At 35.1% G+C, this 57671-nt stretch carries 47 protein-coding genes, 1 tRNA gene and 1 other annotated feature (1 of these 49 only partly in view); of the genes, 40 read left to right on the forward strand and 8 right to left on the reverse strand.

The features are described 5' to 3' along the window. Window positions 1–34 precede the first annotated feature (34 nt). Window positions 35–259, forward strand: a complete 225-nt coding sequence (gerE, locus tag ACTXGU_RS06450) for a spore germination transcription factor GerE (protein WP_016201768.1) — start codon at window positions 35–37, stop codon at window positions 257–259. 182 nt (window positions 260–441) lie between these two features. Next, window positions 442–906 carry a DUF2691 family protein gene (locus ACTXGU_RS06455; protein WP_443480675.1) on the forward strand — a complete coding sequence of 155 codons (465 nt, stop codon included), beginning with the start codon at window positions 442–444 and terminating at the stop codon, window positions 904–906. Window positions 907–1039: 133 nt separating this feature from the next. Here the strand turns inward: ACTXGU_RS06455 and ACTXGU_RS06460 are convergent, their stop codons facing one another. After that, on the reverse strand, window positions 1040–1297 hold the full coding sequence (locus ACTXGU_RS06460) for a YciI family protein (RefSeq protein ID WP_443480676.1): 258 nt from the start codon (window positions 1295–1297) through the stop codon (window positions 1040–1042). Between the two features lie 331 nt (window positions 1298–1628). Here ACTXGU_RS06460 and ACTXGU_RS06465 point away from each other — a divergent pair, with 331 nt between their 5' ends. The 4 genes from ACTXGU_RS06465 (at window position 1629) to racE (ending at window position 4960) form a co-directional block, all read left to right on the forward strand. Beyond that, window positions 1629–2261, forward strand: coding sequence for a TetR/AcrR family transcriptional regulator (locus ACTXGU_RS06465; protein WP_443480677.1), 633 nt, complete (start codon window positions 1629–1631; stop codon window positions 2259–2261). After that, window positions 2261–3526: an MFS transporter gene (locus tag ACTXGU_RS06470; RefSeq protein WP_443480678.1), complete on the forward strand. Its 1266-nt coding sequence runs from the start codon at window positions 2261–2263 to the stop codon at window positions 3524–3526. The genes ACTXGU_RS06465 and ACTXGU_RS06470 overlap by 1 nt, the downstream gene beginning before the upstream one ends. Before the next feature lie 167 nt (window positions 3527–3693). After that, the gene (locus ACTXGU_RS06475; RefSeq protein WP_443480679.1) at window positions 3694–4152 is read left to right on the forward strand and encodes a MarR family winged helix-turn-helix transcriptional regulator; all 459 of its coding nucleotides are present in this window, start codon (window positions 3694–3696) and stop codon (window positions 4150–4152) included. A gap of 10 nt (window positions 4153–4162) precedes the next feature. Then, window positions 4163–4960 (forward strand): glutamate racemase, encoded by a 798-nt coding sequence (racE, locus tag ACTXGU_RS06480; RefSeq protein ID WP_443480680.1) that lies wholly within the window; start codon window positions 4163–4165, stop codon window positions 4958–4960. An 83-nt stretch (window positions 4961–5043) separates the two neighbouring features. Here the strand turns inward: racE and ACTXGU_RS06485 are convergent, their stop codons facing one another. Continuing rightward, window positions 5044–5250, reverse strand: coding sequence for a DUF5316 family protein (locus ACTXGU_RS06485; RefSeq protein ID WP_443480681.1), 207 nt, complete (start codon window positions 5248–5250; stop codon window positions 5044–5046). A gap of 283 nt (window positions 5251–5533) precedes the next feature. Here ACTXGU_RS06485 and ACTXGU_RS06490 point away from each other — a divergent pair, with 283 nt between their 5' ends. The 4 genes from ACTXGU_RS06490 (at window position 5534) to ACTXGU_RS06505 (ending at window position 8147) form a co-directional block, all read left to right on the forward strand. Further along, complete coding sequence (locus ACTXGU_RS06490; protein WP_443480682.1) at window positions 5534–6604, forward strand: GerMN domain-containing protein; 1071 nt, start codon at window positions 5534–5536, stop codon at window positions 6602–6604. 214 nt (window positions 6605–6818) lie between these two features. Then, window positions 6819–7412, forward strand: a complete 594-nt coding sequence (locus tag ACTXGU_RS06495; RefSeq protein ID WP_443480683.1) for an XTP/dITP diphosphatase — start codon at window positions 6819–6821, stop codon at window positions 7410–7412. A 10-nt stretch (window positions 7413–7422) separates the two neighbouring features. Beyond that, window positions 7423–7935, forward strand: a complete 513-nt coding sequence (locus tag ACTXGU_RS06500; protein WP_443480684.1) for a metallophosphoesterase family protein — start codon at window positions 7423–7425, stop codon at window positions 7933–7935. 138 nt (window positions 7936–8073) lie between these two features. Continuing rightward, window positions 8074–8147 (forward strand) — tRNA-Arg (locus tag ACTXGU_RS06505). A gap of 482 nt (window positions 8148–8629) precedes the next feature. Here ACTXGU_RS06505 and ACTXGU_RS06510 read toward each other — a convergent pair. Beyond that, window positions 8630–9463 (reverse strand): hypothetical protein, encoded by an 834-nt coding sequence (locus ACTXGU_RS06510; RefSeq protein WP_443480685.1) that lies wholly within the window; start codon window positions 9461–9463, stop codon window positions 8630–8632. Between the two features lie 548 nt (window positions 9464–10011). Here ACTXGU_RS06510 and ACTXGU_RS06515 point away from each other — a divergent pair. The 22 genes from ACTXGU_RS06515 (at window position 10012) to yihA (ending at window position 41869) form a co-directional block, all read left to right on the forward strand. Further along, window positions 10012–11040, forward strand: a complete 1029-nt coding sequence (locus ACTXGU_RS06515; RefSeq protein WP_443480686.1) for an agmatine deiminase family protein — start codon at window positions 10012–10014, stop codon at window positions 11038–11040. Between the two features lie 22 nt (window positions 11041–11062). Further along, window positions 11063–11941: an N-carbamoylputrescine amidase gene (gene aguB / locus ACTXGU_RS06520; RefSeq protein ID WP_443480805.1), complete on the forward strand. Its 879-nt coding sequence runs from the start codon at window positions 11063–11065 to the stop codon at window positions 11939–11941. Between the two features lie 499 nt (window positions 11942–12440). Beyond that, a complete protein-coding gene (locus ACTXGU_RS06525; RefSeq protein ID WP_443480687.1) occupies window positions 12441–13469 on the forward strand; it encodes a FecCD family ABC transporter permease in 1029 nt (342 codons plus the stop codon). Then, on the forward strand, window positions 13466–14248 hold the full coding sequence (locus ACTXGU_RS06530) for an ABC transporter ATP-binding protein (RefSeq protein ID WP_443480688.1): 783 nt from the start codon (window positions 13466–13468) through the stop codon (window positions 14246–14248). Before ACTXGU_RS06525 ends, ACTXGU_RS06530 begins: the two co-directional genes overlap by 4 nt. A gap of 243 nt (window positions 14249–14491) precedes the next feature. Then, window positions 14492–15577: an ABC transporter substrate-binding protein gene (locus tag ACTXGU_RS06535; protein WP_443480689.1), complete on the forward strand. Its 1086-nt coding sequence runs from the start codon at window positions 14492–14494 to the stop codon at window positions 15575–15577. A 177-nt stretch (window positions 15578–15754) separates the two neighbouring features. Next, entirely contained in the window at window positions 15755–18838 is a 3084-nt protein-coding gene (locus ACTXGU_RS06540; RefSeq protein WP_443480690.1) for a hybrid sensor histidine kinase/response regulator, read from the forward strand. A gap of 19 nt (window positions 18839–18857) precedes the next feature. Beyond that, window positions 18858–19931: a response regulator gene (locus ACTXGU_RS06545; protein ID WP_443480691.1), complete on the forward strand. Its 1074-nt coding sequence runs from the start codon at window positions 18858–18860 to the stop codon at window positions 19929–19931. Window positions 19932–20913: 982 nt separating this feature from the next. Beyond that, window positions 20914–21516, forward strand: coding sequence for a LysM peptidoglycan-binding domain-containing protein (locus ACTXGU_RS06550; RefSeq protein WP_443480692.1), 603 nt, complete (start codon window positions 20914–20916; stop codon window positions 21514–21516). After that, a complete protein-coding gene (locus tag ACTXGU_RS06555; protein ID WP_443480693.1) occupies window positions 21459–21830 on the forward strand; it encodes a LysM peptidoglycan-binding domain-containing protein in 372 nt (123 codons plus the stop codon). Before ACTXGU_RS06550 ends, ACTXGU_RS06555 begins: the two co-directional genes overlap by 58 nt. A 1155-nt stretch (window positions 21831–22985) precedes the next feature. Further along, window positions 22986–23237: a binding site (T-box leader), on the forward strand. Window positions 23238–23362: 125 nt separating this feature from the next. Then, the gene (ilvB, locus tag ACTXGU_RS06560) at window positions 23363–25078 is read left to right on the forward strand and encodes an acetolactate synthase large subunit (protein WP_443480694.1); all 1716 of its coding nucleotides are present in this window, start codon (window positions 23363–23365) and stop codon (window positions 25076–25078) included. Further along, window positions 25075–25593 (forward strand): acetolactate synthase small subunit, encoded by a 519-nt coding sequence (gene ilvN / locus ACTXGU_RS06565; protein WP_443480695.1) that lies wholly within the window; start codon window positions 25075–25077, stop codon window positions 25591–25593. Before ilvB ends, ilvN begins: the two co-directional genes overlap by 4 nt. A 52-nt stretch (window positions 25594–25645) precedes the next feature. Then, the gene (gene ilvC / locus ACTXGU_RS06570; RefSeq protein ID WP_443480696.1) at window positions 25646–26668 is read left to right on the forward strand and encodes a ketol-acid reductoisomerase; all 1023 of its coding nucleotides are present in this window, start codon (window positions 25646–25648) and stop codon (window positions 26666–26668) included. Continuing rightward, window positions 26655–28196 carry a 2-isopropylmalate synthase gene (locus ACTXGU_RS06575; protein WP_443480697.1) on the forward strand — a complete coding sequence of 514 codons (1542 nt, stop codon included), beginning with the start codon at window positions 26655–26657 and terminating at the stop codon, window positions 28194–28196. Before ilvC ends, ACTXGU_RS06575 begins: the two co-directional genes overlap by 14 nt. 235 nt (window positions 28197–28431) lie before the next feature. Continuing rightward, window positions 28432–29532 (forward strand): 3-isopropylmalate dehydrogenase, encoded by a 1101-nt coding sequence (gene leuB / locus ACTXGU_RS06580; RefSeq protein ID WP_443480698.1) that lies wholly within the window; start codon window positions 28432–28434, stop codon window positions 29530–29532. A gap of 108 nt (window positions 29533–29640) precedes the next feature. Beyond that, complete coding sequence (leuC, locus tag ACTXGU_RS06585) at window positions 29641–31050, forward strand: 3-isopropylmalate dehydratase large subunit (protein ID WP_443480806.1); 1410 nt, start codon at window positions 29641–29643, stop codon at window positions 31048–31050. Between the two features lie 33 nt (window positions 31051–31083). Further along, a complete protein-coding gene (gene leuD / locus ACTXGU_RS06590; RefSeq protein ID WP_443480699.1) occupies window positions 31084–31680 on the forward strand; it encodes a 3-isopropylmalate dehydratase small subunit in 597 nt (198 codons plus the stop codon). A 546-nt stretch (window positions 31681–32226) separates the two neighbouring features. Continuing rightward, the gene (locus tag ACTXGU_RS06595; RefSeq protein ID WP_443480700.1) at window positions 32227–33255 is read left to right on the forward strand and encodes a tetratricopeptide repeat protein; all 1029 of its coding nucleotides are present in this window, start codon (window positions 32227–32229) and stop codon (window positions 33253–33255) included. A 227-nt stretch (window positions 33256–33482) separates the two neighbouring features. After that, the gene (tig, locus tag ACTXGU_RS06600; protein ID WP_443480701.1) at window positions 33483–34769 is read left to right on the forward strand and encodes a trigger factor; all 1287 of its coding nucleotides are present in this window, start codon (window positions 33483–33485) and stop codon (window positions 34767–34769) included. Between the two features lie 361 nt (window positions 34770–35130). Further along, on the forward strand, window positions 35131–36396 hold the full coding sequence (gene clpX / locus ACTXGU_RS06605; protein WP_443480702.1) for an ATP-dependent protease ATP-binding subunit ClpX: 1266 nt from the start codon (window positions 35131–35133) through the stop codon (window positions 36394–36396). 408 nt (window positions 36397–36804) lie between these two features. Next, on the forward strand, window positions 36805–38472 hold the full coding sequence (lonB, locus tag ACTXGU_RS06610; protein ID WP_443480703.1) for an ATP-dependent protease LonB: 1668 nt from the start codon (window positions 36805–36807) through the stop codon (window positions 38470–38472). Window positions 38473–38960: 488 nt separating this feature from the next. Further along, on the forward strand, window positions 38961–41288 hold the full coding sequence (gene lon, locus ACTXGU_RS06615; protein ID WP_443480704.1) for an endopeptidase La: 2328 nt from the start codon (window positions 38961–38963) through the stop codon (window positions 41286–41288). Then, window positions 41285–41869, forward strand: coding sequence for a ribosome biogenesis GTP-binding protein YihA/YsxC (gene yihA, locus ACTXGU_RS06620; RefSeq protein WP_443480705.1), 585 nt, complete (start codon window positions 41285–41287; stop codon window positions 41867–41869). Before lon ends, yihA begins: the two co-directional genes overlap by 4 nt. Before the next feature lie 181 nt (window positions 41870–42050). Here yihA and ACTXGU_RS06625 read toward each other — a convergent pair whose 3' ends face one another. Beyond that, entirely contained in the window at window positions 42051–42536 is a 486-nt protein-coding gene (locus ACTXGU_RS06625) for a LiaI-LiaF-like domain-containing protein (RefSeq protein ID WP_443480706.1), read from the reverse strand. Between the two features lie 258 nt (window positions 42537–42794). Here ACTXGU_RS06625 and ACTXGU_RS06630 point away from each other — a divergent pair, with 258 nt between their 5' ends. Continuing rightward, entirely contained in the window at window positions 42795–43127 is a 333-nt protein-coding gene (locus ACTXGU_RS06630) for an ATP-binding protein (RefSeq protein WP_443480807.1), read from the forward strand. Between the two features lie 3 nt (window positions 43128–43130). On the opposite strand, the gene ACTXGU_RS06635 is transcribed toward ACTXGU_RS06630, so the two are convergent. The 3 genes from ACTXGU_RS06635 to ACTXGU_RS06645 all read right to left on the reverse strand — a co-directional run bounded on the left by ACTXGU_RS06635 (window position 43131) and on the right by ACTXGU_RS06645 (window position 47621). Next, window positions 43131–45425, reverse strand: a complete 2295-nt coding sequence (locus tag ACTXGU_RS06635; RefSeq protein ID WP_443480707.1) for an MMPL family transporter — start codon at window positions 45423–45425, stop codon at window positions 43131–43133. Then, complete coding sequence (locus ACTXGU_RS06640; RefSeq protein WP_443480708.1) at window positions 45425–46126, reverse strand: AAA family ATPase; 702 nt, start codon at window positions 46124–46126, stop codon at window positions 45425–45427. The genes ACTXGU_RS06635 and ACTXGU_RS06640 overlap by 1 nt, the downstream gene beginning before the upstream one ends. A 427-nt stretch (window positions 46127–46553) precedes the next feature. After that, on the reverse strand, window positions 46554–47621 hold the full coding sequence (locus ACTXGU_RS06645) for an AvrD family protein (protein ID WP_443480709.1): 1068 nt from the start codon (window positions 47619–47621) through the stop codon (window positions 46554–46556). Between the two features lie 213 nt (window positions 47622–47834). Here ACTXGU_RS06645 and ACTXGU_RS06650 point away from each other — a divergent pair, with 213 nt between their 5' ends. Both ACTXGU_RS06650 and ACTXGU_RS06655 read left to right on the forward strand, forming a co-directional pair. After that, window positions 47835–49529, forward strand: coding sequence for a sensor histidine kinase (locus ACTXGU_RS06650; RefSeq protein WP_443480710.1), 1695 nt, complete (start codon window positions 47835–47837; stop codon window positions 49527–49529). Between the two features lie 156 nt (window positions 49530–49685). Continuing rightward, a complete protein-coding gene (locus ACTXGU_RS06655) occupies window positions 49686–50300 on the forward strand; it encodes a response regulator (protein ID WP_443480711.1) in 615 nt (204 codons plus the stop codon). Between the two features lie 489 nt (window positions 50301–50789). Here ACTXGU_RS06655 and ACTXGU_RS06660 read toward each other — a convergent pair whose 3' ends face one another. Further along, on the reverse strand, window positions 50790–52013 hold the full coding sequence (locus ACTXGU_RS06660; RefSeq protein ID WP_443480712.1) for an MFS transporter: 1224 nt from the start codon (window positions 52011–52013) through the stop codon (window positions 50790–50792). Between the two features lie 739 nt (window positions 52014–52752). Here ACTXGU_RS06660 and hemA point away from each other — a divergent pair. The 5 genes from hemA to hemB all read left to right on the forward strand — a co-directional run. Beyond that, window positions 52753–54093: a glutamyl-tRNA reductase gene (gene hemA / locus ACTXGU_RS06665; RefSeq protein WP_443480713.1), complete on the forward strand. Its 1341-nt coding sequence runs from the start codon at window positions 52753–52755 to the stop codon at window positions 54091–54093. Window positions 54094–54172: 79 nt separating this feature from the next. Next, on the forward strand, window positions 54173–54997 hold the full coding sequence (locus ACTXGU_RS06670; protein ID WP_443480714.1) for a cytochrome c biogenesis protein: 825 nt from the start codon (window positions 54173–54175) through the stop codon (window positions 54995–54997). A 347-nt stretch (window positions 54998–55344) separates the two neighbouring features. Further along, on the forward strand, window positions 55345–56283 hold the full coding sequence (hemC, locus tag ACTXGU_RS06675; RefSeq protein ID WP_443480715.1) for a hydroxymethylbilane synthase: 939 nt from the start codon (window positions 55345–55347) through the stop codon (window positions 56281–56283). Beyond that, a complete protein-coding gene (locus ACTXGU_RS06680) occupies window positions 56276–57046 on the forward strand; it encodes a uroporphyrinogen-III synthase (protein ID WP_443480716.1) in 771 nt (256 codons plus the stop codon). The genes hemC and ACTXGU_RS06680 overlap by 8 nt, the downstream gene beginning before the upstream one ends. A 12-nt stretch (window positions 57047–57058) precedes the next feature. Further along, on the forward strand, window positions 57059–57671 hold the 5' portion of the coding sequence (gene hemB, locus ACTXGU_RS06685) for a porphobilinogen synthase (RefSeq protein WP_443480717.1). 365 nt of this gene lie beyond the right edge of the window; 613 of the gene's 978 nt are visible here — the first part of the coding sequence; the start codon lies at window positions 57059–57061; its stop codon lies beyond the right edge, outside the window.

Here is a 57671-nt window from a genome sequence, read left to right on the forward strand (position 1 = left end):
TCATAGCTGGCGTAGGCAAGGAGGGTTATACTATTTGAAGGAGAACGAATTTACTCACAAGCCATTATTAACAAAAAGAGAAAGAGAAGTGTTTGAGCTGTTAGTACAAGACAAAACAACGAAAGAAATAGCAAGTGATTTATTCATTAGCGAAAAAACAGTTCGAAACCATATTTCAAATGCTATGCAAAAGCTGGGCGTTAAGGGGCGTTCACAGGCTGTTGTAGAGCTCCTTAGAATGGGAGAACTAGAACTTTAAACAAGGAAGATGATTCAAAAAGAGGAGTGTTCCATACAATATTGTTGTGGGATTCAGAATCTTATGTTGGATCATCTTCTTTTTACATATGGAGGGTTTTTTTTAAGTTAGTTTTATGAGTTTTTAAAGTAATTTAAATGGAATGGATTAACCCTTATATTAATCTTAGGGAGTTGCGATTTATGAAGAGAGGGATTAGCTTTGAAATTCCAAATGAATACGGAACATTTCTTGGAGAAGTACTAAAGCCGATTGACACCACTGCATTCAGTTGGAGAATTGGTAACGGTGAGTCATATACAGTAGTTGATGATGGATTAGATAAAGAGCTTTTCCCCGTAGATAAAAAAGTAATAGAAGGTGCAGAACTCAAAAATTTATTAGAAAACAATAAATATTATATTATTTTCGCTGACTTACAAGCATTTCCAAAAGGTGAATTTTCTAAAATTGAGACATATGAAGAATTTATTGTAAGCAAGTGTAAACTTGTTCTATTAGTTGTGGATTGCTGTAATGTTACTATTTATTGTAAAAATAAGGAAGTAATCAAATTGCTATACAACAATGCAAAAAAATATGGATTTGAAGATGTTGAATATATTACCGATGAAAACGATACAAGAACTAGGCTATCTGTCTGGTAACCTCAAAAAGACATTCATGAATAAAGGTCTTTAAAATCAACGTTATTATTTACCTTAATGTTGTTTAAATAAATTGAAAACTTGTTCTTATAAGACAAAAAATTAAGATGAAGAAGAGAACCTCTTCCTCATCTTAATTTTTTACCATCCATTCTTTCACGTCTACAGTAGAAGAACCACTTTTAATTAGCGGGTCTGATTCGCTGATTTTAACCGCTTCATCTAGTGAGTCACATTTAATGACGTAGGCACCGCCAGTACTGTCACTAAAAGGTCCAAAAGCTTCTAATTGATTATTTTCTTTAAGTTTGTCTAAAAAATCATAATGTGGTTGGACATAATTTTGATCGAAGTTTTGTGTTCTTGTAGTAGTTAGCAAGTAAAGATTCATTAGTAGCACTCCTTTTTTAAGTATGTACAGAAATGATTATAACATGTTTGTTATGAAAAATATGGTAATTTATTTTAAAAAATTCCCAAAAAACCATTGTAAAAATGACACAACTGTCACTATAATAAAAGTGACAGTTGTGTCATTTTAATTCAAGAGAAGAAAGTGTAAAAGTTTTAAAGTTAGATAGATGTCTAGCTACAGCGCCTACCCCTTGTGAAAAATAACCCTTTGCCTCTAAAAGTAAAAAGCACTTTTTGAGTCAAATGAACATTTTTCTTCAGGGCTGATCAAGGCGCTTCCGCTTTTCTTATATTTGGAGGGATTTACTTTGTCACCGAAAATTTCTGAAGAGGAAAAAGAGAAACGGCGCATGCAAATTATTCATGCTGCTATTGAAGTGTTTAAACGCAAAGGATACGAAGCTTCTACTATGCAAGATATTGTCGAGGAAACAGGGATGAGCCGGGGGTGGGTGTATCTTTATTTTTCAAGCAAAGAAGACATGATGCAGGCAATCCTTGTTACGAATCAAAAAGAACAAGATACACTGTTCAAAACCTTGTTTACGAGTGAGCATTCCGTTTGGGCAGGGGTGAATAAGATTTTCGACATAATGGAAGCGCAGTTGAACGATGCTTCTGATGATCTAATCATCGCTGTGTATGAATATTTTCTCAGTGGATGGAGGCTGTCGGATCGTCGTTCGTTTCTTGATAGTCATTTTGAAAAAAAGCATGAATCTTTATTTTACTATTTACAAAAGGGAGTCGCAAACGGGGAGTTTAAACCGGAAGTTGATCTAGAAGTAATTATGAAAATGATCACTTCCTATTTCGACGGCCTTTTGCTTCACACAAAATCAGCCGGTTGTAAAAATGTTCGTGTGAAGGAACAGCTAATTCTTTTTAAGTCGATATTAAAAAAGGTTCTACAAGTTCATGATTTGGAAGGGGATTTATAATGGCCATTTTTAAAAATAAGCTATTTACAAAATTATTTTTAGCCTCCTTTGCCTCCCAGCTTGGAACGACGATTGGCAACGTTGCATTTGCATTTTATTTATTAGACCATTTCAGCAAACAGCCATTTTATGCGACTATTGCCGAATTAATGTACTCACTGCCAATTTTAGTTGTATTCTTTTTCGTTGGTGTTGCTGCCGATCGATTAGACAGAAAGAAAATAACGGTATACTCTGACTGGATTCGAGCAGGCTTAACAGTTCTATTATTAGTAACGCTGTACTTCAATGTTTTGTGGCTTGCTTTTGTCATTTTATTCATTCGCAGTGCTGTATCTAAATTTTTTGCGCCAGCAGAAATGTCCATATTACAAGGAGTTCTTGATAAAGAACAGTATATGCAGGCGTCTGGGCTTAATCAAACAGTGCTCGGATTGTTTATGTTATTCGGCATGGGGATTGGGGCAATTTCTTATCACTATATAGGAATGATTGGAACGGTGATCATTGATGGAATCAGCTTTGTTGTTTCTGCCATATTAATCAGCAGCTGCGCTATTCCTCTTGAGGCAAGACTTCCAAATGGGAAAACTAATGTAAAAGAAATGAATATTTCTACTGTTAAAAACGATTTTAAAGAAGGGCTAACCTATATACTTCATTTCAAATTATTAAAATCGATTGTTTCCGGCTTTTTAGTGTTTGGCTTGATTAATGGCTGCTTTGCTGTTCTCCCGCTTTTTACGATGAAATACAAATTGGCGCCTAGTCATTATGAGCAGTATGCTTCCTTGTTTTCGATATTTTTAGGAATTGGTTTTTTGCTTGGGAGTGCAATTGCCAATCAACTTATTAAAAAGTTTAAAGTTCATTCTGTTGTGATTAGTGGCGTCTTTTTGAGTGGTGTTTTTACACTTTTGCTGGGGACGTTTGAAAAGGCTTGGCTTTATTTTATCATCGTAGTGATTATAGGAATTATTTTAGCACCAGTAAATGTGGCACTGTCAGGATGGATGACACAATTAGTTGAACCTACATTTATGGGAAGGGTTTCAGGGTGGATTGATCCATTAATGATGCTATCCCATTCTGTTTCACTCGGAATCATTGCAGTTATTTTCCCGGCCTTAGTCAAGGTGGATACGATTTATTTTGCAATCGGTATTTTATTGGTAGTAGTTGGAGGGTATTATCTTCTTACGTTGCCGAAGTTGGCGAAAAAACATGTGAAAGTAGATATAGTTGCAAATACAGAAATAAAATAAGTGTCAATAAAGAGCATAACTTCATCTATAAATAACAATCCTTTCCTTTCTGTTATCAATTTACGTACAAGGATTTGTAGATTATAATTGTATTAATTGGGCATAAAGGAAATAATGTAGGAAACATCGTGAAATTTTAACTGGATAGATATTAGGAGATGTAATAGATGAATGTAGAAGAAAAAAACTCAAAAGAGTATATTGATATTATTGCAACGGTTGAAAAAGATATGAGGTACATATCAGGGATTATTAAGCAAAAAGGTCGGGAAATTTTAAGTAATTATACGATTACTCCGCCACAATTTGTTGCATTGCAGTGGCTGTTTGAAGATGGAGATATGACAATCGGCGAGCTTTCTAATAAAATGTATCTTGCTTTTAGTACGACAACTGATTTAGTCGATCGAATGGAGAAAAATGTCCTTGTGCAGCGTGTGAAAGATCCGAATGACCGAAGAGTTGTCCGAATACATTTATTAGATGAAGGAAAAAGATTAATTGATGAAGTGATCAAAAAACGACAACAATACTTGGAAGAAGTATTGGGCGATTATTCGTTTAAGGAAGTTGAACAATTAAAGGATACGTTTATGCGATTACATCAAGAAATGCGAGAAAAATGAGGCGGTTTTTTTGGAAAGAGCAATTGGGGTTATAGATTCGGGAGTCGGCGGGCTGACAGTAGCCAAAGAAATTATGCGCCAACTCCCATATGAAAACATTATTTATTTAGGCGATACGGCGAGATGTCCTTATGGCCCAAGAACGGGAGAAGAAGTAAAAACATTTACTTGGGAAATGACCAGATTTTTATTGCAAAGAAATATAAAGATGCTTGTCATCGCTTGCAATACGGCAACTGCAGTCGCATTAGAAGAAATAAAAGAGCAGTTGCCGATACCGGTTATTGGCGTCATTATTCCAGGAGCCCGCACGGCGATAAAAGTGACAAAAAATAATAATATCGGTATGATAGGCACGATTGGAACTGTAAAAAGCAAAGCATATGAAAAAGCGTTAAAGCAAATTAATTATCGGGTGAAAACGGAAAGCCTTGCCTGTCCTAAGTTTGTACCATTAGTGGAAAGTGGAGAATACGGTGGTGCTGTTGCTAAAAAAATTGTAGCAGAGACATTAAAGCCATTAAAAGATACGGAAATTGATACACTTATTTTAGGTTGTACCCATTATCCTTTGCTTGAAAAGGTGATTCGCAAGGAAATGGGAACTTCTGTTAAAGTAATTAGTTCTGGTGCAGAGACGGCAAGGGAAGTAAGTACGATTCTTTCCCATAATAATCAGCTCGCTTCTTATACGAATAAACCAACCCATCTTTTTTTCACGACAGGCTCAAAAGACATATTTGCGAGGATTGCATCCAACTGGCTTAAACAGAAGATTCAAACAGTAGAAACGGTTAAACTGACATAACGAAGCAAATGCTTCGTTTTTTATTTGGCTAATAATGTTGTTTTTGTAAGAAGTAAAGGACCTCTTTAATGGTTTATTTTTGTCTATAGAAAGTAAATTAATCCAGCAACCCCTAAAGAAATTAATCCAACTAAACCAGAAATCATTGCTACTTTTGTCCTGAAATTCCTATCGTCTTTTGTTTCAGTATAAAAATTAGCTCTTTGTTGTTGTCCATCCGTCCAAGCTCCAATAAAAATGCCAGAAATAATCATTCCAATAATACCAACAATAAAAAACAACTTTAACATGTACGTTTCTCCTTTCCATTCATTGATTTATTTACGTTTCAAAGTATAAATTCGTTTCATAAAATTTTACAGTTTTTAAATAACTGGGGCTTTTGTTGAAGATAAGGAAACACAAATTTTGTAAAATAATAGGTTTAGGCTTAGTTCTACTTTAATAGAGACAAGCCTATTTATTTTTTTTGAATTCTATTTAGTAAAAAAGAAATTTTTCACGCCTAAACGGTCTAATTTATAAAATGACTCGTATATATATTAGTACAAACCGTCTTAGGAGTGATGAATGATGTCTAAGCATAAAAAAACAGTCATCGTTTCAGCCGTAGTTATTTCCACAATGATGCTTTCTGGATGTAGTTTATTTGGTGGGGACAATAAAGTGAATGACGATCCGCCGAAGAAGATTACATATAGTGATAATGCAGCGAAGGAAAGTGGTAATACTACTGCTAAAGAAACAAACGCCAAAGCACCAGCTGAAAATTCTATTGCCACTGAATTGTATTTACTAGATAAAGATGGCTATGTTGTACCGCAAACAGTCAACTTGCCAAAAACTAAAAGCATCGCAACAGAAAGCTTACAATATTTAGTGAAGAATGGACCGGTAACGGATTTGCTTCCAAATGGTTTTCAGGCAGTTATTCCACAAGATACAAAAGTAAGCGTCAATATAAAAGACAAAGTGGCTACTGTTGATTTTTCCAAAGAGTTTAAAGAATATAAAAAAGAAGAAGAAGCGAAAATTTTACAATCTATCACATGGACGTTAACACAATTTGATTCCGTTGATTCGGTGAAGCTGCAAATTAATGGAAAAGAATTAACGGAAATGCCGGTGGATGGTACACCAATTCAAGGTCCTTTAACACGCTCGATAGGAATTAATATAGATACTAATGATATAACCGATATTACGAATACAAAGCCATTAACTGTTTATTATATTGGCGGTGAGGCGTCGGCATACTATTATGTGCCTGTAACAAAACGTGTGAGCAATACAGAAGACAATAATATCACAGCAGCAGTAGAGGAACTGGTGAATGGTCCTGGGCAAAATTCTCCATTAGTATCTGGAATGGCGACAGATGTTGCCTTGCTTAATAAACCGACTGTTGAAGATGGCAAAGTAACGTTAAACTTTAATGATTCCATTTATAATAGCTTTAATGACGAGGAAAAAACGGTTTCAGATGATGTTCTAAATTCATTAGTATTATCATTAACAGAGCAAGAAGGAATTGAAAGTGTTACTGTTGAAGTAAATGGTAAAGCAGATTTGCAAAATGAAGAAGGCAAAAATATATCAGAACCTGTATCTCGTCCGCAAAAAGTGAACACAGGTAGTTATTAAAAAAGAATTTTTGCTATAATAAATAGAAACGGAAAAGGGTATGCAAATGATGCTGCCCTCTTCTTTTTGAAAAAAATAAGATGTGTCTTCACTTTATATGAAATGTTGAGCTAATTTGTCCAACTTCAAGAAACCACTTTCAATTTAAAGGTAGTATAATTATGTAAAGCTGTTGGAATAAGATTGACTATACTAATACATATAGGAGAAAAAAATGAAAGAAATTATTATTGCTACTAAAAATGAAGGCAAAGCTAAAGAATTTGTGCAAATGTTTGCACCCCTTGGCTACGCGGTGAAAACATTGCTCGATTATCCAGAAGTACCTGAGGTTGAGGAAACAGGAACTACTTTTGAAGAAAATGCGATTTTAAAAGCAGAAACAGTTTCTAAGCTCATAGGAAAAGTTGTTATTTCCGATGATTCAGGATTAATAGTAGATGCACTAAATGGGGAACCTGGGGTATATTCTGCGAGATATGCAGGTGAACAAAAAGATGATCAAGCGAATATGGATAAAGTGCTCGCTGAACTAGAAGGAGTGCCAACAGACAAAAGAACCGCACGTTTTTGCTGTACGCTAGCTGTAGCAAACCCAACAAAGGAGACGTTAACCTTTACGGGAACTTGTGAAGGGATTATATTAGAAGAAAAACAAGGAGAATTCGGCTTTGGCTATGATCCAATTTTTTATGTAGTGGAAGAAGAAAAAGCAATGGCTGAATTTCCTCCAGAAAAGAAAAATACTATAAGCCACCGAGCAAACGCGTTACAGAAATTAAAAGAACAATTACATTCTGTTTTATAGGGGGAGTAGAATGAAGGTTCTCATTGTTAGCGACAGTCATGGATTAGTAGACGAATTAGGCGAATTAAAAATAAGACATAAAGAGGAAGTAGATTTGTTCCTCCATTGTGGAGATTCTGAACTTCCGGCAAATGAAAAAGCAATGAATGGCTATGCAACCGTTCGGGGAAACTGTGATTATGAAGAAAAGTATCCAAATGAGCTCGTGAAAGAAAAAGACGGTGTGAAGATTTTTGTAACGCACGGCCATCTTTACGGAGTAAAATCTTCCATTACCAGCCTTTCTTATCGTGCGAAGGAATTGGGCGCCCATATTGCTTGTTTTGGACATTCGCATTTTTTAGGGATGGAAATGATCGATGATATTCTTTTTATTAATCCAGGAAGCTTAAGATTGCCAAGAGGAAGAACAGAAAAAACATATGTCATTTTAACGATCGAAAAAAATCAATATACAACAGAAGTATATGATTTTAACAAAGGGAAGCTAACAGAATTAACGTCAACATTCCCATTATCTTAAAGGTTTTCACTATTTTCCTAACAAGGAAAGAAAAAATTTCTTTGTTAGGAAAAAGTTTTTAAAAACTGTTGACTTTAATATAGATAACACATATAATAAATATTGTCCTCGTGAGGAATAAATAAAAAATAAAATCATGTCCCAGTAGCTCAGCTGGATAGAGCAACGGCCTTCTAAGCCGTCGGTCGGGAGTTCGAATCTCTCCTGGGACGTCATAAGGTTCTTTTTACACAAGATAGAACCAGTACTAAATACTCGTGAATGTTGATATATCAATGTTTACGAGTATTTTTTGTTTTTCGAGAAAAAGGCTGAAAAAGATAGGTTTTTAAATTTTTTTACACAAATTTTACACATTAACTAGCCTATATTTCGGTTGTTCTTTCTGCATCTTCTTCACGTAATTCGTTAACCTCAAAAGAAACCAGCGACCGTACGCATAATAACTGAAAGAAACCCTTCTGTTATTAAGAAGGGTTTACTTCATTAAACATTAGTTTTTTGTGTTTTAAGTTCAAACAATTTATTAATAGCATATGAACTAATTGCAAGGGAAGGAATTCCTATAATAAAATACCAGAGATTTTTCGGCATTAAAATATTGTAAAAATATAAAAATAGTACTGCCCATGCAAATACCGTTAAATATTTTAAAGTCTTTTTCAAAATATTCACCACACTTAATATGATCAATTTAATATATGTTTATCCATCCATTGTTAGGTTTTTTGTCTCTTTTGTCAATCTGTTTTGCAATCATAGTACCAACATCGGTGTAATCCAAAGCGATCGCAACTGCAGCTCCAACTGCCCAAGCCAGTTTGTCGGCTCCCCAAGCTTTTAATCTGCTTGTAACTGTTTTAGTGAAGATTCTTTGAGCTTCTTTTTTTCCTTTGTTAATAATAAATGATTGGATTGCCCCAACTCCACCACCTACGGCAACACCAATAGCTACATTTAATACTGAACCGGCAAAATTTACTCCAATTTTTATATCTCCTTTAATAGAAGCTGAAGCAGTGTTGACACCAACAGTTTGTGTTAGAGCATCATTTAAAAAGGAAACTTGATTGGTAGAATTATCGCCGGGAATTTCTTCTAGTTCAGTTTCTAGTTCTTCTTGTGCTGAACCTAGGTTATTATATGTATCAGAATTTTCATCAAAGAAACTAATTAGTGCATCTTGATATGCTTCTTTTTCTTCTCCCTCTAATCCTAATAAGGTTACTTGCTCTTCTACTACGTTATTAAATTGCTTTTTTTCTTCCTTATTCATTTCCTGAATGGATACATTTTCAACTGCTTCCGCCAGGTCAAAATCTTTAGATAGTACTTCTTTATCTAGTTCAACATCTGTTGTAATTCCTTGCACTTCTTCAGTTGCTAAAACATCTGCTATTGAAGAAACCGGTTCTTGTGTTTCTTCGATAGAAGGATTAGCAAAGCTTGTTAAAGTAGATAGAGAAGTAGCGATTAATGCTACTACCGTTAAACAAGAAATTTTTTGAAATAAATTTAACTTTTTCATAACTTTCCCCTTTATTTCTATAATTTTCAAAATGCAGAATACATTCTAACATAGAAAAGATGAAAATCTACTAATGTTTTTTAAAAAAAGTAGATTTTGTGAGCAAACAGGTAAATCGACTCAATACAAAAAATCTCCTTATAGTAAGAAAGGAGGAATAACAATGTACGATAATAAAATAAGATGCCCAGAATGCGGTGAAAACTTTAGATTGAACGACCACATTCGTATATTTTACGAAGAGAATAATATTGGTAAAAGAAATTAATGGAACGTATATTAAAGCTTATTGCTTAAATGAAGAGACAGCCACGTATTCTTAAGATTGATTCTATCTTTGTTGTTTTCATTGTTCGGATTAAAAAAAGGAGTTCAAATCTATTCCTATAAATTTCGTGATCCCATAATCCCTATTATCCCCTCCCCCACAAACAAAATAATTCTATTGAATTTCCCGTCCTAATTATGTGATAATGATTTCAGATTGATCTTTTTAACTGTTGCTACAATGCTTAATACTAAATATAAAATAATAAAGAGGTATATAGATGGTTCCAAAAAATTTACATTATAAAATGCCGGCAGAATGGACGGAGCATGAGCGTACTTTTGTTGCATGGCCTGTGCAAGATTCTATGTGTTTCCCTGAGGATTACGAACAGGTAGTCAAGGAATATTATGTTGAGCTTGTAAAAGCGATTGCAGAATTTGAACCTGTCACAGTAGTAGTAAATCCTGATGATGTGGAACAGGTAAAAAATTATTTTTCTGAAGAGAATGTTGAATTGCTGGCAATTGCCCATAATGATGCGTGGATTCGTGATAATGGTCCTACTTTTTTGACTAATGAGGAAGGACATATTGCGGGGGTTAATTGGAAATTTAATGCTTGGGGAGGAAAGTATGCTCCTTGGGATTTAGATGATCAAGTGGCGCCAAGCATCCTCGATCATTATGGTGTGAAACGTTTTGATGCACCGCTTGTAATGGAAGGCGGCTCCATCCATGTAGATGGGGAAGGAACGGTTATCACAACAGAGGAATGTTTATTAAATCCGAACCGTAATAAAGAAATGTCCAAAAGTGAAATTGAGGACTATTTAAAGCAATACTTAAATATTGAAAAAGTGATATGGTTAAAACGTGGTTTAAGTGGTGATGAAACGGATGGCCATGTCGATAATATCGCTTGCTTTGCAGCGCCTGGAAAAGTGTTAATTCAAGTTTGTGATGATCCGAATGATGAAAACTATGTGATTACGCAAGAAAATCTTGAAATATTAAGAAATACGACAGATGCAAAAGGAAGAAAGCTGGAGATTATTTCGATCGGGCAGCCGCCAATGGCTGAGTTTGACGGCAGCAGACTGACATTAAGCTATTTAAACTTCTATTTTGTAAACGGAGGAATTATTCTTCCTGTCTTTGGAGGCAATGCGGAAGAAGCGGATCAAATGGCTGAACAAGTATTAGCTTCTGTTTATCCTGAAAGAAAAATTCGCAAAATTAATGGCATGTCCATCATAAAAGAGGGCGGCAATGTTCACTGCACGACCCAACAGATGGTAAAAATATAGTTGGAAAATGAGGGGATAAATGATGAGAAACGTAAAAGTAGCAGCGACACAAATGAGCTGTTCCAATAATATAGAAGAAAATATTCGCAAAGCAGAGTCCCTTGTTAGACAAGCAGCAGAGAAGGGAGCACAAATCATCCTGCTTCAAGAACTTTTTGAAACACCATATTTTTGTCAAAAAGAAAAAGCGGATTATTATGTGTATGCAACAGAATTAGAGCAAAATAAAGCTGTCAATCATTTTCGACAAATTGCTAAGGAGCTTCAAGTAGTGTTGCCAATTAGCTTCTATGAAAAGAAAAATAATGCACGCTACAATTCTTTAGCTGTTATTGATGCAACTGGAGAGGTGCTTGGATTATATCGCAAAAGTCATATTCCAGACGGTCCTGGTTATGAAGAAAAGTTTTACTTTAACCCAGGGGACACTGGATTTAAAGTTTGGAATACACGTTATGGGAAAATTGGGATAGGGGTATGCTGGGATCAGTGGTATCCTGAAGCAGCTAGATGCATGGCATTAATGGGAGCAGAAATCATTTTCTATCCTACTGCAATTGGATCGGAACCACAGGATGGAGACATCGATTCAAAAGACCACTGGCAAACTTGTATGCTTGGACATGCTGCAGCTAATCTAGTTCCGGTTGTTGCGTCCAATCGTATTGGGGTTGAAGAAGATGAAGATTCTAGCATTACTTTCTACGGCTCCTCCTTTATCGCTGGCCCTCAAGGGAACAAAGTAGTTGAATCAAGCCGTGATAACGAAGATGTCATCGTTGCGGAGTTTGATTTGGATCAATTAGAAATTCAGCGTATTGAGTGGGGAATTTTTAGAGACAGACGCCCTGATTTATATAAAACAATTGCCACTTATGATGGAGAGCAAATCATAAAATAGTGGAATGTAAAGATAAGAAAAATAAAGAGGCACTTATGAATGTTGTTAAATCAATGTTCATGAGTGTTTTTTTTATTTACAGAAAACTTGAAAAGTTGATTTTGTTGTATCATTCTAACATTATTTTTTTCAAATTTAAAAATCACATCATTTTAGACACATGATGTTAAAAAAACAAGCAATGATAATGAGATTTTATCATATAAGCGTTGTCATTATGACATTTATTTGAATTTTCCGACAAATATCTAGATGGAATGACACTTCTGGAATAAAATACATATTATTCATATACAGTTATCATTACTTATCATTAAATCATCTTTTTCATGCTTTTAAAGGGGGGATATATTAAATGTTGGAAGGAAGGAGTGGGATGTAGTTAAAAGCAGTATAAAGTAAATATCATCTATATGAAGAAGTGATTAACTGATAAAAAAATGACATGCAACACTACTGTAAGATTGATGAATATTGAAAATAAAAAATAGGTGATATAGTGAACAAATCCAGCAGCAGAAACAATTTTACTATTATGAGCATCCTTGTATTATTAACAATAATAGTATTTTTTAGTTCATTTATTGTAGGGCGGTATTCGGTGCCATTAGATCAGTTGCTTCATATTTTTTATGCTAAATTATTTCATCTTCCTCAGACTTGGCCTGATATAACTGAAACAGTAGTATTTAATGTCCGATTTCCAAGAATTGTAGCAGCCATGATCGTTGGTGCTGTTTTAGCAGTGGCGGGATCGGCCTATCAAGGATTATTTAGAAATCCAATGGTGTCGCCGGATATTTTAGGTGCATCTGCCGGTGCTGGTTTTGGTGCTGCAATTGGTATCTTGTATTCCTTTCATACGATAGGAATACAATTATCATCTTTTCTATTTGGATTAGGTGCAGTGGCACTAACATATTTGCTTAGTCACTTTGTTGACAGCAAAGAAAACGAAGTGCTTATTCTAGTCATTACCGGTATGGTTGTTTCTACCCTTTTTTCATCTTTTATTTCGATTATTAAATACGTAGCGGATCCTTATAGTAAACTCCCAGCAGTCACATTTTGGCTAATGGGCGGGCTTGGATCGATTACGAATAAAGACCTGCTATTTGTATCGATTCCCATTTTTATTGGGGTTGTTCCTTTATTGCTTTTGAGATGGAAACTAAACATACTCTCTTTTGGAGAAGAGGAAGCAAAATCACTGGGGATTAATACAACATTGATTCGAATCATTATCATTACTTGCTCCACACTTATTACTGCAGCTGCTGTCTCCATTAGTGGAATTATTGGCTGGATAGGACTTATCATACCTCATTTAACAAGATTAATTGTTGGTCCTAATTACAAAGTGCTGTTGCCAGCCTGTCTGCTTATTGGAAGTTCCTTTTTATTACTGGTTGATAATATCGCTCGAAGCTTATTTTCTATGGAAATACCTCTTGGAATCGTGACATCCATCATAGGTGCTCCTTTTTTTATTCTTATACTGATAAATGGAAAGAAGAAGATATTATGATATTAGAAATTAACAAAGCGGCTTGTGGTTATGGAAAGCATCCAGTTATAAAAGATATTTCTTTACAGATTAAATCAGGAGAAATATTGAGCTTGCTCGGTCCGAATGGAGTTGGGAAAACGACGTTTTTTAAAACAATTCTTGGATTTTTAAAATTACAAAGTGGAGAGATTTTATTAGATGGTGAAAATATAAAGAATTGGTCCAGAAAACGCTTAGCTCAAGCGGTAGGGTACGTACCTCAAGCTCATAATGTCCCATTTCCGTTCACTGTTCTTGATGTAGTGACGATGGGGAGAACTGCTCATCTAGGTCCATTTTCCTCCCCTTCTTCATCTGATGTAGAAATTGCGGAAGAAATGATAGAAGCATTGCAAATTTCCTTCTTGCGAAATAAGATCTACTCGAAAATTAGCGGAGGTGAAAGGCAACTAGTTCTTATTGCGAGAGCTTTAACGCAGCAGCCAGGCATTCTTATCATGGACGAGCCTACATCAAATTTGGATTTTGGCAATCAAATCAGAGTGCTTCAACAAATTAAACGGCTTTCTGAGCAAGGATTAGCTGTCATTATGACAACCCATTTTCCTGACCATGCTTTTCTTTGTTCTACAAAAGCTGCATTATTACAGAAAAACAGGGAATTTATTATTGGCAAAGTAGATGATGTTGTAACAGAAGAAAATTTAAAATCTGCGTATGGAATCAATGTGGGAATTATGATGAAGGAAACAGAAGAAGAGGAAACAATCAAAACCGTTGTTCCATTGTTAAATTAATTGTAAAGGCTGTTTTCTCAAAGTTAGTTGTTTTTTACGTAAAATAATGAGAGAAGAAGTACTCAGCAGACTGAATACACGTAGACTCCTGTGGGAATGCGAGAAAGACGAGACTTAAGTAGAGCGTATGCGACGAGGAGGCTTGGCGCTCGCCCACGGAAAGCGAAGTGTATTCAGGCTGCGCGTTTAAAAGTAACAATCTATACGAAAACAGTCATTTTAAAAAAATGGGGGTATTCACAATTGAATAAATGGATGAATTATTTGAAAAAAAGTGTATTTATATTAATAAGTATTGCCGTATTGGCTGGTTGCAGCAATCAAAGCTCTACAACTAGCCAAAAATCTCCTCAAGAAGATAAACCTGAAAAAATCACCATTAAAGATGCAAATGGTAAAGAAGTGGAAGTGCCAACAAACATTGAAAAGATAGCGGATGCTTGGCCTGCACATAATGAGGTGCTTTCTATGTTAGGGGCTGGAAATAAAATTGTGTCTACTGTTCATACAAAGGAAAGTCGCCCTTGGTTATATAAAGTAACTCCTCAATTGAACAATGCTAAAACAGTTTTTAAAGCAAATGCAGAAGCAAATATAGAGGAAATGCTAACAACAAGTCCAGATATCTTTTTTACATCCTCAACGGATAAAAACGCTGAAAAAATATCTAGCCTAGGAATCCCAACTGTACAATTAAATTTTACTGATTTTGCAGGATTGAAAAATTGCTTTCAATTAACAGGAGAGATTTTGGGAAAAGATGCAGAACAAAAGGCGGAGAAATTTAATGCCTATTTAGATGATAAAATTAAAATGGTAAAGGATGTTACTTCTCAGATTCCATCAGATCAAAAGTTAAAAGTATTACATTTTAATAATGGGAAGCTTATACTTGTAGACGGAAGCAATACGATTATTGATGCTTGGGTCAATGCCGCTGGAGGAGTAAATGCCGCTGCCGACATTGATGGCAATATGAAAGAAGTAACTATGGAACAAATCTTACAATGGAATCCAGATGTCATTATTTTAGGTGCAAATGCTAAAAATTTGAAACAAACTTTTGAAAAAGATCCTGATTGGCCAAAAGTAAATGCAGTAAAACAAGGGAAAGTATTTCAAAACCCTGATGGAGCATTTTTGTGGGATCGTTACGGTGCAGAAGTAGCGCTGCAAATTCAGTGGGCTGCAAAGCTATTAAATCCAGACAAATTTGCGGATTTGGATATGGTAAAAGAAACAAAGTATTTTTATAAAAACTTCCTAAATTATGAGCTGACAGATGATGAAGCAAACAGAATTATCAGCGGAAATCCACCCGCAAACTAAGAATATGAAATACGGATATATAACAATGAAGTGATAGCTGGTGCTATCTCTTTTCATTATGTAATAATTGTTATATTTATTTTTTGAAGTTAAATTATTGTCGTTAACTCCTGGTGATAAACTGGTAAAATATAAAAATAGTTATTGTATATTGATCGATTACCAGGAGTGAAATGAATGAAGAAAATAGTTGCAATATTTGCCGTTTTAGTTTGCTATACAGTTCTTTTTTTTCTGATTGAATTTATAAACAATAAATTTGAAACGAAGGCGCCAATAGCGAATAATGGAGTTATCAACTTAGAAAATTGGGATTTTATATACGGTGGGAATGTCCCATTAAACGGAGAATGGGAATTTTATAAGAATAAACTATTATCTCCAGAGGAAATTCACGCATATCAAGGAAGTAAACCAATGTACATAAAGACCCCAAGTAATTTGATGAACATTCGTTTTACAAATAAAGAAACAGGGGTAAAAAAAGGAACTTATCGATTAGTGATTCACACCAATGAAAAAGACCAAATCTTTGGAATTAAAGTAACTTCTATTCATATGTCAAACAGTATTTATGTAAATGGTAAGTTGATTGGGAGCAGCGGTGTTCCATCAGATTACAAAAGCTATGAGCCGCAAAATAAACCGTATGTTAGCTATTTTCCAATAGAAAAAGGAAAAAATGAAATTATCGTTCAGTTTGCTAATTTTCATTTTAAACCAAGCGCAGGAATCGTGAAGCCGATCTATTTTGGAGAGCAGAAGCAAATATCGAGATTGAGAGATCTTTCTATTGTGAATGATTGGTTGATGATTACGGCTTTTTTTATGATGGGATTATACTTTTTTGGTTATTATCGACAAAGAAAAAGAGATATTCATTTATTATATTTTTCCGTATTTTGTCTTATGCTAGCAATCAATATATCCACAGCCACCGGAGATAGAGTTATTTATATGATATTTCCTAATATGTCTTATTTTGTGCTGATTTGGCTTCAAGGCTTTTCTACTGTACTGACGAGTGTGACATTTGTTCTTTATCTTTTCTCTGCCTATAAATCGTTAGTGTTAAAATGGATTGTTATCCTTTTCGTAACCCTCGGGGGATTACTATTAATACTTGATTTATTATGGATTGGGCATGTATCCAAAAACTTGGTCATTTCTCATTCTATCATGGCTCTCTCCGCTTTAATTTATGCAACATATATTTTAACATTAGCTGTGATGAATAAAATGGAGGGGAGTATGTATCTCATCATTGGTGTATTGTCTATGGGCATATATATCATTACAACGACGATTAATGGATATGGTTCTGTTCCTATATTATCCTTTTTTTCGCTAACATCTATCGTATTTTTGCTAATGATTTCTTTACTGATGTCGCTACATTTTTCGAATGCTTTTATTGAAATTGAGTCCTTATCAAAGAAATTACTAAAAATCGATCAATTGAAGGATGAGTTCATTGCGAAAACATCACATGAATTTAAAACACCGTTAAACGGAATCATTAATATATGTCAAACGATACTGAAAGATCAAGGGAAAATACTTTCGAGTAAGCAGCGAGAGAAAGTTACACTGATTACGCAAATAACCTTTCGATTAGCCGATCTTGTGAAAGATATACTCGATTTATCTAAAATGAAACAAGGGATGCTTCAAGTCAATCCAATGCCAACAGATGTTCGTCCAATTGTTACTGTTGAAATTGCGATACTTGCCTTGATGGCAGAGAAAAAACAGTTGCAAATCGTCAATCAAGTTCCAACTAATTTACCTAATGTGTTAGTTGATGAAAATCGATTGAGACAAATAGTAAATAATCTATTAGAGAATGCCATTAAATATACTGATCAAGGAAGCGTTACGATTTCAGCTGCGCAAGAGAACGACATAATGAAGATAACAGTAGAGGATACAGGGATTGGCATTCCACAATCAGAATTTGAAACTATTTTTCATGCTTTTCAACAACAAGAATCAAAAGGACAGGACGGTGCAGGATTAGGGTTAAGCATTGTGAAGCAACTAGTGGAGTTGCAGGGAGGAGAAATATGGGTAGAGTCGGTAGTAGGAGAGGGATCTGCTTTTCACTTTACATTACCAATCGCCGAAATGAATGTACCGATTATTTCGCTTCAAGCAAGCGAGGCAGTGCCAGCAACAAAAAGCCCTCCTATTTTGATAAATACACCTTATCGTTTAGTCGATAAAAATGCACCAACAATTCTTATCGTCGATGACAATATAGAAAATTTAAAGATTCTGATCGATATGATTGAATCTATTCCATACAACGTAATTGCGGTGAAGAACGGAGAAGAGGCATTACAAGAAATTGCAGCTAATCCACATATTGATTTAGTTATTTTAGATTTAATGATGCCAGGAATGACAGGTGATGAAGTATGTATGAAAATCCGTGAAATGTATAGCTTAATAGAGCTGCCGGTGTTGATAGTGACGGCAGCGCTTATTGATTCTGATAAACATTTTGCTTTTCAAGTCGGTGCAAATGATGTTCTGCAAAAGCCGTTTAATTATTCGGAATTTGAAGCAAGGATACAAAGTTTAATTATGATGAAAGATGCCACAAGCCAAGCGATTAAGTTAGAAACAGCTTTTTTGCAATCACAAATAAAACCGCACTTTTTATATAATGTTTTAAATTCTATAATGGCTTTAAGCTATATAGATGTAGAAAAATCGCGTGAAACAATTGGTCACTTTGCCAGTTATTTAAGGGGAAGTTTTGATTTTTACAATACATCCAACCTCACGTCTTTTGAAAGAGAAATGTCCATCGTCACATCTTACGTACAAATAGAAAAGACTCGATTTCAAGAAAGAATTCAAGTGGAGATAGATGTGGAACCTTATCTTGATTTTTCCTTGCCGCCTTTAATGATTCAGCCACTTGTTGAAAATGCGATTCAGCATGGCATTGAAAAGAAATCAGAAGGTGGGTGGGTGAAGCTCACCGTAAGAAAAGAACTGGATGGTTATATGATCAAAGTCGAAGATAATGGAGTAGGAATGTCCGAGGAACAATTAAAAGCCGTAATGGCAAAAGAGAGTAATAGAAGTGTCGGGTTAAAAAATATTAATTATCGGCTTCAACATTTTTATGGGGCAGAACTGCAGATTGAAAGTGAACTAAATAAAGGAACAACGATAACGATGATGATTAACCAAGTATTTTTACCGAAAAGTAATAAAAAAATAGGTAGCAAAAACTTATTTAAATAATAAGGAAAGGAGGAGGCAGATGGAAGCGGTTATCATTGATGATGAGCGACTATCAACTTTTTTATTACAAAAAATGTTAGCGGAGTTTAATTGTTTCACAAAAATTTCAACATTTGAAAATGGGGAAGATGTACTTAACTTTATACGAGCAAATCATGTCGATGTTGCTTTTGTTGATATTGAAATGCCGGGAATAAGTGGTGTGAATCTAGCGGTAGAAATGCGGCGAATACATAAAAGTATTAAAATTATTTTTATTACTGCACACACGAACTATGCTGTTCAAGCATTTGAAATAGAGGCGCTTGATTATGTTGTTAAACCATTTACCCCTGAAAGAATTGAAAATACAGTGAAGCGAATTGCAGGAGGTCTATCAGTTCATCGCGAGCAAGGCGAAAAGAAGCAAATGCTTCATTGTTTAGGAGAGTTGAGGGTAACGAAGCAACATGGAAATTCACCTATTTTATTAAATAAGTGGCGTACAAAAAAAGCAAAAGCATTATTTTGTTATTTTATTCATAACCGAAATCAAACGATACATAAAGATGTGTTAATTGAGCTGTTTTGGAATGATGTTTCATTGGAAAAAGCACATACGAATCTTCACACGACGATTTATCAAATTCGTAAAATGATTCAATCCTATGCTATCCCCTTTGAAATCGTGCGTGTAGGGGATGGCTATCGTTCAGAAATGAAAAATATCGTGCTAGATATGGATATATTTGAAGAGAAGATAAGGCAATTGCCAGAATTAACAAGCGAAACATTAACAGCATATGAATCGGTTATAGCTCTGTACGAAAATGATTATTTTTACGATAGTTATTATGCATGGGCTGAGAGTGAGAGAGTCCGGCTGCAAAGTATATGGATGAGATTTGCTTTTTCTCTCATTGCTTTTTACATAGAAATGAATCGTTACGAGCAGGTCATTAATCTTTGTTTTCTTATTCAGAAAATAGACCCATTAGAAGAGAAGTCATATATCAGTTTAATAGAGATATATAGTAAAACCGGAAATACAGCAGGAGCAAAGAAACAAATAGAGAAATTACATGCAATTCAAGAAGAAATAAATTTGCCTTAAAATCAGTGATGGGGTCATTGTTGATTAATTAGTCAATACCAATCGGGTCTTATCAGGTAATGCATTAAAATAAATTAAACTTGTTAGTACAGCAAATAGATTTGTGAGCTATGCTCTTTATTTCATGGCAGTGGAATAAAGGGCATAGCTTTTTTGTTAAAAGATAAGAAAGCATAAAATTTCGAACCTAGTTTAGTGTCTAGCTCCGGCGCCTAGCCCCTGTGAAAGATAACCTCTTGCCTCTAAAAGTAAAAAACACTTTTTGAGTCAAGAGAACATTTTTCTTCGGGGCTGAGCAAGGCGCCTGCGCATTTCTTATTGAAAACCTAAAAGTGTTCAGAATTTGTTCAGAGCAGTTTTATACAATGATAAAAAATTAATTCAACATATATTTAATCGGGATTTTTTTATTTTCTTGTTTTGCTTTTTTTCATTCATCAGTCAGAGTGCAGACTTTTTCTATACCGACACAAATTACAGATCATTTGTTAATAGATGTAAGTTATTCGATCAGAATGGTAATAATTTAATGGAAATGCTAATAAACCAAGTAAAGAGTCACCTGAGTTAATGAAATAAAAAGTTACACGGTAGACAAAGTTAGCATCATTCACGGTTGCAGATTTTAAACAAGGACACTATCGATTTGTGGAAAAAAAGGCAATGAAAAATTATGGCTGATTCAAATGTATGCTTTTTTCTATTCTTAAGTTGATCTTTTTACATGGCTCTTTTCTCAATGTTTGTTGTTTTTTACATAAAAAAATTGGAGAAGAGTACTTAGCAGCCTGCATACACGTAGACTCCTGTGGGAATGCGAGAAAGACGAGACCCCACAGGAGCGTATGCGACGAGGAGGCTTGACGCTCGCCCGCGGAAAGCGAAGGGTATGTAGGCTGCGAGTTTAAAAGCAACAATCTATACAAAAACAGCCTTTTATAAAGTGATTTTGGTATATCGCAATTAAATGGAGGATTTAATCATGACAATCAAATCTAGGAAACAGCGTATTCAAGAACAAAAAGCAGCTGAAGACAAAAAACGTAATCAAAAATTTACGTCAGGTGTTTTAGCTACAGGCATTGGAACAACGGCTTTTTTTGGGAATATGCAAATGGTAGAAGCTTGTGACTGCGTGGAAAATTATACAATTGAAAGTGGTGACACTTTGTATAGTATTGCTAAAAATTACAAAGTAACAGTAGATCAGTTGAAATCTAAAAATGGATTTGAATCTGACCGAATATATGCAGGTCAAGATATAATTGTTCCTTTCCTAGATGAAAAGGGTAATCTTCCTATTGTTGGAGAACCTATGGAAGAAGGTGAAATTGTTCACTATATCCAAAACGGAGATACACTTTGGAGTTTATCTCGTAAATACGGAGTATCGATTGAAAAACTTATGAAGGACAATAACCTTCAAAGCACAATACTTATTGAGGGGCGTTTATTAACAGTTAATACAGGCGTTGAAATTTTTAACCTGTCACTAAATATATTCCTGCAAAAAAAGCAGAAAAAGTGGTGCAAACACCTGCTAACACATATACAGTACAGCCTGGTGATACCCTTTATTCTTTAGCGAAGCGTTTTAATGCTTCAGTAAAAGAGCTTCGAGAGTTAAGTGATTTAAAATCCGATGGCATCTTAATTGGACAAAAATTAGAAATTCCTGCTCGTGATGTTATCACGACAAAAGCAACAATTTTGGGGGTTGTCGATTCTGCTTCCATTGAAATAATCGCACACCATGTAACATGGGTGCTTGAAGTATCTTATGGTTCCTCTCAAAAATTCTCTAATCAAATAGGTAAAAAAGTTACTATTACTTTTACAAAAGGTAATAATAACCAACGCCCTGCATTGATTAGTGTTGACGAAATATTTGACATTTAGGATTTGTTTATTTATATTGTTGGTTGCTATTTTTGAATAATATTATTATGCATTAGGTAGTATTTTCATAAAACACAAAAATATGATGTAGTTATATGTATAATCATCTTGCGCAACGATGTAAGGTTTTTTCTCATATTTATTCTTAAATAGATAAAATATTAAAGAGTTATGTTTAAAAAACATTTTAATTAGAAGAGATGTGAGACACTCCTTGCTTCGATATCAGGTTGAAAGGGAAAACTCATGCTGGTTATAAAGGAGAAAGAATGATAATTATTATAGAAGAAATTTCCTGATTGTTATTAAATATTATAAAAATATGTTTATAAATACATGTGTAGGTTAATTTTAAAAGTTTAAATTGCCTAATCAATCAATTTAATTAAAGGATGTTTTCTCAAAGTTTGTTGTTTTTTACATAAAAAAACATTTGGAAAAGCGTTTCTTAGCAGTCTGCATACACGTAGACTCCTGTGGGAATGCGAGAAAGACGAGACCCCACAGGAGCGTATGCGACGAGGAGGCTCGACGCTCGCTAAACGGACGAAGTGTATTCAGGCTGCGAGTTTAAAAGCAACAATCTATACGAAAACAGCCTATTTTAAAGATGGAGAAAACGTCCTAAACATTCATTTACCTTTAATTCATGATAACAAGTTATAAATGGAGAGATATAAAAAGTGTGTTAGAAAATATAACAAGTAAATATACGATTCGGTCGTTATTGTATTATAATTTAGTTCGAATCATCATCATTCCTAAAATACAAGGATAATAAATATAAGAAGGAAAACGGATTATATAAGGTTTCGTACATAACGGGAGATAATAAAGTGTGTTTTATGCCTTTTAAAGTAAAAAAATAGTGAACTAATTGTAAAAAATACAATTTTTTTAAAAAAAATTTCAAAAAAAATAAAGGGGTAAAATTATTTATATATCAATATTGTAAACGGTTTCTAAGAGTGGGATATAGCTTTAATTATCTAACAATTCTCAAAAATACTGTTGACTCTTGTTTCATTTCGGCGTAAGATAACTTCATCGAAAGCAATACAGAAAATAACAACGAGATTAGCTTTTGTATATGAATAACAGAATGTTTTTGACGCATAATAAAAAACAGATGAAAACGATGATTTTAAAGATATTGAAAATACGATGATAAGGATAAGTAGTTTCAAATTTGGGATTCCACAGAGAGCCGGTGGTGCTGAGAGCCGGTGAAGTCAATTGAAATGAACTCGCCTTTGAGTGTTAGCTTGAAAGATATTTCGACTAGAGCTAACCGAGTGATACCCACTCGTTACCAAACACTAGAACAGAACTGTTCACTGAGTGCATACATGAATAATGTGTATGAATGAGGGTGGTACCGTGGAAAGAAGCCTTTTCACCCCTTTGTCTACTAAAAAAATTATTAGTAAACAATGGAGGTGAAAAGGCTTTTTTTATGAACAATAGTCTTTAATTTAGTCATACTACAAGATTCCTTAACTAAATTACTTTTTATAAGGGGGTTAAACAAAATGTTACAGGAAACTGCCTTTGACAAAACAAAGGCTAATGCAAAACCGTTAACTGGTTCAGATCTCTTGTTGCAAGCATTGGAAAAGGAAAATGTAGAATTTATTTTTGGTTATCCAGGTGGTGCAGTACTGCCGATCTACGATAAAATTTATGATTCTAAAATATTTCATGTATTGCCGCGTCATGAACAAGGAGGCATACATGCTGCTGAGGGTTATGCAAGAATTTCGGGTAAACCTGGTGTTGTCATAGCGACAAGTGGGCCTGGTGCTACAAATATAGTAACAGGACTTGCAGATGCGATGATGGATTCATTGCCATTGGTTGTTTTTACAGGGCAAGTTGCAACAGGCGTTATTGGAACAGATGCATTTCAAGAAGCAGATATATTAGGGATTACTACGCCGATAACTAAATATAATTGTCAAATTAGAAGCTTGGAAGAAATTCCGAAAATTGTAAAAGAAGCCTTTTATATCGCAACAAGCGGAAGACCTGGTCCAGTATTAATCGATATTCCGAAAGACATTGCGGCAACCATTACAGAAGTGCCGGAAGAGCAGGAAATTGATTTGCCAGGCTACCAACCGACTACACAACCAAATTATTTGCAAATTCGCAAATTAACCGAAGCAGTAAGTGCAGCGAAAAAACCTGTTATTTTAGCAGGTGCAGGTGTAATTTTTGCAAAAGCAAATAAAGAATTAAAACAATATGCAGAACAGCAGCAAATTCCAGTGGTGCATACATTGTTAGGCTTAGGAGGATTCCCAGCTGACAATAATTTATTTGTTGGAATGGGAGGTATGCACGGTATTTATGCAGCTAATATGGCTTTATATGAATGTGATTTGCTAATTAATGTCGGCGCAAGATTTGATGATCGATTAACTGGAAATTTAGCACATTTTGCACCGAATGCAATTAAAGCACATATTGATATTGATCCTGCAGAAATTGGTAAAATTATTCCAACGAAAATTCCAGTTGTAGCAGATGCAAAAGAAGCTTTAGTGGAATTGATTAAACAAGATGGTAAAAAACCAGAACATAATGAATGGTTGGAGAAAATAGAAGGTTGGAAAAAAGAGTATCCTTATTATTATGAAAATTCTGATTTGTTAAAACCGCAAAAAGTGTTAGAACTATTGCATGAAAAAACAGAAGGAAACGCGATTGTCACAACAGACGTTGGCCAGCATCAAATGTGGACAGCACAATATTATCAGTTCAAGGAAGCGAACAGATGGGTTACATCTGGAGGCCTTGGGACAATGGGATTCGGGTTGCCTTCTAGTATTGGAGCTCAATTAGCAGATCCAGATGCAACGGTTTTAGCGATAAGCGGTGATGGTGGATTCCAAATGTGCAGCCAAGAGTTAGGGCTGATTAAAGAATTAAACTTACCTATTAAAATAATCATCCTTAATAATCAGGCCTTAGGAATGGTAAGACAGTGGCAAGAAATCTTTTATGATTCCCGTTTCTCTCATAGTAAAGAATCTGTACAGCCATCCTTTGTTAAACTTGCAGATGCATACGGCATAAAAGGTTATCAAATTACTTCAGAAGAAGAGGCGGAATCGATTCTTGACGAAGTACTCAACGTAAGAGAGCCAGTTTTACTTGAATTCCGCATCGATCCTAATGAAAATGTGTATCCAATGATCGCACCTGGCAAAGGTTTACATGAAATGGTAGGGATGAAGCCATGAAGAAAATAATTAGTTTAACTGTTTTAAATAAATCTGGTGTGCTCAATCGCATTACTAACTTGTTTTCTAAAAGAAATTATAATATTGAAAGCATATCTGTAGGTCATACAGAGAATGAAGGAATTTCCAGAATCACTTGTGTTGTTCATGTAGATAATGAAAGTGTAGTGGAACAAATTACAAAACAATTGAATAAACAAGTGGATATTTTAAAAGTAGTGGATATTACCGATCAGTCCATTGTTGCACGTGAACTGGCATTAATCAAAGTGCTGGCTACACCACAAACTAGACATGAACTGTACTCGTTAATTGAACCTTTTAGAGCATCAGTAATTGATGTCAGCAAAGAAAGCATTGTTATTCAAATTACAGGTGAATCAACAAAAGTGGAAGCATTTATTGAATTGCTTCGACCATACGGTATTAAAGAATTGGCGAGAACGGGCACAACCGCCTTTCCTCGCGGCTCGCAAAAAAGCGTAAATTCTAAAAATACTTTTTCAATCGTTTAAGCAATTTATTAAAATAAAAAAATTAACTTACATTCGAAAGGGAGAATAAAAAATGGCTAAAATGTATTATAACGGAGACGCAAACTTAGGATTCTTAGAAGGAAAAACTGTAGCAGTAATTGGATATGGTTCACAAGGACATGCACATGCTTTAAATATGAAAGACAGCGGCGTAAATGTAATCATTGGTTTAAGACAAGGTAAGTCTTGGGACAAAGCAGTAGAAGATGGCTTTAACGTATATCCTGTTGGAGAAGCAACTGCAAAAGCAGATATCGTAATGATTCTTTTACCAGATGAGCTACAAACAAAAGTTTATAATGAAGAAATTAAACCAAATCTTACAAACCAACCATTAATGTTTGCGCATGGATTCAACATTCACTTTAACCAAATCGTTGCACCAGAAGCTTGTGACGTATTATTAGTAGCTCCAAAAGGTCCAGGACATTTAGTGCGCAGAACATATGAGCAAGAAGCAGGTGTACCAGCATTATTCGCTATCTACCAAGATGTTACAGGTGAAGCAAAAGAATTAGCATTAGCTTATGCAAAAGCAATCGGTTCTTTACGTGCAGGTGCATTAGAAACGACTTTTAAAGAAGAAACAGAAACAGATTTATTTGGTGAACAAGCTGTTCTTTGTGGTGGATTAACTGCACTTGTAAAAGCTGGTTTCGAAACATTAGTAGAAGCTGGATATCAACCAGAGCTTGCATACTTTGAGTGTTTACACGAATTAAAATTAATCGTTGATTTAATGTATGAAGATGGAATGGCTGGAATGAGATATTCTATTTCTGATACTGCACAATGGGGCGACTTTGTTACTGGACCAAGAATCGTAACAGAAGATACGAAAAAAGCAATGAAAGCAGTATTAACAGATATTCAAGAAGGAAAATTTGCTAAAGGCTGGATTTTAGAAAACCAAGCAAATAGACCAGAATTTACTGCAATCAACAACAGAGAAAGTGAACATTTAATTGAAAAAGTTGGTAAAGAACTACGTGCAATGATGCCATTTGTAAGAAGCTCTAAAAAGAAAGAAGTGGTAGGTAGTGTCCAAAATTAAGATTTTTGATACAACATTAAGAGATGGAGAACAATCACCAGGAGTAAATCTAAATCTTGCTGAAAAAATATTAATTGCCGAACAATTAGAAAGATTAAATGTCGATATTATTGAAGCAGGTTTTCCTGCCGCTTCTAAAGGAGACTTTACGTCTGTGCAAAAAATTGCACAGACGGTTAAAAATTGTTCTGTTACAGGGCTTGCAAGAGCAGTGCAATCTGACATTGATGCAGCATGGGAAGCGTTAAAAGATGGAGCAGAACCAAGACTTCATGTGTTTATTGCAACTTCTCCTATCCACCGTCAATATAAATTGAAAATGTCAAAAGAACAAGTAGTGGAAAGAGCGGTAGCAGCTGTTAAATATGCTGGGCAAAAATTTCCGATTATCCAATGGAGTGCGGAAGATGCATGTAGAACAGAGCTTCCATTTTTAGCGGAAATTATTGAAGAAGTAATTCAAGCAGGTGCTAATGTAATTAATATTCCAGATACCGTTGGATACATAAATCCATATGAGTATAGTGAGATTTTTAAGTATTTAAAAGCAAATGTTCCATCTTTTGATAAAGTTTCTTTCTCAACGCATTGTCATGATGACTTAGGAATGGCAACAGCTAATTCATTGGCAGCGATTGAACATGGTGCAACACAAGTGGAATGTACGATTAACGGCATTGGGGAAAGAGCAGGAAATGCGTCCCTTGAAGAAATCGCAGTTGCGCTTCATATTCGCAATGACCACTATAAAAAGAATACTAGAATCAACTTAAAAGAAATCAGCAGAACTAGCAGCCTTGTTAGCGAGCTGACAGGTATGGTTGTTCCAGGCAACAAAGCAATTGTTGGACGCAACGCTTTTGCTCATGAATCAGGAATTCATCAAGATGGTGTGTTAAAGGAAAAATCGACTTATGAAATTATTTCACCTGAATTGGTTGGCTACGAGTCAAATAACAACATGGTATTAGGTAAACACTCAGGCAGTCATGCTTTTAAAACTCGTCTTGCTGAATTAGGATTAAAAGTAGACGATAGTGATGTAAAGGAATTATTTATCGCATTTAAAGAATTGACTGATCACAAAAAAGAAATAACAGATGAAGATATTATCGCCATTGTGTTAGAAAAGAAGCTGTCTAAAGAAGAAAAATATTATGAGCTTGTAGATGTTAAGGTTAATCATGATGAAGAAAATTCAGCAGTAGCTTCTATTAAGCTTTCAGGTGCCAAAAATGAATTAATTGAACAAACTGGCACTGGTTCGGGTAGTGTGGAAGCACTTTATAATACATTGGAAAAGGCGATAAATGGTGATTCTAAGCTGTTGGATTACCGAATCCAATCATTAGGCGGCGGAAGAGACGCATTAGCGCATGTGTTTGTACAAGTTCGTTATGAAAACACAGAATCGAACGGGCGAGGACTTGACCAAGACGTGTTGGTTGCTTCTGCAAAAGCATACTTAAATGCAATTAATAGAGTGATATTAGCAAAAGAACAAACAGTTGAAATTGTAAATAACTAGTTCTTTATCAGATTAACAGGCAGTATCATCATTCGATTGAGGATGGGAAGTTAATTGCCCGTAAACCTGATTTGTACAACTACCCATCTGTGAAGAAAACAGCTTTACAGATGGTAGTTTCACTTTTAGTGGATGTTCAAAAAGTCATCGAAAGATAGCGACGATTCTCTTCGTTGGATTGCTTCTCATTTGTTACCTTTTTGAACACACACTTTTATGGAAAGGGCGAAAAGTAATGAAAAAGAAAATCGCTGTATTACCTGGTGATGGCATTGGACCAGAAATCGTACAAGGTGCCATTGAGATTTTACGAGTGATCGAAGAAAATTTTGAACATCAATTTGACTTTAAATTTGGAAACATCGGTGGAAGTGCTGTTGATATAGATGGAAGTCCGTTGCCGGATGCAACAATTGAACTATGCAAAGAAAGTGATGCGGTTCTTTTAGGAGCGGTTGGTGGACCAAAATGGGAAACACTGCCGGTTCCTCTTCGTCCAGAGCAAGGGCTTTTGAAAATAAGAAAAGAATTAAATCTTTTTGCAAACTTAAGACCTACTACTTATTATGCAAGCTTAGCAGATTCTTCTCCATTACGTAAGGAGATCATTGAAGGTGTCGACTTGCTTATGGTAAGAGAACTTACTGGTGGAATTTACTTCGGAAAACCGAGTGAAAGAACAACGGTTGACGGAAAACCTGGTGCTGTTGATACATTAGTATACAGCAAAGAAGAAATCACAAGAGTAATTGAAAAAGCATTTCAGTTAGCAAGTACACGGGATAAAAGAGTGACATCAGTAGATAAAGCAAATGTACTTGAGTCAAGTAGATTATGGCGCGAATGTGCAAACGAAATCGCAGAAAAATACCCGGATGTTACATTAGAGCATATGTTAGTGGATAATGCAGCGATGCAGCTGATAAGAAATCCAAAACAATTTGATGTCGTTGTGACAGAAAATATGTTTGGAGATATATTAAGTGATGAAGCATCTGTGCTGACTGGTTCATTAGGAATGCTTCCATCTGCTAGCATTTCCGAAGAAGGTCCATTTTTATATGAACCTATTCACGGTTCTGCACCAGATATCGCTGGACAAAATATTGCTAACCCACTTGCAACTATTTTATCTGCTGCGATGCTTTTACGTGTATCGTTCCAATTGGAAGAAGAAGCAGATTTAATTGAACATGCGGTAAATCAAGTATTAAATAATGGATTCCGTACAAAGGATATTATTTCACCAAATACAAAAGTTGTTTCTACAACTGAAATGGTAGAAGAAGTGAAAAAAGTAATCTTATCTCAAGTAGCAGACAAATTAAAAGCTTAATGAGTGCAATAATAAATAGATAAAACCAATATTTTATAATGGCAGAATAAAAGGATTTTATTATATAGTATAGAATATGCAATAAGATAATGAAGAAAGTGAGGGATGATGGTGGGAAAATCAATTATTGAAAAAATATGGGAAAAGAATACTGTCTATAAAGAAGAAGGTAAACCAGATTTGCTATATATTGATCTTCATCTTGTGCATGAAGTAACATCTCCTCAAGCTTTTTCCGGTTTAAGAATGAAAAATCGTAAAGTGAGAAGACCTGATCGTACGTTTGCAACAATGGATCATAATGTTCCTACTCTTAATCGTTTTCAAATAGATGATGAAGTCGCATTAAATCAAATGACGACGTTAGAAAAAAACTGTTTGGAGTTTAATGTGCCGTTAGCAAATCTTGAAAGTCCCGACCAAGGAATTGTTCATGTAATTGGTCCGGAACTTGGTTTAACACAACCTGGAAAAACAATTGTTTGTGGAGACAGTCATACATCAACACATGGAGCGTTTGGAGCACTTGCTTTTGGAATTGGTACTAGTGAGGTGGAGCATGTTCTTGCAACACAAACACTTTGGCAAACAAAACCAAAAACGTTAAAAGTGGATGTAAACGGCAAGCTTGCAAAAGGAGTTACAGCAAAGGATGTTATCCTTTATGTCCTTTCTAAATATGGGGTTAACTTCGGAACAGGCTATGTGATTGAATATACTGGGGAAGTAATTAAAAACCTTTCTATGGAAGAAAGAATGACGATTTGTAATATGTCGATTGAAGGTGGAGCAAGAGCTGGTCTTGTTAATCCGGATGAAACAACTTTCAACTATTTAAAAGGCAGAAAATACGCACCAGAGAACTTTGATGCAGCAGTAAAAGAGTGGCAGGAACTTGTTTCTGACAACGATGCTGAGTATGACAAAGTGATTGAAATTGACGGAAATGATATTGCACCAATGGTTAGCTGGGGAACAAATCCTTCTATGACTGCAAAAGTGGACGAACAGATCCCAGCTTCTTCTGATTATAAAGAAGAAACAGATCGCCGTGCATTGCAAAGCGCCCTGCAATATATGGATTTAAAAGAGGGCCAGTCTATAACAGATATTAAAATTCAACATGTGTTTATCGGGTCTTGTACTAATTCCCGAATAGAAGATTTGCGACAAGCAGCAAGCATCATTAATGGACGTAAAGTTCAAGAAGGCGTTCGTGCATTAGTTGTTCCAGGATCACAAAAAGTAAAAAAACAAGCAGAAGAAGAAGGGTTAAATAAACTCTTTACAGAAGCTGGATTCGAGTGGAGAGATGCAGGCTGCAGCATGTGCCTAAGCATGAATAATGATATTGTTCCAAGCGGAGAACACTGTGCGTCAACATCAAACCGTAATTTTGAAGGCAGACAAGGTGCTGGAGCAAGAACACATTTAGTAAGCCCAGCTATGGCAGCAGCAGCCGCTCTAAATGGCCGCTTTGTTGATGTGAGAAAAGAGCAAGTAATCGAATTAGTATAGATCAAAGGAATAAAATAGCAAGGAGGGGGAAAAATGAGCGGATTTACTAAGTTGGTTGGAAAGGCAGCAGCGATGGATCGTGTCAATGTTGATACGGATCAAATTATTCCAAAACAATTTTTAAAACGTATCGAAAAAACAGGCTTTGGCCGATTTGCTTTTTATGATTGGCGCTATAAAAAGGATGGGGAACCAAATCCTGATTTTGAATTAAATTACCCTGAAAATCAAGGTGCATCTATTCTTATTGCAAATGAAAACTTCGGATGCGGTTCTTCTCGTGAACACGCTCCTTGGGCGTTGCAGGATTATGGATTCCAAGTAGTAATTGCACCATCTTTTGCAGATATCTTTTACCAAAACTGTTTGAAAAACGGCATGCTTCCTATTCGTTTGGATAGCAAAAAGGTCGAATATTTGTTGAATGCAGCAAAAAACCAGCCGTATTCATTACATGTTGATTTAGAAGAAGAGACAATTGAAGATGAAAAAGGGTTTAAAGAAAATTTTTCTATCCATCCTTATTGGAAAAAAATGCTTGTCAATGGCTGGGATGAGATTGAAATAACATTACAGTATGACGACGCAATTAGCGCATACGAAAATCGTTCATCTAAAGTTTCCGTATAAGTGAGATAAGAGTTTGTCCTTTGGGCAGACTCTTTTTCGTTCAGCTCATTTATAAACTAGAACGATTTGCGATTGTATGGTTTCTTGCATGAAAGGGAAAAAAAATGCTAAACTAGCTAAAAATGAGTGTTTAAAAAAAGACAATCAATTAGAAGCTTTAATTTGCTGTCTTTTTGATAAGGTAAGAAAGTATAAAAGTTTCACATTAGACGAGTGTCTAGCTCCGACGCCTAGCCCCTGTGAAAGATAACCTCTTGTCTCTAAAAATAAAAAACACTTTTTGAGCCAAGAGAACATTTATCTTCGGGGCTGGACAAGGCGCCTGCGCTTTTCTAAAAAAATGGCTCTGATTGTTGATTTTGGCACTATGTTGATCTTCGTTCTAGGCGTGAGACTCCTGCGGGAAAAGCGAGTCAGATGGAGACCCCACAGGCGCACAGCGCTGAGGAGGCTCCCGGACCGCCCGCGGAAAGCGAACGCCTCTCGCTGCAATCAACAGGCAAGTTTAACAGAGCCTAAAAAATAGAAACATTAGGCGGTAAGTAAATGAAAAAGCGGGATTTGAAAAAGAAAGATAATATCGTATTTTTCCCCGATTTAGATCAGCGGTTATTAGAAAAAGGTTTGGAAGCAATTCAAGAAAAAAATTATCATAAAGCTATTTCTTTCTTAAAAGAAGCATTGGAGCTAAATGCTGAAAATAGCGAAATACAAATTGGTTTAATTGTTTCTTATTATGAATTAGGGTCGTTGCATGAAGCAAAAGCTATGGCCAAAAATATGCTGGATCAGGGTTTAGGTGATTATATCCATGTACTTGATTTATATTTGATGATTCTTGTTCAACTGCATGAATATGCAGAGATTGTGACAACGATTGAAGTGTTGTTGGAAGATCATCAAATTCCAGCAAATAAAATAGAGCATTTTTCAAAAATGCTTGATTTTAGCAGACGGATGGCATTGAGTGAGAACGATCAAGCAAATGAACATGTAACAAGAAGCAAACATGCAATAGAAGAAAAATTAGACTTATCATCCATAAAAGACGAAAATGAACAAATGATGCTTATTGCAAAATTGGCCAATCAAAATATCCGTTCCTATATGGATGAGATAAAAGTGTATCTTTTATCAGAAGACGGAAGTCCATTTTTAAAAACGTTGCTGTTAAACATATTAAAAGAACAGGAATATGATAAAGAATTAACGGTTCATAAATTTAATAGAACAATAAACGTTATTCCAATCATGCTCGAAGATTTGCAGTCACAACCCCAATTTGAAGAAATTAATCATATATTAAAAGGAAATTTAGAGCATGAAGACCCTGTGCTGCTAGAAAATATTAAAGCGCTGCTAGAACGTCAATTTTTCCAATTATATCCTTTTAAGTTAGAGCGATTTTCAAATAAGGCATGGGCTGCTGCTTACCATTTTGTTATGGAAGAGTACTATGGACAAGAAAAGGGAATAGCTTCATATAGCAGTCTTTATGGTGTAAATGAAGCGGATATAGAAGAAGCAAAAACCTTTATAAAGAGCTTAGAGGAAATTTCTTACCCTAATATTTAGGCTAGAATGTTGAAACAACTAGAACCTATGATATAATGTAATGGTTGCATTTAGAAAATGCTAAAAATATTTTGACTGATAGATGGCTGCTTTTTCTATTATTTATGATGATAATAGGCATATCACTAAACATGTAGGTATGATTTTTACAAAATAATATAAAGCAGAATCTAAACAAAAGTTGGAAGTAATTAAAAGTAGAATAGATTGTTGGAGGGAAACATAGTATGTCAGCTAAATGGGAAGTTTTAGAAGGGAACCGTGGTGTCTTAACAATTGAAGTAGATGCTGAAAAGGTAAACGAAGGTTTAAATGAAGCGTTCAAAAAAGTAGTAAAACAAGTAAATATTCCTGGATTCCGTAAAGGGAAAATTCCGCGTGGAATGTTCGAACAACGTTTTGGGGTAGAATCTCTTTACCAAGATGCTATCGATATCTTATTACCAGAAGCATATGCTGGTGCAGTTGAAGAAACTGGCATTGAACCAGTAGATCATCCTGAAATCGATGTTGAGCAAATTGAAAAAGGAAAAGCGCTTATTTTCAAAGCTACTGTTGTTGTAAAACCAGAAGTAACTTTAGGCGAGTACAAAGGTCTTGAAGTTGAAGCAGTAAACACAGAAGTAACAGAAGAGGATGTAGATGCTGAAATTAAAGCACTACAAGAAAAACAAGCAGAATTAGTAGTGAAGGAAGAAGGAGCTGCTGAATTAGGCGATACAGTAGTAATGGATTTTGAAGGATTCCAAGACGGAGTTGCTTTCGAAGGCGGAACTGCTGAAAACTTCTCTCTTGAATTAGGTTCTGGCCAATTTATTCCAGGATTTGAAGATCAAGTAGTTGGTATGGCTACTGGTGATGTGAAAGAAATCGAAGTTTCATTCCCAGAAGAATATCATGCAGCTGAATTAGCTGGAAAACCAGCTACATTTAAAGTAACAATTCATGAAATTAAAGGAAAAGAACTTCCTGAATTAGATGATGAATTTGCTAAAGATGTAGATGAAGAAGCAGAAACTTTAGACGCATTAAAAGAAAAAATTAAAACACGTCTAGAAAATGAGAAAAAACATCAAGCAGAACATGCAGTACGTGATACAGTAGTAGAAAAAGCTGCTGAAAATGCTACAGTTGACATTCCTGAAGCAATGGTTAAAACAGAAATTGACCGCATGATGAACGAGTTTGAACAACGTCTTCAAATGCAAGGAATGAACCTTGAGTTATACTTCCAATTCTCAGGTCAAGATAAAGAAGCGCTTCAAGAGCAAATGAAAGAAGATGCTCAAAAACGTGTTCGTGTGAACTTAACATTAGAAGCAATCGTTCAAGCTGAAAACTTTGAAGTATCAGAAGAAGAAGTGATAGCTGAGCTAGACAAAATGGCAGAAATGTACAAAATGTCTGTAGATGCGATTACACAAGCACTTGGCGGCACTGAAAACTTAAAAACAGATTTAAAAGTGAGAAAAGCAATCGATTTTCTTGTGGAAAACAGTAAAACTGTTGCATAATAGAAGTAAGTAAAAAAAACTAAGGCGCGAATCAATCGTGCCTTAGTTTTATATTAGTAAGATGGAACATAGTATAAGTAATACCCATATTCTTTTTATCCTATTATGTACAGGAACCATCTATACTTCTAATTTTTCCAGGCTTAAATATTAGTAAATCTGGATATGCTTATAAGAAGTACATACTTTTATTTACTCGGATTTATTCGTTCGTTATTCCCAAGCTGTATCATTTCCTGTACATAGGCCATTGTGTTAAAATGCAATACATAACTGTTGTAAGATTTGTTTAATAAGAAGGTTAGAACGATTAATCCGAGGGATAAACATATACAAAGAAGTTTTTTTAAGGGGTGAAGACATGTTTAAGTTTAATGATGAAAAGGGACAACTAAAATGTTCCTTCTGTGGCAAAACACAAGATCAAGTTCGTAAGTTAGTTGCTGGACCTGGTGTTTACATTTGTGATGAGTGTATTGAATTATGCACAGAAATTGTAGAAGAAGAGCTTGGTACAGAAGAAGAAGTAGAATTTAAAGATGTTCCAAAACCTAACGAAATTCGCGATATTCTAGATGAATATGTAATAGGGCAAGATCAAGCGAAAAAAGCTCTTTCTGTCGCGGTATATAATCACTATAAACGCATTAATTCTAATAGTAAAATTGATGATGTTGAGCTTTCAAAAAGTAATATTGCTATGATTGGACCAACAGGAAGCGGGAAAACACTTCTTGCTCAAACGCTTGCAAGAATATTAAATGTACCGTTTGCGATTGCAGATGCAACTTCTTTAACGGAAGCGGGATATGTTGGGGAAGATGTTGAAAACATTCTTCTGAAACTGATCCAATCAGCAGATTATGATGTTGAAAAGGCCGAAAAAGGTATTATTTATATTGATGAAATTGATAAAGTAGCTCGTAAATCGGAAAACCCATCCATTACAAGAGATGTCTCTGGTGAAGGAGTGCAGCAAGCTCTCTTAAAAATCTTAGAAGGTACTGTTGCAAGTGTTCCGCCACAAGGTGGAAGAAAACATCCTCATCAAGAATTCATTCAAATTGATACAACAAATATTTTATTTATTTGTGGTGGAGCATTTGATGGAATTGAACCGATTATTAAAAGACGTCTTGGTCAAAAGGTAATCGGATTTGGTTCAGAAACAAAAGAGCCTGAAATCGAAGATAAAGATCTTTTATCAAAAGTATTGCCAGAAGACTTGCTTCGTTTTGGTCTAATTCCAGAATTTATTGGTCGTCTTCCGGTTATTGCGAGCCTTGGACAATTAGATGAAGAGGCACTGATTGAAATTCTAACAAAACCGAAAAATGCTTTAGTAAAGCAATACAAAAAAATGCTTGAATTAGATAATGTGGAGTTGGATTTTGAAGAGGGAGCTCTTAAAGAAATCGCTAAAAAAGCGATTGAACGTAAAACGGGAGCACGTGGTTTAAGATCTATTATTGAAGGCATTATGCTCGATGTAATGTTTGATCTCCCTTCCCGCGACGATATTGTGAAGTGTATTATTACTGAAGAAACAGTAGCAAATAACGCTGCTCCAAAACTTGTAATGGAAGACGGCACGATCGTCGAAAAAGAAACAAAAACATCTGCATAACAACAGTTATCGAAGGATACGGGGCTGTCCAATAAGGTCATGTTTATGACTTATTGGACAGCCTTTTTTTGGAAGTGGGGATAGGCGGCTCACACCTCCTTTATTTTGTATAGTTTCTATCTGTACAAAGCATTTCGGCTTTAAGTGAAAAAAATGATTAGAGAACGCTTCTTTTTTTCTTGGCTCTGTTAAACGATAATCTACGAGACTCCTGCCGAAAAATGGACTGACAAGACCCCACAGTGAGGTACGAACGGCACTGAAAAAGTGTTTTATTAGAATTTTTACACGGCATGAAACGGGAATCAATGCAATCTTCCATATTTTTTGCAAGAAAACTTGTTTATTCCAACTCATGGAAGGAGATACTACCATTTATCAGCATGATATTATTCAGGAGGTATGAAGATGAGTTGGACGGAGATTGCTTTATTTGTCCAATTATTTTTTGGCATAATAATTGGACTTTACTTTTGGAATTTACTTAAAAGTCAACGAACACAAAAAGTATCGATTGATCGCGAATCAAAAAAGGAAATGGATCAATTGCGAAAAATGCGCTCCATCTCGTTAACAGAGCCTTTATCGGAAAAGGTTCGTCCTACTAGCTTTGCAGATATTGTCGGCCAGGAAGATGGAATTAAATCTCTGAAGGCTGCGCTTTGCGGTCCCAACCCTCAACATGTGATTATATACGGACCACCTGGAGTAGGGAAAACAGCAGCTGCTAGACTTGTGTTAGAAGAAGCAAAAAAAGCTCAGAAGTCTCCTTTTCGAATGAACTCTGTATTTGTTGAGTTGGATGCAACGACAGCAAGATTTGATGAAAGAGGAATAGCAGATCCTTTAATTGGTTCGGTTCATGACCCGATTTATCAAGGTGCTGGCGCGATGGGACAAGCAGGGATACCACAGCCAAAGCAAGGCGCGGTTACGAATGCACATGGAGGCGTATTGTTTATTGATGAGATAGGCGAGCTGCATCCGACCCAAATGAATAAGTTATTAAAAGTGTTGGAAGATCGTAAAGTATTTCTTGAAAGTGCGTACTACAATGAAGAAAATACGCAAATACCTTCCCATATTCATGATATTTTTAAAAATGGTCTGCCTGCTGATTTTCGGTTAATTGGGGCAACAACGAGAACTCCTAATGAAATACCGCCGGCTATTCGTTCCCGCTGTATGGAAGTATTTTTTCGAGAATTAACGAAAGAGGAAGTAGTGAAGATTGGTCAAAAAGCTGCTGATAAAGTCAAGCTGACGATTAGTGATCATTCATTGGAAATATTAGCTGAATATGCAAGAAATGGAAGAGAAGCTGTTAATATTATTCAAATCTCTGCTGGACTGGCTATAGGTGAAGACAGAAGCTTTATTAAAGAGGAAGAATTAGAGTGGGTTATTAATTCTAGTCAGCTTGTGCCGCGAATGGAAAGAAAAATTAACAAAGAATCATCTGTTGGCTCTGTAAATGGTTTAGCCGTATATGGAACGAATATCGGAGCGCTGTTGGAAATAGAGGTTACCGTTATTCCAGCTAAGGAGAAAGGTTCTATTAATATTACAGGCATTGTAGAAGAAGAAAGCATCGGAGGACAAGGAAAATCAATTAGAAGAAAAAGTATGGCAAGAGGGTCTATTGAAAATGTAATTACTGTTCTTCGTTCGATGAATGTACCGGCAGATCAATATGATATTCATGTAAACTTTCCGGGTGGTGTACCAATTGATGGTCCATCTGCAGGTATATCAATGGCAGCAGGAATTTATTCTGCCATTTATAAATTTCCAATTGATCGTAAAGTAGCTATGACAGGTGAAATAAGTATACATGGTAAGGTGAAGCCTGTTGGTGGTGTGCTTGCAAAAGTGAAAGCTGCCAAAAAAGCAGGAGTGCAAAAAGTAATTATTCCAAAAGAAAATATGCAATCCGTACTGCAGGAAGTCCAAGGAATTACGCTCATTCCAGTTACGACAATAACAGAAGTATTGGATCATGCTTTAATTAAAGAATCGTTAAAAGAAGAAGCAATACAAGCAACAATAGACATAACAAAGAAAAAAAGTATGTAATGAAGAAAAATGTTCATTTTCCTCAGAAAGTGTTATTTACTTTCAGAGGAAAAGGGTTTTATTATTCATAAGGGCTAGGAGCTGTAGCTGGACAAAGCGAAAGCGCCTTGATCAGCCTTGTAAAAAAGCTTTAATTTTCCTCACAATAGGGAAAATTAAAGCTTTTTTAAGTAATGTGTTATTCAGTATTTTGAAAAATGAATAGGAAAGTTTTCCTAACTATAAAAATTGATTTATAATAGAGGAATATCCTTTAGAAATATATTTTTTTATGACATATTAAATGCAGTTTGTTAAGATACTAACACTATCTTCTATTTTTAGTGAATATGGAAAAATACTAGGAATTTAATATTGAGAAAGAAAAAGTATTATGCTGCATATCATCATTATAACCCTAGTTAATAGACACTTTTTCATAAATAAGATAGAATTGTACAAAGTATTAGAAATGTAAAGGAATTTTTTATAGCTGGAGGTGCAACGTGATGGAGGAAATCAAGAATACAATTGTCCCCCTCCTGCCGCTTCGAGGTTTGCTTGTTTATCCAACGATGGTGCTACATTTAGATGTAGGCCGTGATAAATCGGTGCAGGCACTTGAAAAAGCAATGGTAGATGACCATTTAATTTTTTTAACCATGCAAAAAGATATGGATATGGATGATCCTTCTGAAGAGGATTTATACAAAATAGGTACATTAACAAAAGTAAAACAAATGTTAAAGCTGCCAAACGGTACGATAAGGGTATTAGTAGAAGGGCTTAAAAGAGCTGAATTTCAGGAATTAATAGAAGAAGATGGGTATTTTGCTGCAAGCTTGCAAATATATGAAGAAGATACTTCCAAGAACGTGGAAGATGAAGCATTAATGCGCACGATGCTGCAATATTTTGAGCAATACATAAAAATTTCAAAGAAAATATCAAATGAAACATATTCTGCTGTATCAGATATGGAAGAGCCAGGAAGAATGGCCGATATTATTGCTTCCCATTTACCAATTAAATTAAAAGAAAAACAACATATTCTCGAAACGTTTGAAAATAAAAAAAGAATCAATTATGTGATTGATATTATTCACAATGAAAAAGAAGTCCTAAATTTAGAAAAGAAAATAGGACAGCGTGTAAAAAAATCAATGGAAAGAACGCAAAAAGAATATTATTTGCGAGAACAAATGAAAGCTATTCAAAAGGAACTTGGCGATAAAGACGGCAAGAGTGGAGAAGTAAGTTCACTCACAGAAAAAATTGAAGCAGCCGGTATGCCAGAACATGTAAAAACAACGGCTTTAAAAGAGCTGGACCGATATGAAAAAATACCTTCTACTTCTGCTGAAAGCTCTGTTATTCGCAATTATATTGAGTGGTTAATTGCATTGCCTTGGTCAAAAGCGACAGAAGATGATTTAAATATTGTCAAAGCAGAAAAAATCTTAAATAAAGATCATCATGGACTTGAAAAGGTTAAAGAAAGAGTGTTAGAGTATTTAGCGGTGCAAAACTTAACCAATTCTTTAAAAGGACCTATTTTATGTTTAGCAGGACCTCCGGGAGTCGGGAAAACAAGCTTAGCTCGTTCTATTGCTAAATCTCTGAATCGTCATTTTGTGCGCATTTCTTTAGGGGGCGTTCGGGATGAATCAGAAATAAGAGGACATCGCAGAACATATGTAGGAGCAATGCCTGGCAGAATCATTCAAGGAATGAAAAAAGCTGGAACAATCAACCCGGTATTTTTATTAGATGAAATTGATAAAATGTCAAACGATTTTCGCGGAGATCCTTCGGCAGCGATGCTGGAAGTATTGGATCCAGAACAAAATCACAACTTTAGCGATCATTATATTGAAGAAACATATGATCTTTCAAACGTGATGTTTATCGCAACTGCGAATAACTTAGCAACGATTCCAGCTCCACTAAGGGATAGGATGGAAATTATTTCGATCGCTGGCTATACAGAGCTTGAAAAAATACACATCATAAAAGACCATTTATTAGCAAAACAAATTAAAGATCATGGTTTAACTAAAGGTCAGCTTCAAATAAGAGAAGATGCAATTCAACAAATTGTCCGCTTATATACGCGGGAAGCAGGCGTACGTGGTCTAGAAAGACAAATAGCAACCATTTGCCGGAAAACAGCGAAAATAATCGTATCTGGTGAAAAGAAAAAAATTATTTTAACAAGCAAAAATGTAGAAGAGTTTCTCGGCAAACCGAAATTTAGATTTGGGAAGGCTGAAGAGGAAGATCAAGTTGGAGTGGCAACAGGTCTTGCTTATACAACGGTCGGCGGTGATACGCTGCAGATAGAAGTATCATTAGCACCTGGAAAAGGGAAGTTAGTGTTAACAGGTAAATTAGGCGATGTAATGAAAGAGTCCGCTCAAGCAGCATTCAGTTATATCCGCTCTAAATCTGAGGAACTTGGGATTGATCCAAAGTTTCATGAAAAAAATGATATTCATATCCATGTTCCAGAAGGTGCTGTACCAAAAGATGGTCCTTCTGCGGGAATTACAATGGTTACTGCTCTTGTTTCTGCTCTTTCTGGCAAGCCAATCAGAAAAGAAGTCGGGATGACAGGGGAAGTAACATTAAGAGGTAGAGTGTTGCCGATTGGTGGATTAAAGGAAAAATCATTGGGCGCCCATCGTGCTGGTTTAACCACCATTATTTTACCAAAAGACAATGAGAAAGACTTGGAAGATATTCCAGAAAGTATACGTGAGGATCTTGAATTTATTCTTGTATCCCATGTAGACGAAGTATTAAAACATGCTCTGAACGGAAGTGTACATTCTTGAAAGTAAATAGTGCAGAAATAGTTATTAGTGCTGTAAGGCCAAACCAATATCCTGATGCAGATATACCAGAATTTGCATTAGCAGGTAGATCAAATGTAGGGAAATCCTCGTTTATTAATAAAATGCTTGGAAGAAAAGCGCTAGCTCGCATTTCCTCCAAGCCTGGTAAAACACAAACATTAAATTTTTATTTAATTAATGAAATGCTTCATTTTGTAGACGTTCCTGGATACGGATACGCAAAAGTTTCGAAAAAGGAACGGGAAGCATGGGGGAAAATGCTTGAAACGTATTTCACATCAAGAGATCAGCTGAGAGCGGTTATTTTAATTACTGATCTTCGCCATCCCCCAACAAAAGACGATATATTAATGTATGATTTTTTAAAGCATTATAATATCCCTTGTGTCATTATCGCGACAAAAGCGGATAAAATATCCAAGTCACAATGGCAGAAGCATTTAAAAGTAACAAAAGAAACATTCGATTTAAGCGAAGACGATTATTTGATTCTTTTCTCTTCTGAAACAGGCGAAGGAAAAGATAAAGTATGGTCGCTGCTGCAGTATTTGGCGAAATAAGCGCCAGCGGTTTTGGTTGATAAGGAATCAAAATAGATAAAGTTTTAATTAATGGTGAGTACTTAATCGGTGCTCATCATTTTTTTATATAGTAGAGGAAAAGCTTTGAGCAGCAAAAAAAGAAAAAGCAGTCACTAAAAAGAAATTTTTAGTGGCTGCTTACATCTGTAATGAAAAATAGTTACTTCTTCCTTGTAAGCAAATAATACGCTCCTAGAAGCAGGAAAAGAATAGGTATAATTTTATTCATTGTATTTGTACTTATTTTTAAAAATCCTAGTGATTTTAATATGTCTTGGTTAAATAATAAAAAGATGGCTAACAACAAAAATAATAGTCCATTCATCATGCCTTGTCCCGATTTTTGTTGTTGCAGTATAAATCCTAATGCAATAATTAATAAGAATGTGCCAGTATGATCTGGCCAAATGGCAAGTTTATTCACTAAATGAAAATGAAGTCCGAAACCAGTCAACACCACACCAGGTAAAATCGAACCGTGATCTTTTCCCCAATATCCTTGAAATAAAAAAGCGATTCCGACAATCAATAATAATGTTGGCCAAACAAAAAGTGATGAAAGAGATGGAATTGGATATTCTTTTAAAAGAATATATAATCCAAAGCCGATTAATATCATGCCAGAGAATAGTTTTTGCGTTTTCATTTTTTCCTCCGCTTCCAGTAACTTAAACTGAATCCGAAAGATATTGTTACTATACAAGGAGTAAACATAAATCTTCCTGTTAATCAGAATTACTTGTTTTTTTGTCTCGTTTGATAGGTATAAGGAGTCAGCGTATCTTTGCTCCCTTAGTTCATTTCGACACGAAGGGGAAGGAATCCTTTTTTTGTTGCTCCGCCTCATGTCCTTTGTTTTTTCATTTTTATTTTATTCCTCCTTGAATTTATTAATAGAAAGAACATAAGGGTATTTGTAAATTTATTCAGTAATACTGTTAGGTACGGTGCAAATGAAGAGCTAAAAATCGATATGAATGGGTATATAAAAGGGGAGTATGCCTTTTTTGTCATCGAAGATAATGGGATAGGTGTTCCAGATCACGATCTTGATTTCCTTTTTCAGCGTTTTTTCTCAGTCGATAAATCGCGTCAAAGCAAGGCGGGAGGAATGGGGCTTGGTTTGGCAATAAGATTCTCGATTCCTATTGATAGAGGAAGTTTCTCTTGGAAAAAACAAAACAAGCGTTTGGTTCACTTGCTTTACCTCGCTTGTTTTGTCTTTACGTTCAATTAAAGTTTACTTTGTTGCCATTTGATTTAATGATTCCTTACGTTCGTCAACAACCCTTTTCTTTCTAAATGGCATCCACCAGTTCCGTTTTCCAAGTAAAGCCATTGAAGCTGGAACCATGATAAATCGAATAATGGTGGAATCTACCAAGATGGCGACGGCCATTCCAAAACCAAGTGTTTGGATGGGAAGCATATTTGAGAAGGCAAACCCACCGAAAACGGCAATCATTAATAGTGCTGCACCTGAAATCAGCGGTCCTGTTTTATTAAGCCCTAGTGCCACGCTATCTGTATTGTTCCCTGTTTTTTCATACAGTTCTTTTACGTTGCTAAGAAGTAATACTTCATAATCTGTACTAAGTCCAAATAACAGAGAAACAAGTAGAATAGGAACGAAATTCTGTATATAGCCATTTGCATCAACATGGAACAATGATGCACCATGACCATCTGCAAAAACGAACACAAGGATTCCATATGTTGCTCCAATGGACAGCAAGTTCATCATAATGGCTTTAAGTGGCAAAAATACACTTTTGAATGTGAAGAACAAAATGATATAGCCAATGACTAGCATGCTGGCGATAGCAGGAATAAGACCATCAGAAATGACACGATTCGTATCAATCCCTTCAGATGTTGGCCCACCAACAGAAACGGTTAAATCATTAGGTTTATTGGCTTTATCTGTATAGTTATCTTGGATATCTTTTACTAACCGAGCACTTTTTTCTGAAGCGGAATATGTCCCAGTACTAACATCAATCACCATAGTATTTTGTTTATCATTTAAATAACGTTTAATAGCAAGCTGATCTGTTTGCGGTAATTGCTCATATTGCTTACTTAAGATTGTTTTTATTTGATCAGGATCATTCGTGTTTAATACGGTAAATAATGAATAAATATTTTCAACATTTTTTGACTGGCTAATTTTCTTGTTTAATTTATTTATATACTCTAGGTTTTCTTCTGAAGCTATATTTCCTGATTTACTTTGGATCACAATACTAATTGGATTGGTTGCGCCGCGTTCAAATTGTTTTTCAATAAGCTGATAACCTTGTCTCACTAAAGATTCACTTGGCAAAATTCTTACATCAGGGGTGAAGGTTTTTAAATTTTTAGCTGGAAACGCACAAATTGCGATTAGTATAAGAGAAACGAACAAGAAAAAGAGTGGTTTCTTCATAACTCCTTTCGTGAAGCGGTACCAACCCGTTGTTTCAGGTTGAGATTTCTCTTTAAACCAAGGAAGTGTTAAACGATTAATGTTATTTCCAAGAAGATACAAAATAACTGGCATTAATAAAAGATTTGTGATAATGGACATCGCAACAACAACAATTGAACCTATTGCAATAGATTGAATGGCCGACAAGTTTACAAGAAATAGTGATGACATTGAAGCAATAACTGTTAAACCTGAAAAGAAAACGGTTCTACCTGCTGTTTTCAAAGTAGTTTTTATAGCTAAAAGCTTATCTTTTGTCTTTAATTCGTCTTTGAATCGACTAACCATAAATAAGGTATAGTCAATTCCTATTCCCATCCCAAGCATGGTGACCGCATTTGACACGAATGCCGATAACTCCATATGTGATGCGATAAAATAAAGGATGCCTAAACTCATGACTACGGATGCCATTGTTACGAGTAGAGATGTCAGGGCTGAAACAACACTTCTAAAAATAAAAAGCAGCACGATAAAAATTAACGGCATAACAAATATTTCTACTGAGGCTAATCCCTTTTGACTATAAACAGTGGTATCACCCCAAACAGCGGAAATCCCAACCAAATAAGCTTTGGCCTGTTCTTTGTTTGCAGCATGATCAAGCCGCTGTTCCATATCTGGAAGGTTGTTTATTGCATAACCTTCTTTCGTTTTCAAACTAACAAATCCAATGCTTGTATGCTTATCTTTTCCTGTCATACTCGCAAGGGCTTCAGACGGTGCATCGAGTAGTGTATAAATGGATTCGATCCCATCTTCTTTTTCTAAATGTTGAACAATCTTTTTTAGTGTATCATTGTAAGCTTCCGTACCAACTTTGTTGTGTTTATCTTGAACAACGAGTGTAAGTGAGGTCTCTCCACGCCCTGTAAAACCTTCTTTCGTCGCTTGTTTAGCGGTTAGCGATTGGGAGTTGTCGACATCCCATCCTCCCCCGCTTAATAGAGGTGTAACTTTTGTTCCGAACATTCCCCCAGAAACAATCAATATTAAAAATAACATCGCCATAAAAAAACGATATTTTTGCAAAAAAACGCCTAATCTATCTAAGAATTTATTCATTATATACCCACCTTATAAGAGAGTCTTGTTCTTTCTGTAGCTATGCTTATAGCCTCTTCATAACTCATCATACATTTTAAATTTAACCTATCAACTATCTGCTTAAGCCTATTCTCAAGAGATCCATGGACTACTAAATAATCGATGCCAAGTTCTTTTATCGTATCCAATAGTAAATCATTGCAAATTGATCGAAAAGTTTCACTCTGAGGTCGATGACCGTCTCTAACTAAAGGGAATTCAATAGGTAAATGAATGAATATATCATAGTAATCTTTTGCATAGGTTTTAACTATATTACCAAAGCTGTCAATAAAACCATTTAGTACTTTTTTATATGGTAAAATTGCAATTCTTGATATAGCTTTTTTGATGTAATTGTTTCCCATATAAATATCATATTTTAATCTAGCAAGACCATAAATATATTCATGAATGGAAGATCCATCAGTAACATAGCTACCAACTATATTATTTTCATTTATGGCTCGCTCAACAAATCTACGTATTCCAAGTTCATATAATTCAAATATAGTACATTCTTCTAATTCTTTACCCGGTGCATAAACTGGGAGCAATTCTCTCATTGTACGTGCATAAGATCTGTTAATACCAGTTAATGCCGATAAAGCTTCTGTTGTAGTAGTTTTTCCAGAAGAATAGGAGCCTGAAATAGCTACTTTTATAGGTTGATTCATCATTAAATTCCTTCCTTTATTTTTTTATTGGCTCTGTTAAATTCCATTGTTGATTTTCAAAAGGTCAGGGAATCCACTCCCTTTCCGCGGACATTCTTTCAAGCCTCCTCGCTCGTTCCTCGAGGTCACTGAAAAAGTGGACGCTATGAAATATAGATAGTGAAAATCCAAGCATTTCGAGGTTTTCGTTCGGTTTTCCGAGGCTTACCACACGCTTTTCGCGGGGCGAGCGCCGAGCGCCGAGCCTCCTCGTCGCTTTGCTCCTGTGGGGTCTCGCCTGTCTCGCTAATCCCGCAGGAGTCGTGTGGACGCCTCTCCTAACCAACATGATGGTCGTTTTCAAACTCTCTATACCATTTTCCTCCTATTAAATATAAGGGTTTTACCTATAATTTATATAATAAAACACTTCTTCAGTGACCTCCGTTCCTCACTGAGGGGTCTTGTCAGCCCGTTTTTCCACAGGAGTCTTGCAGATTTCCTTCCCATAAACAACATTATCGTTTAACAGAGCCTTTTTATTAGGAAGTTGATGTGCAACTTTAACTTTCAATTCAAAACCGCTTAAATTGGGTAATGTAACGCTAAACGTTCCTGTTCTCCACTCACTTCCTCTTAAATTTAAGCGTTTGATATTATTTACAGAAACAAGTTGATAAAAATCCTTAAGCGTTTTATACGGAGAATCATACTTAAGTTTAATTTCTCGCATCCACAAATTATTAGAATGTTGTCTATCAATTTGATCTAATTGGTAAAATAATGCTTGTATCTGTTGAGAAGCACAAACAAATATATCTACTAGTGTGTAACAAGGAAAGAACCCAGAAGACATACCATTATATGTACTAGAATCTAAATCTTTTTGGGTGATTATTTTTATTTTAGAAATGATTTCAAAATTATCTAAATCCACAATAGTCAATCCCACTTGTTGATCAAAGCACTTTAATAAATGGTCGTAACAAAACGAAATATAGTTTTCTAAGCTTTCTTGATAAAGACTGTTTCGGGCAGTTAACTCTTTTATGGGATGACCAATCTCCAATTTAATAGTCATATTACTAACTTTAGTTTCAAAAGTACTAGTAAAATAATTTTCAATCTTTGCTTTTGTCGTACCCATGTATTTAGAATGAATAGATATCTTATCTAAATGATTGGTAGCATTAGCACCAGATTTAATATGTACACCACAAATCCATAGTTTTTCTAAATCCTGTTTGGAGAAATTAAAAAGTTTACAGATAAAATTTTCACTCATGTGCAAAGCAATTAAAAACCCATCTAAAGTAGTTAAATGGGGATGGTCTGCGTTTTCTTTTTGTGACCATTTTCCTGAATAAAAAATGTTGCACAATGCACTTGCTTCATGATTAATTAAATTAAAATGAACATTATGGAAATGATGTTCTGCTAATCTAAAACCATAACTCAGGAATCGTTTTTTTGCATCACCAAGAATTTGATTAATATCTTTATACATGAGTATAGTCATATATCATCCTCCTTATTTAAAAACCTATATAAAACATATAAGGAAACGTTCTTGAAAACATCGGGGCTTTACGTAGGTTAAATTGCGTTATTCCGCATTTGATATTTTTACTTTTTGGAATATAAAATAAGGAATAATATTACAATTCTCAACAAAAGCAGATATAATAGAAAAATCAATAGGAATAAAGTTTTATCTAATAAGGGGGATTTAATGAGATTTGTATTAATACATAAAAATAAAATCGTTCTTTTTTGTTTTCTTTTATTCATTGGCATTTTTTTTGTTTTTTTACAGGGGATAAAAAATTCAAATTATGTGGGGGTAATGCTTAAGCAAGATATTCATCATAAATGGGTGATCAATAAGGTTTATCCAGGAAGTGAAGCGGAAATGCTGAAAATTCCCATCGGTGCAAAAATTATTTCGATTGATCAACAAGACCCTTGGGATCAAGTCAGCGTAAGAAAATGGTTTGTCATTAATAAAGCCCAAGAAATGAAGATAGAGGACAATGGAAAAATAGTAAATATTGTTTTTTCTTCTGAAAATAGTAAAAACATATACAAATATCTATTCATGACAATCATCACACTTGTTGCCATGTTTATAGCCTTGTTTACTTTTTATAAATGGACTGGTTCAAAACAAGTTCTTTATTTGGCGCTTGTCTCGTTAACGAATGGAATCGGTTTTTTAGTAGCAATTCCTTCGAGTGAAGGTCAATTTATTGGCAGGGTTTGTTTATATCTTACCTTACTTTGGCTTCCTACCTTTATTATTCATTTTACCTTTCGTTTCTTAATCAATAAAAGGGTTGCCATTATAAAATATATACCAACACTTTTTTTCTGTTTATCTATTATAGGAACTATTTTCATGGGCATACATATTGTTTATTCCTTACCGTACTTCTTAATAGAATGGCTTAATTCCTTTATCTTTATCCCATTCGCTGTAGGGATTTTTACCAGTATTTTTATTTTGCTTGTACATTTAATGAGTAATATATCAAAAAAAGAAAAATATCAAACGGTTCTTTTTGCATTAGCTTTACTTATAAGCTTTCTACCATTTTATTTATTTTATATTTTTGCGGGACAACACATCTTTCCATTTATCATTACGATTTTATTTTTTCCTTTACATTTGCTTGTTGCTTTTTTTATTTTAATCTTAAACGGCTCCATCCCTTTTTCACAAAGTATTCCTATCTTATTTTTTAGAGGAATGTACTCTGTTATGACCGTAATACTAACTTACAATCTGTTTCTTTTTGTGAATACACAAAACAAATGGATGATCGCTTTTTTTGGTGTTATTTTAACTAGTACTTTGTATTTGTTTTATCAAAAATTGGATAATTGGAATCTGACTCGAAGAAATAAATTTCAAAAGACAGTTTTCCAGACTGATACAATAGATATAAATGATAACTTAATTATTATAGCTAAAGAAATGGAAAGAGAAAAAATAATGATGTTGATACATGATAACATCATCCAAAATGTAGTGGGGATAATCAGAAATTTACGTGAATTAGAAAAACAAAGTGCCAATAAAAAACTAGTGAAAAATGTAATTGATGATAGTGAAGATATATTATATCAACTCAGGGATTTATGCACTGATATATATCCTTCCATGATTGAAGATTTAGGTCTAGCGAAAACAACAATATCATTTGTAAAAGAAACGATGAAAAATCATATTGTAAATATTGTTCTCAATATGGAGCAATGTGATGAAACGCATATAAGTGTCCCTGTTAAGCATGTTATTTTCAGGATGATGAAAGAGTTAGTTACAAATGTTATAAAACATGCGAAGGCAAAGCAAATAGAAATTCTTTTAACTATCAACCAGAATTGGATCACAGTGGTTGTGCAGGATGTGGACAAGGAATAAATAATGAAAATGTTGATAGTAGCAAAAGCATCGGTTTGCATTCTATTAAAAAACAAGCCGACATGTATGGTGGAAGCTTGAAGATCGTGAGTAGAAATGGAGTGGGAACAAGAGCGATGATTAATATTCCATTTTCCCAAAAGGTGGTGAATGTGCATGAAGAATAAAATCAAGATTATTCTTGTAGATGATCACAAGATGTTGCTGTCAAGCTTATCAAATGTTTTGAATAATAGTGAAATGGTGGAAATTGTTGATTCCTTTTCTGATCCTTTAGAAGCCTTAATGAACATTGACCACACGAAATGTGATGTTGTTGTCTCTGATGTTCGTATGAAACAAATGAATGGTCTGATTCTGGCCAAAGAATTAAAGAGAAAGTTTGGCAATAAGATCAAAATCATCTTAATTTCTGGCTTTTATACAGAAGAATATCATAAAAATGCTCTAGATATTGGTGTACATGCTTTTTTGCCTAAAGAATCTTCTGATGAACAGCTTCTATCCGTTATAAAACAAGTTACATTAAATAATGTTCTTATACCCTTTGATTTGCTAAAGGTAAATAACGAAAAAGTGTTGAGTGAGACTGAAGTGAAGGTTCTGTTGTTTATTGCCCAAGAAAAGACGAATGAAGATATTGCTCAAATGTTATACATAAGCAAACGCACAGTTGAACATCACTTGACTTCCATTTTCAGAAAGCTTGATGTGCAAACGAGAGTCGGGGCAGTAGTTAAGGGGATTGAAAAAGGAATTATTTCTACGTAAGGTGGTGCCTTTAATAAAAGTTTTTAAACCAGAACCATATATTTAACGATTTCAAAAAAAACGATAATAATAATAAGGCTATAGATTGTTGCTTTTAAACTCGCAGCCTGAATACACTTCGCTTTCCGTGGGCGAGCGTCGAGCCTCCTCGTCGCATACGCTCCTGCGAGGGGGTCTCGTCTTTCTCGCATTCTCACAGGAGTCTACGTGTATTCAGGCTGCTGAGTACTTTTTCTCCCATTTTTTTACGTAAAAAACAACAAACTTTGAGAAAACAGCCAATAATAAAAAGCTTTGCATTATTTATTGCAAAGCTTTTATAATTACGTACACTATTATAGTAATTTTCGTATTTTTTTTGTACTTAGACCTGTAATTTTGTAATATCCTCTAGCGGAAGATAACCTCTTGTATCTAAAAGTAAAAGACACTTTTGAGCCAATAGAACATTTTTCTTCGGGGCTGTTCAAGGCGCTTCCGCTATTCTAACTATGATGCAGAATAACTTACTTTTTTGCCCAAATCCTCTTTTACAATCTTTCTATATCTGAAGTTTACAAAGGCTGCTGCTGTAAGTCCTATTAAAGAAATTGCAGCATCAAAAATAAAGATAATGGATATATGTCCGGTTTTCGACATTAACCCAGTTGCAATTGGCAATAGTACAGAAGCAAAACCTGCAGCCGTCGCGACTAATCCCGTAACCGTCCCTTTTCTTTCCCAGAATAATTCGGTCATAATGGCTATTGTTAACTGAAAAACACCTGCTGTAGAAAAACCTAAAAAGAAAGAAGCAATGATCGCTATGCTAGGTGATTTTAATGTTAATAAAACCATTACGGACAAAAAGGTAATGATTGGATAGATGACAACGACATGGATTGGTCGGATTGCTTTTTTTAACAAAATGGACAATGCTAAAACAGAAATTAAGGCACCGATGCTATAATAGCTTAATAATTTAACGGAGCTTGTACTAGACAGTCCGAGCACTTTTTGTCCAAAGGTTGGCAGCCAAATTTGCGCAACAGTAAAAAGGGAAGTGGATGTGAACCCCATGATGATAAGAGCAAGTCCCTCTTTCCAAAATTGCGGTTTTGAGTGAAATTTCCTATTTGCAGAATCATCTTCCGAGATGCTGTTGTTTTCCATTTTATGATGAGGAAATGACATCGTAAATAAGAACATCATATTAAGAAAATAAATCGCTGCTGGAATAAAAAAGGAATAGCCATAAAACATATCTTGATTAGCAAAAAATGCAATCATCAATGGGAGTAGAGCTGCTCCTGCAGACATAAATGCCTTTACCAATACACTAGCAGACCCAGTCGATTTCGGAAAAATTTCGATCAGTGCTGGATAAGTCCCTGCATCCATCGCTGAATTAGCAATTCCGGCAAGAATAGCAAACAGAAAAGCGATTTGATAAGACGGCGCTAATGGAATCCCGACAAGAAAAATCCCCATTGCTAACGCTGAAAATAAAATCAGTGGTTTTCTTCCGAATTTGTCAGACAAGATTCCTGAAAGTGAATAAGTAAATAATTTACCAATCCCTATTGCTGAAATAAGGTAACTGATCCCTGCACTGTCTGTATTTAATTGTTTTGTTAAATAAGGCATATTCGATGCAAGCATGATATTCACCATACCGAGAATAAAATAATTAATGTACAGTCCAGAGGCTGTTTTCATATAGTTATTTTTCATTACGTACACTCCTAAATAAGTCATATAACTAACTTAACCATTTTATTTGGATATGATGAAATTTGCAATCTAGTATTAGGAAAATTATATAAAATTTTCATCCATTCACAATGCTTTAAACCAAGGAATTCTTATACACGTCAGTCGACATTTTCCTACGCCCAGCGAATATCTGTTTAACATATTAGTAAAGAATGAAATGGATAAAAAAATAAGATAGCAAGATTTCCAAAGACAGTTTAATACGATTAAATTATCATGAGTAAAATAGTTCCAATTAAGAGATAATAAGCGAGTAAATGAATGATCATAATTAATGGAAAGGCTGTTTTCTAAAAGTTTAATGTTTTTGAATAAAACAATAAACATGATTGAAGCACTGAGCAGCCTGAATACACGTAGACTCCTGTGGGAAAAGCGAGAAAGACGAGACCCCACAGGAGCATAGCGACGAGGAGGCTCGGCACTCGTCCGCGGAAAGCGAAGTGTATTCAGGCTGCGGGTTATATAACAATAATCTGTACGAAAAGAGCAAATGGAAAAAAGTCGATACGGCAGATTGGTGCATGTTATGGTAAAATGATAAATAGCGATTGTTTTTTGAATTTCACATTTTGTTCACAAATAGGCGATTGTTTTTTATACATTTGTGAAGAAAATCTGTTATGATAAATCTATATTTAGAATTATTATAAATAAGCTTCTGTTTATTCGAAATGTTAGGGGTGCTATTTAACTTATGCATATAATTGTTGTTGGTCTTAATTATAAAACTGCCCCAGTAGAAATACGTGAGCGTTTAACTTTTGATTCATTAAGCATCGGGGAAGCAATGAATCAGTTGCAGCATAAAAAAAGTGTATTAGAGAATGTGATTGTTTCAACATGCAATAGAACAGAAATATACGCTGTGGTCGACCAGCTGCATACCGGTCGCTATTATATAAAAGAGTTTTTATCAGAATGGTTTGGAATAGAGCAAAAAGAATTTGTTCCATATTTATTTGTTTATGAGCAAGACGGTGCAATCAACCATTTGTTTGAAGTGGCATGCGGATTAAACTCTATGGTCGTAGGAGAAACACAAATACTTGGCCAAGTACGAGATAGTTTTTTTGAAGCACAGAAAATTAAAGCTGTCGGTACGGTTTTTAATCAACTCTTTAAACAAGCAATTACATTAGCAAAAAAAGCCCATACTGAAACGGAAATCGGCGGAAATGCCGTTTCAATTAGTTATGCGGCTGTGGAACTGGCGAAAAAGATTTTTGGAACAATCGAAAATAAAAATGTCCTTATTTTAGGCGCTGGAAAAATGGGCGAACTAGCAATTCAAAACTTATATAGCAATGGGGCTAAAAATGTTACGGTGATCAATCGTACTTTTGAAAAAGCCCAAGGATTGGCTGATCGATTTGAAGGAAAGGCAAAGCCGTTTAATGAGCTGCAGTGTGCTTTAATGGATGCTGATATTTTAATTAGTTCAACAGGGGCTAAAAATTTTGTTATTACAAAAACGATGATGCAAAATATTGAAAAAGTCCGTAAAGGAATGCCTCTTTTTATGGTGGATATTGCGGTTCCAAGGGACTTAGACCCTGCATTAGCTGAACTGGAAAGTGTTTTTCTTTATGATATAGATGATTTAGAAGGCATCGTGGAAGCTAATCTGCAAGAAAGACAAAAGGAAGCAGCAAAAGCCATGCTGATGATTGAAGAAGAAATAGTAGAATTTAATCAATGGCTGCATTTATTAGGAATTGTCCCTGTTATATCTTCTTTACGCGAAAAAGCAATTTCTATTCAATCTGAAACGATGAAAAGTATAGAAAGAAAACTGCCGCATCTTAGCGAACGAGATAAGAAAGTATTAAATAAGCATACAAAAAGTATTATTAATCAGCTGTTAAAAGATCCGATTCTGCAAGTGAAGGAATTGGCTTCAACAAAAGATGCAGAAAACTCATTGGAGTTATTTATCAAAATCTTTCAGTTGCAAGATAGGCTGGACAAGCAGCAGCCGACTAAAAAAGAAAAAGAAGTTTACACGACTTCTTATCAAGCAACATTACAACCCTAAAAATTTATAATTATTGTACAAAATAGTTTTCATGTTATTCCGATTTAATAGGAATTGGATTGTTAGAGGGGAAGCATATATGCAGGATATGTACATGACAAGGCTTCATGAATTAATGATTATTTTATATGCATTTTCTGTTTTGTTTTATTTTTTTGATTATATGCATAATAACCAGAAAGCAAATAAAACAGCTTTCTGGTTACTTTCATTTGTTTGGGTGTTACAAACTTCTTTACTGGGATTATACATGATGGAAACGGGAAGATTTCCTGTGCTGACCATTATGGAAGGATTATATTTTTATACGTGGGTATTAATTTCCTTATCACTTGCGATAAACCGCTTATTGAAGGTAGACTTTTTTGTTTTTTTTACGAATTTATTAGGTTTTATTATGATGGCCATCCACTCTTTTGCCCCTATTCGGGAGCAAGGGGAAGGACTTGCGGAACAAGCCGTTTCTGAACTGCTTTTTATTCATATTACTGCCGCTATTTTATCTTATGGAGCTTTTTCACTTTCGTTTATTTTTTCGCTGTTATATTGCCTTCAATATGATCTTCTCAAAAAAAAGCGCTGGGGAAAAAGATTAAAAAGAATTCCTGATTTAGCAAAGCTGGAGCAAATTTCTTATGTGTTAAATGTCATAAGTGTTCCGATCCTTTTAATTGCATTAATTCTTGGCATTCAATGGGCAATCATTCAAAAACCTTATTTTACTTGGTATGATCCGAAAATAATTGGATCATTTATTGTATTATTAACATATAGCACCTATTTGTACTTACGTGTTTCTAACAAAAGAAGAGGGAAAAATATCGCTTTATTAAATATTGCTAGTTTTTTAATCGTCTTGATTAATTTCTTTTTAATTGGAAATTTTTCTTCTTTTCACTTTTAAAAAAATGGCTGTGTTAAAGCTAATTGTTGATTGGAGCGGAAGGCGTGATACTCCTGCGGGATGAAAATAAGAAGTGTATTCAGCGTGAAGGTATGAGGAGTTAGAGTTAAGAATGATGTTGGTTTGGAGAAGCGTTCGCTCGACTCCTGTGGGATTAGCGAGAAAGGCGAGACCCCGCAGGAGCAAAGTGACGAGGAGGCTTGGCGCTCGCCCCGCGGAAAGCGAGCGATAAGCTTCAGAAAACCCTTTTCAACAGAGCTTATTTTCAAGGTAACCCAAAAAATAAATGTTATATAAAAGGGAACGTTCAGCTTTAGAAGGTTTAAACTAATTTTTGGAGGGGTTTTATGAGAAAAATAATTGTTGGTTCAAGAAGAAGCAAGCTCGCAGTAACGCAAACAAATTGGGTGATCGAGCAATTAAAAAAACTAGATTCCTCTTTTAACTTTGAAGTCAAAGAAGTGGTTACAAAAGGAGACGTTATTTTAGATGTAACGCTGTCAAAAGTTGGCGGAAAAGGTCTGTTTGTCAAAGAAATCGAACAAGCAATGCTAAATAAAGAAATTGATATTGCGGTACATAGCATGAAGGATATGCCAGCTGTTTTACCGAGTGGGTTAATCATAGGCTGCATTCCGCAAAGAGAAGATCATCGAGACGCATTAATCAGCAAAAATCATACGCCTTTAAAAGAGTTAAAAAAAGGAGCGATTGTTGGAACAAGCAGTTTAAGAAGGGGAGCTCAACTTCTAGCGGAACGACCGGATTTAGAAATTAAATGGATTCGTGGCAATATTGATACCCGCCTGAAAAAGCTGGAAACAGAAGATTATGATGCCATTATATTGGCTGCTGCCGGATTAGCGAGAATGGGCTGGACAAGTGATGTTGTAACAGAATTTCTTGAACCGGAAGTTTGTCTTCCTGCTGTAGGGCAAGGGGCACTGGCAATTGAGTGCAGGGAAGATGATAAAGAAGTATTAGAATTATTAAGTAAACTATCAAGTGAAGAAACAACAAGAACTGTTTATGCGGAAAGAGCATTTTTAAATAAAATGGATGGTGGATGCCAAGTTCCGATTGCAGGGTTTGCTGAAATACAAGACGATAAAGAAGTTGTTTTAACAGCGCTTGTTACCTCTCCAGATGGAAAAACGGTTTATAAAGAAAAAATAAGTGGAAATAATCCAGTCGAAGTAGGAGAGCGTGCTGCATCCATCTTAACAAAAAAAGGGGCGAAGAAATTAATCGATCAGTTAAAAGAGGAGCATATTATTGATGGCTGATCCGCTCCTTGGGAAAAAAATTCTGATTCCACGGTCAAAAAAACAAGCAGCCTCACTTTCTGAAGAGGTTACTGCACTAGGCGGGATCCCAGTTGAAATTCCTTTATTATCTTTTAGAGAATGTCCGCTTCCTGCAGACATGTTATCAAAGTGTAAAAAGGAAGATTATTATGATTGGATTATATTTACAAGCAGCAACGGAGTGCGGGCTTTTTTTCATCAACTAGATGGCTTTGAGAATAAAGTTCCAAAAATAGCGGTGATCGGAGAAAAAACAACGAAAACGCTGTTAACATTCGGATATCAACCAGAGTTTATTCCAAGTGAATACGTTGCGGAAACATTTGTTGAAGAATTTAAGCCGTTATTACATAATAATGAAAAAATATTGATTGTAAAAGGGAACTTAGCAAGAGATTATCTTAGTACCAATTTAAAAAAATGTAATGCTACAATAGAAGAGGCAATTGTGTACAACACGTATTTTCCAAAAGAAAGTGAAGAGCTGTTGGCAAAAAAGCTATTGGAAAAAGAATTGGACATTCTTTTTTTTACAAGTACGTCAACAGTTGATCATTTTATGTCTGTTGTGGAAAAATATGATTTGCTAAAAAAAATAAGTGATTGCACAGTTGTTTGCATTGGTCCTGTTACAAAAAAAAGGTTAGACTACTATGAGATAAAAGTTGATGTTTTACCGGAAGTGTTTACCGTCGATAGCATGATAGCAGAATTAGTTCAATATTTAAAAATAAGTAGATAGAGGAGAATTCATATGACTTTGGAATTTACACGTCACCGCAGACTAAGACAATCTGCAAGTATGAGAGCACTTGTACGAGAAACATATTTACATATTGATGATTTAATTTATCCAATCTTTGTCGCAGAAGGAGAGAATATTAAACGAGAAATATCTTCGATGCCGGGAATATATAATCTTTCTTTAGACCGTTTAGCAGAAGAGATGGATGAAGTGCAAGCACTTGGAATTAAGTCTGTCTTATTATTTGGCATTCCTTTAGAAAAAGACGAATGCGGTACGCAAGCTTTTCATGATCATGGGATTGTACAAGAAGCTATTCGATTCATAAAGAAGAACTATCCAGAAATCGTAGTCATTGCCGATACTTGTTTATGCGAATACACAAGCCATGGGCATTGCGGCATCGTCGAAGAAGGATACGTATTAAACGATGAATCACTCGAATTGCTTGTAAAATCTGCTGTCAGTCAAGCAGAAGCAGGTGCAGATATTATTGCACCATCTAATATGATGGATGGTTTTGTTGCAGCAATAAGACAAGGATTGGATAAAGCAGGTTTCATCAATATACCAATCATGTCATATGGGGTGAAATATTCTTCTGCTTTTTACGGTCCATTCC

Origin of the sequence: Niallia sp. 01092 (genome assembly GCF_052318935.1) — a bacterium.
In the GTDB taxonomy this organism is placed as follows: Bacteria; Bacillota; Bacilli; order Bacillales; family Cytobacillaceae; genus Niallia.

What these genes read in the sequence shown, in the direction of transcription:
- ACTXGU_RS06670 (WP_443480714.1), top strand. Translation starts at nt 54,173, where the DNA reads ATGCAGGATATGTACATGACAAGGCTTCATGAATTAATGATTATTTTA.
- ACTXGU_RS06545 (WP_443480691.1), top strand. Translation starts at nt 18,858, where the DNA reads ATGGAAGCGGTTATCATTGATGATGAGCGACTATCAACTTTTTTATTA.
- ACTXGU_RS06660 (WP_443480712.1), bottom strand. Translation starts at nt 52,013, where the DNA reads ATGAAAAATAACTATATGAAAACAGCCTCTGGACTGTACATTAATTAT.
- clpX (WP_443480702.1), top strand. Translation starts at nt 35,131, where the DNA reads ATGTTTAAGTTTAATGATGAAAAGGGACAACTAAAATGTTCCTTCTGT.
- ACTXGU_RS06650 (WP_443480710.1), top strand. Translation starts at nt 47,835, where the DNA reads ATGAGATTTGTATTAATACATAAAAATAAAATCGTTCTTTTTTGTTTT.
- hemA (WP_443480713.1), top strand. Translation starts at nt 52,753, where the DNA reads ATGCATATAATTGTTGTTGGTCTTAATTATAAAACTGCCCCAGTAGAA.
- lon (WP_443480704.1), top strand. Translation starts at nt 38,961, where the DNA reads ATGGAGGAAATCAAGAATACAATTGTCCCCCTCCTGCCGCTTCGAGGT.
- ACTXGU_RS06455 (WP_443480675.1), top strand. Translation starts at nt 442, where the DNA reads ATGAAGAGAGGGATTAGCTTTGAAATTCCAAATGAATACGGAACATTT.
- ACTXGU_RS06510 (WP_443480685.1), bottom strand. Translation starts at nt 9,463, where the DNA reads ATGAAAAAGTTAAATTTATTTCAAAAAATTTCTTGTTTAACGGTAGTA.
- ACTXGU_RS06635 (WP_443480707.1), bottom strand. Translation starts at nt 45,425, where the DNA reads ATGAATAAATTCTTAGATAGATTAGGCGTTTTTTTGCAAAAATATCGT.
- ACTXGU_RS06550 (WP_443480692.1), top strand. Translation starts at nt 20,914, where the DNA reads ATGACAATCAAATCTAGGAAACAGCGTATTCAAGAACAAAAAGCAGCT.
- ACTXGU_RS06500 (WP_443480684.1), top strand. Translation starts at nt 7,423, where the DNA reads ATGAAGGTTCTCATTGTTAGCGACAGTCATGGATTAGTAGACGAATTA.
- ACTXGU_RS06490 (WP_443480682.1), top strand. Translation starts at nt 5,534, where the DNA reads ATGTCTAAGCATAAAAAAACAGTCATCGTTTCAGCCGTAGTTATTTCC.
- ACTXGU_RS06530 (WP_443480688.1), top strand. Translation starts at nt 13,466, where the DNA reads ATGATATTAGAAATTAACAAAGCGGCTTGTGGTTATGGAAAGCATCCA.
- hemC (WP_443480715.1), top strand. Translation starts at nt 55,345, where the DNA reads ATGAGAAAAATAATTGTTGGTTCAAGAAGAAGCAAGCTCGCAGTAACG.
- ilvB (WP_443480694.1), top strand. Translation starts at nt 23,363, where the DNA reads ATGTTACAGGAAACTGCCTTTGACAAAACAAAGGCTAATGCAAAACCG.
- leuC (WP_443480806.1), top strand. Translation starts at nt 29,641, where the DNA reads ATGGTGGGAAAATCAATTATTGAAAAAATATGGGAAAAGAATACTGTC.
- ACTXGU_RS06470 (WP_443480678.1), top strand. Translation starts at nt 2,261, where the DNA reads ATGGCCATTTTTAAAAATAAGCTATTTACAAAATTATTTTTAGCCTCC.
- ACTXGU_RS06475 (WP_443480679.1), top strand. Translation starts at nt 3,694, where the DNA reads ATGAATGTAGAAGAAAAAAACTCAAAAGAGTATATTGATATTATTGCA.
- ACTXGU_RS06485 (WP_443480681.1), bottom strand. Translation starts at nt 5,250, where the DNA reads ATGTTAAAGTTGTTTTTTATTGTTGGTATTATTGGAATGATTATTTCT.
- ilvC (WP_443480696.1), top strand. Translation starts at nt 25,646, where the DNA reads ATGGCTAAAATGTATTATAACGGAGACGCAAACTTAGGATTCTTAGAA.
- aguB (WP_443480805.1), top strand. Translation starts at nt 11,063, where the DNA reads ATGAGAAACGTAAAAGTAGCAGCGACACAAATGAGCTGTTCCAATAAT.
- ACTXGU_RS06495 (WP_443480683.1), top strand. Translation starts at nt 6,819, where the DNA reads ATGAAAGAAATTATTATTGCTACTAAAAATGAAGGCAAAGCTAAAGAA.
- leuD (WP_443480699.1), top strand. Translation starts at nt 31,084, where the DNA reads ATGAGCGGATTTACTAAGTTGGTTGGAAAGGCAGCAGCGATGGATCGT.
- ACTXGU_RS06645 (WP_443480709.1), bottom strand. Translation starts at nt 47,621, where the DNA reads ATGACTATACTCATGTATAAAGATATTAATCAAATTCTTGGTGATGCA.
- ACTXGU_RS06540 (WP_443480690.1), top strand. Translation starts at nt 15,755, where the DNA reads ATGAAGAAAATAGTTGCAATATTTGCCGTTTTAGTTTGCTATACAGTT.
- leuB (WP_443480698.1), top strand. Translation starts at nt 28,432, where the DNA reads ATGAAAAAGAAAATCGCTGTATTACCTGGTGATGGCATTGGACCAGAA.
- ACTXGU_RS06515 (WP_443480686.1), top strand. Translation starts at nt 10,012, where the DNA reads ATGGTTCCAAAAAATTTACATTATAAAATGCCGGCAGAATGGACGGAG.
- ilvN (WP_443480695.1), top strand. Translation starts at nt 25,075, where the DNA reads ATGAAGAAAATAATTAGTTTAACTGTTTTAAATAAATCTGGTGTGCTC.
- ACTXGU_RS06680 (WP_443480716.1), top strand. Translation starts at nt 56,276, where the DNA reads ATGGCTGATCCGCTCCTTGGGAAAAAAATTCTGATTCCACGGTCAAAA.
- tig (WP_443480701.1), top strand. Translation starts at nt 33,483, where the DNA reads ATGTCAGCTAAATGGGAAGTTTTAGAAGGGAACCGTGGTGTCTTAACA.
- ACTXGU_RS06460 (WP_443480676.1), bottom strand. Translation starts at nt 1,297, where the DNA reads ATGAATCTTTACTTGCTAACTACTACAAGAACACAAAACTTCGATCAA.
- ACTXGU_RS06595 (WP_443480700.1), top strand. Translation starts at nt 32,227, where the DNA reads ATGAAAAAGCGGGATTTGAAAAAGAAAGATAATATCGTATTTTTCCCC.
- lonB (WP_443480703.1), top strand. Translation starts at nt 36,805, where the DNA reads ATGAGTTGGACGGAGATTGCTTTATTTGTCCAATTATTTTTTGGCATA.
- ACTXGU_RS06655 (WP_443480711.1), top strand. Translation starts at nt 49,686, where the DNA reads ATGAAGAATAAAATCAAGATTATTCTTGTAGATGATCACAAGATGTTG.
- ACTXGU_RS06625 (WP_443480706.1), bottom strand. Translation starts at nt 42,536, where the DNA reads ATGAAAACGCAAAAACTATTCTCTGGCATGATATTAATCGGCTTTGGA.
- ACTXGU_RS06640 (WP_443480708.1), bottom strand. Translation starts at nt 46,126, where the DNA reads ATGATGAATCAACCTATAAAAGTAGCTATTTCAGGCTCCTATTCTTCT.